The 57,671-nt window shown below is 59.6% G+C and carries 44 protein-coding genes (1 of these 44 only partly in view); 23 read left to right on the top strand and 21 right to left on the bottom strand.

Features of this window, described 5'->3' with window-relative positions:
* Both ACM6I7_RS24365 and ACM6I7_RS24360 read right to left on the bottom strand, forming a co-directional pair.
* Positions 1-360 carry the 5' portion of a tRNA-uridine aminocarboxypropyltransferase gene (locus ACM6I7_RS24365; protein WP_414889422.1) on the bottom strand. Its footprint begins 237 nt before the window's first position, so the window shows 360 of its 597 coding nt (coding positions 1-360); its start codon is at positions 358-360; its stop codon lies off the left edge, out of view.
* A gap of 5 nt (positions 361-365) precedes the next feature.
* Positions 366-1,259: a LysR family transcriptional regulator gene (locus ACM6I7_RS24360; RefSeq protein WP_414889421.1), complete on the bottom strand. Its 894-nt coding sequence runs from the start codon at positions 1,257-1,259 to the stop codon at positions 366-368.
* A gap of 340 nt (positions 1,260-1,599) precedes the next feature.
* Between ACM6I7_RS24360 and speB the strand changes: the two genes are divergently transcribed.
* The 6 genes from speB to ACM6I7_RS24330 all read left to right on the top strand — a co-directional run bounded on the left by speB (position 1,600) and on the right by ACM6I7_RS24330 (position 7,187).
* On the top strand, positions 1,600-2,550 hold the full coding sequence (gene speB / locus ACM6I7_RS24355) for an agmatinase (RefSeq protein ID WP_003222717.1): 951 nt from the start codon (positions 1,600-1,602) through the stop codon (positions 2,548-2,550).
* Positions 2,551-2,560: 10 nt separating this feature from the next.
* On the top strand, positions 2,561-2,983 hold the full coding sequence (locus ACM6I7_RS24350; RefSeq protein ID WP_027614575.1) for a YybH family protein: 423 nt from the start codon (positions 2,561-2,563) through the stop codon (positions 2,981-2,983).
* A 56-nt stretch (positions 2,984-3,039) separates the two neighbouring features.
* Entirely contained in the window at positions 3,040-4,542 is a 1,503-nt protein-coding gene (locus ACM6I7_RS24345; RefSeq protein ID WP_027614574.1) for a purine-cytosine permease family protein, read from the top strand.
* A gap of 162 nt (positions 4,543-4,704) precedes the next feature.
* Complete coding sequence (locus ACM6I7_RS24340) at positions 4,705-6,084, top strand: sodium:solute symporter (RefSeq protein WP_414889420.1); 1,380 nt, start codon at positions 4,705-4,707, stop codon at positions 6,082-6,084.
* 86 nt (positions 6,085-6,170) lie between these two features.
* On the top strand, positions 6,171-6,896 hold the full coding sequence (locus ACM6I7_RS24335; protein WP_414889419.1) for an MBL fold metallo-hydrolase: 726 nt from the start codon (positions 6,171-6,173) through the stop codon (positions 6,894-6,896).
* A gap of 42 nt (positions 6,897-6,938) precedes the next feature.
* Positions 6,939-7,187 (top strand): phosphopantetheine-containing protein, encoded by a 249-nt coding sequence (locus tag ACM6I7_RS24330; protein ID WP_097090492.1) that lies wholly within the window; start codon positions 6,939-6,941, stop codon positions 7,185-7,187.
* 88 nt (positions 7,188-7,275) lie between these two features.
* On the opposite strand, the gene ACM6I7_RS24325 is transcribed toward ACM6I7_RS24330, so the two are convergent.
* Both ACM6I7_RS24325 and ptrR read right to left on the bottom strand, forming a co-directional pair.
* Positions 7,276-7,404 carry a PA1414 family protein gene (locus ACM6I7_RS24325; protein ID WP_003184145.1) on the bottom strand — a complete coding sequence of 43 codons (129 nt, stop codon included), beginning with the start codon at positions 7,402-7,404 and terminating at the stop codon, positions 7,276-7,278.
* A gap of 142 nt (positions 7,405-7,546) precedes the next feature.
* Positions 7,547-8,440, bottom strand: a complete 894-nt coding sequence (gene ptrR / locus ACM6I7_RS24320; protein WP_047598231.1) for a putrescine utilization regulator PtrR — start codon at positions 8,438-8,440, stop codon at positions 7,547-7,549.
* A 104-nt stretch (positions 8,441-8,544) separates the two neighbouring features.
* Here ptrR and ACM6I7_RS24315 point away from each other — a divergent pair, with 104 nt between their 5' ends.
* Positions 8,545-9,726 (top strand): MFS transporter, encoded by a 1,182-nt coding sequence (locus ACM6I7_RS24315; protein ID WP_027614569.1) that lies wholly within the window; start codon positions 8,545-8,547, stop codon positions 9,724-9,726.
* On the opposite strand, the gene ACM6I7_RS24310 is transcribed toward ACM6I7_RS24315, so the two are convergent.
* The 3 genes from ACM6I7_RS24310 to ACM6I7_RS24300 form a co-directional block, all read right to left on the bottom strand.
* On the bottom strand, positions 9,671-10,603 hold the full coding sequence (locus ACM6I7_RS24310; protein ID WP_414889418.1) for a DMT family transporter: 933 nt from the start codon (positions 10,601-10,603) through the stop codon (positions 9,671-9,673). The two genes, ACM6I7_RS24315 and ACM6I7_RS24310, sit on opposite strands and share 56 nt — an antisense overlap.
* Positions 10,604-10,844: 241 nt before the next feature.
* Positions 10,845-11,249: a DUF2177 family protein gene (locus ACM6I7_RS24305; RefSeq protein WP_414889417.1), complete on the bottom strand. Its 405-nt coding sequence runs from the start codon at positions 11,247-11,249 to the stop codon at positions 10,845-10,847.
* A 45-nt stretch (positions 11,250-11,294) separates the two neighbouring features.
* Complete coding sequence (locus ACM6I7_RS24300) at positions 11,295-12,131, bottom strand: S1 RNA-binding domain-containing protein (protein ID WP_096797475.1); 837 nt, start codon at positions 12,129-12,131, stop codon at positions 11,295-11,297.
* Positions 12,132-12,480: 349 nt separating this feature from the next.
* Here ACM6I7_RS24300 and ACM6I7_RS24295 point away from each other — a divergent pair, with 349 nt between their 5' ends.
* The 3 genes from ACM6I7_RS24295 to ACM6I7_RS24285 all read left to right on the top strand — a co-directional run bounded on the left by ACM6I7_RS24295 (position 12,481) and on the right by ACM6I7_RS24285 (position 14,535).
* The gene (locus ACM6I7_RS24295) at positions 12,481-12,669 is read left to right on the top strand and encodes a hypothetical protein (protein ID WP_016985943.1); all 189 of its coding nucleotides are present in this window, start codon (positions 12,481-12,483) and stop codon (positions 12,667-12,669) included.
* A 205-nt stretch (positions 12,670-12,874) separates the two neighbouring features.
* Positions 12,875-13,594, top strand: a complete 720-nt coding sequence (locus ACM6I7_RS24290) for a TorF family putative porin (protein WP_027614565.1) — start codon at positions 12,875-12,877, stop codon at positions 13,592-13,594.
* 71 nt (positions 13,595-13,665) lie between these two features.
* Positions 13,666-14,535: a DUF6279 family lipoprotein gene (locus ACM6I7_RS24285; protein ID WP_183781723.1), complete on the top strand. Its 870-nt coding sequence runs from the start codon at positions 13,666-13,668 to the stop codon at positions 14,533-14,535.
* A gap of 112 nt (positions 14,536-14,647) precedes the next feature.
* On the opposite strand, the gene ACM6I7_RS24280 is transcribed toward ACM6I7_RS24285, so the two are convergent.
* Entirely contained in the window at positions 14,648-15,040 is a 393-nt protein-coding gene (locus ACM6I7_RS24280) for a transcriptional regulator (protein ID WP_096797478.1), read from the bottom strand.
* Between the two features lie 176 nt (positions 15,041-15,216).
* Between ACM6I7_RS24280 and ACM6I7_RS24275 the strand changes: the two genes are divergently transcribed.
* On the top strand, positions 15,217-15,951 hold the full coding sequence (locus ACM6I7_RS24275; RefSeq protein WP_414889416.1) for a DUF899 domain-containing protein: 735 nt from the start codon (positions 15,217-15,219) through the stop codon (positions 15,949-15,951).
* A gap of 85 nt (positions 15,952-16,036) precedes the next feature.
* Here the strand turns inward: ACM6I7_RS24275 and ACM6I7_RS24270 are convergent, their stop codons facing one another.
* Together ACM6I7_RS24270 and ACM6I7_RS24265 are read right to left on the bottom strand one after the other, a co-directional pair.
* Positions 16,037-16,381 carry a hypothetical protein gene (locus ACM6I7_RS24270; protein ID WP_097090500.1) on the bottom strand — a complete coding sequence of 115 codons (345 nt, stop codon included), beginning with the start codon at positions 16,379-16,381 and terminating at the stop codon, positions 16,037-16,039.
* Complete coding sequence (locus ACM6I7_RS24265) at positions 16,378-29,538, bottom strand: hemagglutinin repeat-containing protein (protein ID WP_414889415.1); 13,161 nt, start codon at positions 29,536-29,538, stop codon at positions 16,378-16,380. Before ACM6I7_RS24265 ends, ACM6I7_RS24270 begins: the two co-directional genes overlap by 4 nt.
* A 444-nt stretch (positions 29,539-29,982) precedes the next feature.
* On the opposite strand from ACM6I7_RS24265, the gene ACM6I7_RS24260 reads away from it, so the two are divergent.
* From ACM6I7_RS24260 to ACM6I7_RS24250, 3 genes are all read left to right on the top strand, one after another.
* Positions 29,983-30,258: a hypothetical protein gene (locus ACM6I7_RS24260; RefSeq protein ID WP_097086740.1), complete on the top strand. Its 276-nt coding sequence runs from the start codon at positions 29,983-29,985 to the stop codon at positions 30,256-30,258.
* A gap of 259 nt (positions 30,259-30,517) precedes the next feature.
* Positions 30,518-31,102 carry a papain-like cysteine protease family protein gene (locus ACM6I7_RS24255; protein ID WP_414889414.1) on the top strand — a complete coding sequence of 195 codons (585 nt, stop codon included), beginning with the start codon at positions 30,518-30,520 and terminating at the stop codon, positions 31,100-31,102.
* 12 nt (positions 31,103-31,114) lie between these two features.
* Complete coding sequence (locus ACM6I7_RS24250; protein WP_414889413.1) at positions 31,115-31,714, top strand: hypothetical protein; 600 nt, start codon at positions 31,115-31,117, stop codon at positions 31,712-31,714.
* Positions 31,715-31,777: 63 nt separating this feature from the next.
* On the opposite strand, the gene ACM6I7_RS24245 is transcribed toward ACM6I7_RS24250, so the two are convergent.
* The gene (locus ACM6I7_RS24245; protein ID WP_041070247.1) at positions 31,778-33,118 is read right to left on the bottom strand and encodes a DEAD/DEAH box helicase; all 1,341 of its coding nucleotides are present in this window, start codon (positions 33,116-33,118) and stop codon (positions 31,778-31,780) included.
* A 191-nt stretch (positions 33,119-33,309) separates the two neighbouring features.
* Here ACM6I7_RS24245 and ACM6I7_RS24240 point away from each other — a divergent pair, with 191 nt between their 5' ends.
* Positions 33,310-34,608, top strand: coding sequence for a mechanosensitive ion channel family protein (locus ACM6I7_RS24240; protein WP_096796631.1), 1,299 nt, complete (start codon positions 33,310-33,312; stop codon positions 34,606-34,608).
* 110 nt (positions 34,609-34,718) lie between these two features.
* On the opposite strand, the gene ACM6I7_RS24235 is transcribed toward ACM6I7_RS24240, so the two are convergent.
* The 3 genes from ACM6I7_RS24235 to ACM6I7_RS24225 form a co-directional block, all read right to left on the bottom strand.
* Complete coding sequence (locus tag ACM6I7_RS24235) at positions 34,719-35,585, bottom strand: carboxylate/amino acid/amine transporter (protein WP_414889412.1); 867 nt, start codon at positions 35,583-35,585, stop codon at positions 34,719-34,721.
* A gap of 346 nt (positions 35,586-35,931) precedes the next feature.
* On the bottom strand, positions 35,932-36,531 hold the full coding sequence (locus ACM6I7_RS24230; protein WP_096796629.1) for an FMN-dependent NADH-azoreductase: 600 nt from the start codon (positions 36,529-36,531) through the stop codon (positions 35,932-35,934).
* A gap of 230 nt (positions 36,532-36,761) precedes the next feature.
* Positions 36,762-37,076 (bottom strand): 3-phosphoglycerate kinase, encoded by a 315-nt coding sequence (locus ACM6I7_RS24225; protein WP_096796628.1) that lies wholly within the window; start codon positions 37,074-37,076, stop codon positions 36,762-36,764.
* A 49-nt stretch (positions 37,077-37,125) separates the two neighbouring features.
* On the opposite strand from ACM6I7_RS24225, the gene ACM6I7_RS24220 reads away from it, so the two are divergent.
* The 5 genes from ACM6I7_RS24220 to aqpZ all read left to right on the top strand — a co-directional run bounded on the left by ACM6I7_RS24220 (position 37,126) and on the right by aqpZ (position 42,341).
* On the top strand, positions 37,126-38,049 hold the full coding sequence (locus ACM6I7_RS24220; RefSeq protein WP_027614550.1) for a LysR family transcriptional regulator: 924 nt from the start codon (positions 37,126-37,128) through the stop codon (positions 38,047-38,049).
* A 14-nt stretch (positions 38,050-38,063) separates the two neighbouring features.
* On the top strand, positions 38,064-38,867 hold the full coding sequence (locus ACM6I7_RS24215) for an alpha/beta fold hydrolase (RefSeq protein ID WP_414889411.1): 804 nt from the start codon (positions 38,064-38,066) through the stop codon (positions 38,865-38,867).
* A gap of 3 nt (positions 38,868-38,870) precedes the next feature.
* Positions 38,871-39,434: a peptidylprolyl isomerase gene (locus tag ACM6I7_RS24210; protein ID WP_414889410.1), complete on the top strand. Its 564-nt coding sequence runs from the start codon at positions 38,871-38,873 to the stop codon at positions 39,432-39,434.
* An 88-nt stretch (positions 39,435-39,522) separates the two neighbouring features.
* On the top strand, positions 39,523-41,355 hold the full coding sequence (locus ACM6I7_RS24205; RefSeq protein ID WP_095138579.1) for an ABC transporter ATP-binding protein: 1,833 nt from the start codon (positions 39,523-39,525) through the stop codon (positions 41,353-41,355).
* A 290-nt stretch (positions 41,356-41,645) separates the two neighbouring features.
* Positions 41,646-42,341, top strand: coding sequence for an aquaporin Z (aqpZ, locus tag ACM6I7_RS24200; RefSeq protein WP_027614546.1), 696 nt, complete (start codon positions 41,646-41,648; stop codon positions 42,339-42,341).
* Positions 42,342-42,499: 158 nt separating this feature from the next.
* On the opposite strand, the gene ACM6I7_RS24195 is transcribed toward aqpZ, so the two are convergent.
* Positions 42,500-43,624, bottom strand: a complete 1,125-nt coding sequence (locus ACM6I7_RS24195) for a GNAT family N-acetyltransferase (protein WP_027614545.1) — start codon at positions 43,622-43,624, stop codon at positions 42,500-42,502.
* Positions 43,625-43,902: 278 nt separating this feature from the next.
* Between ACM6I7_RS24195 and ACM6I7_RS24190 the strand changes: the two genes are divergently transcribed.
* Positions 43,903-45,225: a putative porin gene (locus ACM6I7_RS24190; protein ID WP_007966005.1), complete on the top strand. Its 1,323-nt coding sequence runs from the start codon at positions 43,903-43,905 to the stop codon at positions 45,223-45,225.
* A gap of 109 nt (positions 45,226-45,334) precedes the next feature.
* On the opposite strand, the gene ACM6I7_RS24185 is transcribed toward ACM6I7_RS24190, so the two are convergent.
* The 5 genes from ACM6I7_RS24185 to aceK all read right to left on the bottom strand — a co-directional run bounded on the left by ACM6I7_RS24185 (position 45,335) and on the right by aceK (position 53,597).
* Positions 45,335-45,568, bottom strand: coding sequence for an anti-sigma factor family protein (locus tag ACM6I7_RS24185; RefSeq protein ID WP_115986138.1), 234 nt, complete (start codon positions 45,566-45,568; stop codon positions 45,335-45,337).
* Entirely contained in the window at positions 45,562-46,176 is a 615-nt protein-coding gene (locus ACM6I7_RS24180) for an RNA polymerase sigma factor (protein ID WP_414889409.1), read from the bottom strand. Before ACM6I7_RS24180 ends, ACM6I7_RS24185 begins: the two co-directional genes overlap by 7 nt.
* 106 nt (positions 46,177-46,282) lie before the next feature.
* Positions 46,283-47,404: a beta-ketoacyl-ACP synthase III gene (locus ACM6I7_RS24175; RefSeq protein WP_414889408.1), complete on the bottom strand. Its 1,122-nt coding sequence runs from the start codon at positions 47,402-47,404 to the stop codon at positions 46,283-46,285.
* Between the two features lie 325 nt (positions 47,405-47,729).
* A complete protein-coding gene (gene hrpA, locus ACM6I7_RS24170; protein ID WP_414889407.1) occupies positions 47,730-51,641 on the bottom strand; it encodes an ATP-dependent RNA helicase HrpA in 3,912 nt (1,303 codons plus the stop codon).
* A 234-nt stretch (positions 51,642-51,875) separates the two neighbouring features.
* Positions 51,876-53,597 carry a bifunctional isocitrate dehydrogenase kinase/phosphatase gene (gene aceK / locus ACM6I7_RS24165; protein ID WP_095138571.1) on the bottom strand — a complete coding sequence of 574 codons (1,722 nt, stop codon included), beginning with the start codon at positions 53,595-53,597 and terminating at the stop codon, positions 51,876-51,878.
* A gap of 409 nt (positions 53,598-54,006) precedes the next feature.
* Here aceK and ACM6I7_RS24160 point away from each other — a divergent pair, with 409 nt between their 5' ends.
* Positions 54,007-55,632 carry a methyl-accepting chemotaxis protein gene (locus ACM6I7_RS24160; RefSeq protein ID WP_414889406.1) on the top strand — a complete coding sequence of 542 codons (1,626 nt, stop codon included), beginning with the start codon at positions 54,007-54,009 and terminating at the stop codon, positions 55,630-55,632.
* A gap of 85 nt (positions 55,633-55,717) precedes the next feature.
* Positions 55,718-56,626, top strand: a complete 909-nt coding sequence (locus tag ACM6I7_RS24155; RefSeq protein WP_047598166.1) for a DMT family transporter — start codon at positions 55,718-55,720, stop codon at positions 56,624-56,626.
* Between the two features lie 136 nt (positions 56,627-56,762).
* On the opposite strand, the gene ACM6I7_RS24150 is transcribed toward ACM6I7_RS24155, so the two are convergent.
* Positions 56,763-57,626 carry a DMT family transporter gene (locus tag ACM6I7_RS24150; protein WP_414889405.1) on the bottom strand — a complete coding sequence of 288 codons (864 nt, stop codon included), beginning with the start codon at positions 57,624-57,626 and terminating at the stop codon, positions 56,763-56,765.
* Positions 57,627-57,671 lie beyond the last annotated feature (45 nt).

The raw sequence follows: 57,671 nt of genomic DNA, 5'->3' as shown, positions 1-57,671 counted from the left end.
CGGATTGAGGTGGAGCATCTTGCGCGCCTTACGCCAGGTGCCGTCCGGCACCACCAGCAACAACGGTTGATCGGATTCGCGGTAAGCCTGCATCGGCTGCGCATCGTCGGCGGGAAACAGCAATCGCGCCTGATACCCCGGCCGATTGAGCAGCGTCGGCAGATCCTCGAACACTTCACCGACAATCAACTCGGCATTGGTCAAACCCAGCGCTGCCAGTCGCGCGGTGTTGAGCGCGTGATTGACCTCGCTCGGATGCTGCAACAGCAACACCCGGGTGCGGCTGTCGAGGCTGGGGATCAGCGGGCACAGGCAGTGGCTTTGTGGGCGCAGGCAGCGCGGGCATTGGGGTCTGGACATCGTTCTTAAGCCTGATTGAGCTGTGCTTTGAGCAAATCACGGAAGGTCTGGATCAGCGGCTCGCGGCTGCGGCCACGACGCATGATCATCGAGAATGGCGCCTGATAACCGAAGGTCGCCGGCAGCAACACGCGCAGGTCGCCCTTGTCGGCCCAGGCCTGGGCGTAGTGTTCTGGCAAGTAACCGATGTAGGCGCCGGACAGCACCAGAATCAGCTGCGCCTCCATACTTTCCACGGTCGCTGCGCTGTGTTTGAAACCGTGCCGGGCCAGTTCTGCCTGACTCCAGTAACCACGGCCGACCATGCGTTGCTGGGTGATGACCTGCTCGGGGATCCGCCGTTCGTTGAACAGCGGGTGCCGGCTGCTGCAATACAGCCAGTGCTGCTCGCGGTACAGCGGCATGTACACCAGACCGCTCATGCGCGTGGAAAACGCACCGATGGCAAGATCGAGTCGATTGTCCTGCACGCCGAGTTGCAGTTCGTACGGGCTCATCACCGACAGATGCAAATGCACCGCCGGGTGTTCCTGACTGTAGGCGCCAATGGCCTCGGCGAACGGCAAGGCCTTGTCGCTGACGGTGGAGTCGATCACCCCGAGGTTGAGCGTGCCGCGCAGTTCGCCCTTGAGCGCCGCGGCGTATTGCTCGAAACCTTCGAGTTCGGCCAGCAGGCGCAGGGTTTCCTGATGGAACAGCTCACCCTTGCTGGTCAGGCTGAACCCACCGCGCCCGCGATGGCACAGCACCAGACCGAGCGCCGCTTCAAGCTGACTCATGTAAGTGCTGATCGCCGAGGTCGACAGGTTGAGTTCCTGCTGCGCATTGGCAAAGCCCTGATGCCGAACCACGCTGACGAAGATGCGCAATAGTCTCAGGTCGGGTAAAGCGTTGGCCATGTCTACTCCATCACAACAAGCATTCGGTGCGTCCAAAGAAACACAGTCCCTGTGGGAGCGGGCTTGCTCGCGAAGGCGTCGTATCAGTTGGCATCCATGTTGTTGACACACCGCATTCGCGAGCAAGCCCGCTCCCACACAGGCGTCATGTTCACCCCGGCGAACAGCGACGAGTCTATCTCCAGCCTCAACATTAGTTTAGAAAAATCTGAACTAAGTTTTTGCCCGTAGCGATTCTTCCTCCGCACTACATTTCGCAGAATCGGCCCCACAGCGGCGTCCGAACCTGTGCTCAACGGTGCGCCGACATAAATAAAACAAAGACGATGAGGCCCTACCCGTGGACAAGATTCTTCACCAACCACTGGGCGGCAACGAAATGCCGCGCTTCGGCGGCATCGCCACCATGCTCCGACTCCCCCATGTACCGACCGCTGCCGGCCTGGACGCTGCCTTCGTTGGCGTGCCACTGGACATCGGTACTTCGCTGCGCCCCGGCACCCGCTTCGGGCCGCGCGACATCCGCACCGAATCGGTGATGATCCGCCCGTACAACATGGCCACCGGCGCCGCGCCGTTCGACTCGCTGTCGGTCGCCGACATCGGTGACGTGGCGATCAACACCTTCAACCTGCTCGACGCCGTGCGCATCATCGAAGAAGCCTACGACAACATCCTCGAGCACAACGTGATCCCGATGACCCTGGGTGGCGACCACACCATCACCCTGCCGATCCTGCGTGCCATCCATAAAAAGCACGGCAAGGTCGGACTGGTGCACATCGATGCCCACGCTGACGTCAACGATCACATGTTCGGCGAGAAGATCGCCCACGGCACGACCTTCCGTCGCGCCGTCGAAGAAGGTCTGCTGGACTGCGACCGCGTGGTGCAAATTGGTCTGCGCGCGCAGGGCTACACCGCTGACGACTTCAACTGGAGCCGCGATCAGGGTTTCCGCGTGGTGCAGGCCGAAGAGTGCTGGCACAAATCGCTGGCGCCGCTGATGGCCGAAGTGCGCGAGAAAGTCGGCGGCGGCCCGGTGTACCTGAGCTTCGACATCGACGGCATCGACCCGGCCTGGGCGCCCGGCACCGGCACCCCGGAAATCGGGGGTCTGACGACCATTCAGGCGATTGAAATCGTTCGCGGCTGTCAGGGCCTCGACCTGATCGGCTGCGATCTGGTAGAAGTCTCGCCCGCTTACGACACCACCGGCAACACCTCGCTGCTGGCCGCCAACCTGCTGTACGAAATGCTCTGCGTACTGCCTGGCGTGGTTCACCGCTGAGGGTTCGGCCATGAACGAACGTGATCAGGTGTTGAAAGCGGCTGCCGATCTGGTATCCGCCTTCGCTCGTAACGATCGCGAGGCTTATTTCGGCGCGTTCAGCGCCGATGCAAGTTTCGTGTTTTACACCCTCGAACAGCCGCTGCTGTCGCGCGATGCCTATCAGGCCTTGTGGGACAGCTGGCGTGCCGAGGATGGCTTTGAAGTGCTGTCGTGCACTTCGAGCAACGCCTTCGTCAGCCTGCAAGGTGACGTGGCGGTGTTTATCCATGACGTGGCCACCGAGCTGCGCATGCAAGGGGAGCAACATTTCAGCCAGGAGCGCGAGACGATTGTTTTCAAGAAACAAGCGTCGAGCCTAGAACAACAAGGCCATTGGCTGGCCTGCCACGAACATTTGTCCGCAATGCCGGAAGGGCTGCCATCCCCTTAGCCAAACAGGTGACGCCTCACACACGATGAGGCGCGCCTTTATGATCGGAGCAGATCATGAATAACAACAACAACGACCAAAGCCTTACGCAAATTGAAACCCACGGGGTCGAACAGATCCCGGACCACGAACGCACCGCAGGCCCGACGGACTTGTTCCGGATGATCTTCGGGGGTTCCAATACCTTTGCCACCGCCGTGCTCGGCAGTTTCCCGGTGCTGTTCGGTCTGTCGTTTCAGGCTGGTGTCTGGGCGATTGTGCTGGGCGTGCTGCTCGGCTCGCTGATCCTCGCCCCGATGGGCCTGTTCGGCCCGCTCAACGGTACCAACAATGCCGTGTCCTCCGGGGCGCACTTCGGCGTGCACGGGCGGATCGTCGGTTCGTTCCTGTCGCTGTTGACCGCCATCGCGTTTTTCTCGCTCTCGGTGTGGAGTTCGGGCGATGCGCTGATCGGGGGTGCGAAACGCCTGATCGGTCTGCCGGAAACCGACTTGACCCTGGGCCTGGCCTACGGCTTGTTCGCGATTCTGGTGCTGACCGTGTGCATCTACGGCTTCCGCTTTCTGCTGTGGGTGAACAAGATCGCGGTGTGGAGCGCCAGCCTGTTGTTCCTGCTGGGCATCTTCGCCTTCGCCGGTCCTTTCGACGTCAACTACGCCGGCACGGTGAACCTCGGGCAACCGGGCTTCTGGGCGGCGTTCATCGGCGCGGCGCTGGTCGCGATGAGCAACCCGATTTCCTTCGGTGCATTCCTCGGCGACTGGTCGCGCTACATTCCGCGTGACACCTCCAAGCAGCGGATCATGGCCGCTGTGGTGCTGTCGCAGATCGCCACGTTCATCCCGTTCCTGTTCGGCCTGAGCACCGCGACCATCGTCGCGATCAAGGCGCCGGACTACATCGCGGCGAACAACTATGTGGGCGGCCTGCTGGCGGTATCGCCGAGCTGGTTCTTCCTGCCGGTGTGCCTGATTGCGGTGATCGGCGGCATGTCCACCGGCACCACCTCGCTGTATGGCACCGGGCTGGACATGTCCAGCGTATTCCCACGGGTGCTGTCGCGGGTCAAGGCAACGTTGCTGATCGGCGTGCTGTCGATTGCCTTCATCTTCATCGGACGCTTCGCGGCGAACCTGGTACAGAGCGTGTCAACCTTCGCCGTGCTGATCATCACCTGCACCACCCCGTGGATGGTGATCATGATCATCGGCCTGCTGGTGCGTCGCGGCTTCTACTGCCCGGATGACCTGCAGGTGTTCACTCGCGGCGAGCAAGGCGGACGCTACTGGTTCAACCACGGCTGGAACTGGCGTGGCTTGGGCGCATGGATCCCGAGCGCGGCGGTCGGCCTGTGCTTCGTCAACCTGCCGGGACAATTCGTCGGCCCGCTGGGTGAGCTGGCCGGCGGCATCGACATCAGCCTGCCGGTGACCCTGGGCCTGGCGTCGGTGGTGTACCTGACGCTGCTGAGCCTGTTCCCGGAACCGCGCGAAGTGTTCGGCCCCAAGGATGCCCGGCGTGAAGCCGCAGTAAAACCTCAACTGCGTCAGGCCGCCTGACGCAGATCCCCTGTGGGAGCGAGCCTGCTCGCGAAAGCGATCTTTCAGTCACTTCTTTGTTGAATGTGCCGACGCCTTCGCGAGCAGGCTCGCTCCCACAGTGAGCAGCACCCCGAACCAAATTTGTTTCACCATAAAAAAGACAATCGGAGACACGCCATCATGGCTTTGGATTTATTCGTCGTCCTCATCTACGCCGCCGGCATGCTGTTGCTCGGCTACTACGGCATGCGCAAGGCCAAGACCAACGAGGACTTTCTGGTCGCCGGGCGTAACCTGGGCCCAAGCCTGTACATGGGCACCATGGCCGCGACCGTACTGGGTGGCGCGTCCACCGTCGGCACCGTACGCCTGGGTTACGTGCATGGCATCTCCGGTTTCTGGCTGTGTGCGGCGCTGGGTTGCGGCATCGTCGCGCTGAACCTGTTCCTCGCCAAACCGCTGCTGAAACTGAAGATCTACACCGTTACCCAGGTGCTGGAAAAACGCTATAACCCGATGGCCCGCTCGGCGAGCGCGGCGATCATGCTGGCCTACGCGCTGATGATCGGCGTGACCTCGATCCTCGCCATCGGCACCGTGCTGCAAGTGCTGTTCGGCCTGCCGTTCTGGATCTCGGTATTGCTCGGCGGTGGCGTGGTGGTGATCTACTCGGCCATCGGCGGCATGTGGTCGCTGACCCTGACCGACATCGTCCAGTTCATCATCAAGACCGTAGGTCTGATGTTCATCCTGTTGCCGATCTGCCTGTACCGCGTCGGCGGCTGGGACGAACTGGTGCTGAAGCTGCCGGCAGCGGCGTTCAACTTCACCACCATCGGCTGGGACACGATCATCACCTACTTCATGATCTACTTCTTCGGCATCCTGATCGGTCAGGACATCTGGCAACGGGTGTTCACCGTCAAGACCGCCAAAGTCGCCCAGTACGCCGGCAGCATCGCCGGTATCTACTGCATCCTCTACGGCCTGGCCTGCGCGCTGATCGGCATGGCCGCGCACGTACTGATCCCGAATCTGGACAACGTCAACAACGCCTTCGCCGCCATCGTCAAACTGTCGCTGCCGGACGGCATCCGTGGTCTGGTGATCGCTGCAGCACTGGCGGCGATGATGTCCACCGCCAGCGCCGGCCTGCTGGCTGCTGCCACCACCCTGACCGAAGACCTGCTGCCGAAACTGCGCGGCGGCAAACAGTCGAGTCTGGCGATCAACCGTCTGTTCACTCTGCTCACCGGTGTCGTGGTGCTCGGCATCGCGCTGGTGGTGAATGACGTGATCAGCGCCCTGACCCTGGCCTACAACCTGCTGGTGGGCGGCATGCTGATTCCGCTGATCGGTGCGATCTTCTGGAAACGTGCGACCACCGCCGGCGCCATCGCCAGCATGGGCCTGGGCTTTGCTACCGCGCTGCTGTTCATGTTCAAGGATGGTCTGGATGCGAACACGCCGATCTACTACAGCCTGGCTGTGGGTCTGATCAGCTTTGTGGTGGTCAGCCTGGTCTCCCCTCGCCCGGCGACGGTGGCGAGTGCGATCTAAGCTTTGATGTAACGACTTGATGCTTTCTTCGACGGGTGTGGCGTCGGTTGCCACACCCGTTTTTTTACGTCTGGAGAAAAGTGAATATGAAGATCGTTTCGCGCGATCAGTGGTTCGAAGTTCAGCACTTGAGCGACAGCATCCGGTTGATCCATGAGCCGTATATCCGCCCGTTCTACCGCTGCAATTTGTGGCACGTGCAGGGCCGCGACAAAGACTTGTTGCTCGATAGCGGTTCAGGGCTGGTCAGCCTGCGCGAGCAGTTGCCGTGGATTACCGAGCGGCCGCTGGTGGCCGTCGCCAGCCACTGCCACTTCGACCACATCGCCGGGCATCACGAATTCGCCGAGCGCCTGGTGCATCCTGCCGAGGCCGACATCCTCGCCGCGCCGGACGGCGAGAATGACTTGAGCCGGGCTTTCGTCGGCGACGACATGTTCGACGCGCACCCGGACTGCCCGCTGTGCTACGCCGAATACCGGGTCAAGGCTGCGCCGGCCACCGGGTTTGTCGAAGATGGCGATGTGCTCGATCTGGGCAATCGCACCTTGCAGGTGCTGCACACGCCGGGGCATTCGCCGGGCGGGATCAGCCTGTATGAAGCGGCGACCGAAACGTTGTTCAGTGGCGACATCATCTACGACGGGCCGCTGATCGAAGACGCCTACCACTCCAATCTGCAGGATTACGCGGCCAGTCTGCGACGTTTGCAGGCGCTGCCGATCCGCACCGTGCATGGCGGGCATTTCGGCAGTTTTTCCGGCGGGCATTTGCGTTCGATGATTGACGAATGGTTGCGTCGACACGCTTGAGGCCTGCTGTAATCAGTCAACACAACAACGAAACTGTCTGCCATGAGAAGAGCTGCCGTGCGTGCTGCCGTGCACCGATACATTCAGCGCCTGCTGGACTCCCGCGAATTCAACGACGACACCAGCCTGGTGCAATTAGGGCTGGAGAAGGCAGATATCGAAGATCTGATATTTCATCTGGAAGATGAGTTCGGACTGACGGCGTTTACAGCCGAAGAGGATCACATGCTCAAGACCGCGAAGACTGCGAAGGACTTGAGCCGGTTTCTGCTGGAGATCGGGCGACACTGAAAGCAAAAGATCGCAGCCTGCGGCAGCTCCTACACTTTTCTCTGTAGGAGCTGCCGAAGGCTGCGATCTTTTGATCGTTAATCAGGCACTACCGCCGGCGAGGCTGACGCCGGCGCTGTTCGTCATCGGTGCGGATCGGAACAGGTTGCAGAGGCGGTTCGATCAAGCCGAGGGCAACACCCAAATCGTGCAGCCAGTTCTGAATTTTCTCTTTCATCGTCATGCCCCCTTCAGGGTAGTGCTGAGCGGCCGGAATTCTGAGGCCGCTTCGCACTGATAATAGTCCGAAGTCCTACGCAATGCTCGGTCAAATCCGCAATGATCTGTTACTGAATTGAACAGAATTACAATTGGTTGGTTCACGCCGTCTGCCGGGATTCATTCGCGGCCACGGGATAGAGCGCTTGCTGCTGTTCAATCCAGGCATTGAGGTTGGCCCCGACCATGCCCTTGCGCCACATGAGCCATGTTGTCGCACTGGCAAACGGTTCGGCCAACGGGTGCACTGCAACGCTCTCGCGCCCCGGCAGACTGGCGAGCATCGACTCCGACATCAATGCCACACCGCTGCCGGCAATCACGCAGGCGAGCATGCCCTGATACGACTCGATCTCCATCGCCCGTCCCATCGCCGCCTGATAGTGGACAAACCAGGCCTCCAGCCGTGCGCGATAGGCGCAACCATGGCGGAAGGTGAACACCGCCCTGCCCTCGACCTCCTTGGCGCTGCGGATCGGCGGATGGTCGGCTTCGCTGATCAGCACCAGACGCTCGTCGCACAGCGGCACGCCGTCGATCCCCGCCAATTGTGGCGGGCCGTCCACCAACGCCGCATCAAGACGCCCGGAGACCAGACCTTCGAGCAACTCGCCGCTGGGCCCGGACTGCACTTGCAGATTCACCGCCGGGTATTGCTTGTGATAGCGCGCCAGCAACGCCGGCAAATGGATCGCCGCGGTGCTGTACAGCGTGCCGAGGACAAAATCCCCGGCCGGCTGCCCGCCCATCACCGCCGCGCTGGCCTGATCGCGCAAGGCGAACAGCTTGCCGGTGTAGTCCAGCAGGACTTTTCCCGCAGGCGATAACTGCAAACGCTGACGCTCACGAACGAAAAGTTCGACGCCCAATTGCTCTTCCAGCTGTTTGAGCCGGGTCGACAGGTTGGACGGCACTCGGTGCAGGCGTTCTGCTGCGCGGGTGATCGAACCTTCCTCGGCGACTGCCTGAAAGATCCGCAACTGGCTGAACTCCACGACCTTTCTCCATAACAGAACAAGTTACTCACTATTATTCAATTTTAAAGAAAGTCAATCGCTTCTAGCCTGACGGTCATTGCTCCTTCAAAGGAATCCCGACCATGTCGCCACTGATTCGCTTATCCGCCTGTTTCGTCGCCCTGATGATGGCCATGGGCATCGGGCGTTTCGCCCTCACCCCGCAATTGCCGCACCTGCTCAGCGAAGGCCAGGTCGACCTGACGGCCGCCGGTCTGATTGCTGCGGCCAACTACCTCGGTTACCTGCTGGGCGCGGTGGACGCGATGTTCGCTCATCGTCCGCAGCAAGTGCAGCGCCGGTTGCATGGCGGTTTGTGGCTGTGTGTGCTGCTGACCCTGGCATCGTTCTGGGCCAACGGTTTCTGGGCGCACCTGTTGCTGCGCTTTGGTACCGGCGTGGCGAGTGCCTGGGTGCTGGTGATGATCACCGCACTGAGTCAACCACTGGCAGCGGCGGCAGGTCGGCCACGGCTGGGTGCGCTGGTATTTGCCGGTCCCGGACTGGGAATTTTTCTGACCGGGCTGCTGGCACTGTTCTCACATCTGCTGAATCAGACCTCTGCCACCTTGTGGCTGATCTATGCCGCCGTGGCGCTGGTGATGTTGCTGGGGATCGTGCGGATCCTGCCGCAACCGGGCCTGCACACGCCGGTCGCCACCCTCAACGTCAATCATTCGAATCGCGGCATCCCGCGACTGGCAGCGGTGTATGCGTTATATGGCGTGGGTTACATCATCCCGGCCACGTTTCTCTCGCAAATGGCCAACGCGCAGTTTCACGGGCAATGGCAGGCCGACCTGTTCTGGCCGTGCTTCGGTCTTGGTGCGGCGATTGGCGTGCTGTTGGTGAGCCTGCGTCGCCATGATCCGAACACCACACGGCACTGGCTGACCGCCACCCTGTGGTTGCAGGCGCTCGGGGTCTTCGCCTGTCTGTTGGGCAGTGGTTATGGCCTGGCGCTGGGGGTGGTGTTGTGCGGCATGCCGTTCCTGGCCTGCATGCAACTGGTGATGCAACGTTCGCGAGAACTGGCGCCGCACACAACTCAGCGCAACGCCGGACTGCTGACCGCATGCTTCGCCGTTGGCCAGCTCAGCGGGCCGTTGCTGGCGGCGCTCAGCAGCCATTTCAGCGGTGGTCTGCAACCGGCGCTGATCATTGCCGGCAGCGGTCTGCTGATTGCCGGCGGGCTTGCGCTGCAATCGGTCAGTGCTGGCCGAGGGCTTTGCGCAAACGCCGACGCACCCACTGCTCAGCGCTGACAAAGGTGATGCCAAGCAACACCAGCACCGCGCCAATGACGAAGTTCACGCTCAACTCTTCACCAAGCAGCACCACGCCGAAGGTGACGCCGAACAGCGGCGTCATGAACGAAAACACCGCCAGATTGGCCGCCAGATAGCGGCGCAGCAGCCAGAACCAGGTCAGGTAACTGAAGAACGACACCACCAAGCCCTGGAACAGCACGCTGGCCACCGCCACGCTGGTCAGGCTGACGTGGCTGATCTGGCCGCTGAACAGCGCGATCAACAGCAGGCCGACGAAGCCGACGATCAGTTGATAGAACAGAGTCAACGTCACCGGCGCTTCCGACAGTCGCGAAGCGCGCACCACCACAGTGGTCGCGCCCCAGCAGGCGCCGGCAATAACCCCGAACGCATCGCCCAGCAGCATGCGCCGGTCGAGGTTGTCCCACGACACGCCGCCAGCGAAGGCAATGGCGATACCGCCGAATGCGAGCAGAATCCCCAGCCATTGCAGCGGCCGCAAGCGCTCACTTGCCAGCAGGAAATGCACGCCGAGCGCGGTGAAAATCGGCGCGGTGTAGAGGAACACCGACATGTGCGCGGCGGTGGTCAGTTGCAGACCTTCGGCGATGAAGAAGAACTCCAGACCGAACAGCGCACCGGCCAGCAGCCCTCCACGCCAGGTGTTGCCGACCTGATCCCAGCCGCCCTTCCAGCACAGCAGCAAACCCACCAGCAACGCGGAAATCCCCGAACGCCCGGCCGCCTGCATCACCGGCGCGATGTCGGGCGCGGCCCACTTGATCATCACTTGCTGCACGCCCCAGATCAGGCAGAGGCCGATCATCACCTGCAAGGCAAACCCATCGGCATTGCGCCGCTCGACACTCACCGCAACACCTCAAACACACACAACATGGCAGCCGTCCAATGGTCAAAAATCTGTGTCGGGATTATCAATCAGTCGGACAGAAAAAACCGTCTGGAAAAGACATTTTGTTTGTCTGTTGCGGCAGCGGCGAATGGTTGTCGGCTGCGCCGCCATTCGCGAGCAAGCCCGCTCCCACAGGATGATCGCATTCCCCCTGTGGGAGCGGGCTTGCTCGCGAAGGCGTCGCCCCAGACAACAAAGATTACGGGGCTGACTTCACAAATCGCTTTACCGCCAAAACGCCGACCGTACACGCCACAGCCGTGGCAAACGTCCCCCACGCCCAATCCAGCAAACTCACCTGCACCGACCACCCGCGCAATGTCGCCCAATTGGTCAGGTCATACGTGCCGTACGCCACCAGCCCCAGCAGCGCGCCCATCTTTGCCGCACGTTGCCAGCTCTGTGCCGGCAAGACCACAAACACCACGCAGCCAAAAACATACAGGCAATAAAAAACCGCTGCCGGAACCAGCAGCGGTTTTTCGAGCATCAGCGAACCGAGCAGTTCGCGGTAGGTTGGCGCCATCAATACGCCGAGCCAGATACCGTCGAGCAACAGAAACGCCAGCAGAGTGGCGATATAAGCAAGCAACGGCTTTTTCATTTACCCGACCTCAAGTGACCCCATGCAACATGGGCCCCGGAAGGCTCAGCTTAGTTCAATGCGATCAGCATGAATGACGATCTTGCCTTCCTTGTACAGCGAACCGATGGCCTTCTTGAAGTTGCCCTTGCTGACACCGAACAGACTGCTGATCAACGCCGGATCGCTCTTGTCGCTGACGGCCAGCGTGCCATTGTTTTCACGCAACTTGGCGAGGATCTTCGAGCTCAGGCTGCTGGCCGCTTCCTGACCCACCGGTTGCAGGCTGAGGCTGATCTTGCCGTCGGCGCGCACTTCCTTGATGAAACCCTTCTCGCGCATGCCGGAACGCATGAACTTGAAGATTTCATTCTTGTGGATCAAGCCCCAGTGCTTGTTGTTGATGATCGCCTTGAAGCCCATGTCGGTGGCTTCGGCCACCAGCAGATCAACTTCCTGACCGGCGCTGTAGTTGGCCGGGGTCTTGTCGAGGTAGCGATCCAGACGTGCGGTGGCGGTGATGCGGCGCGTGTGTTTGTCGAGGTAGACGTGCACCACGCAGTACTCACCAGCGGTCATCTGGCGCTTTTCTTCGGAATACGGCAGCAACAGATCTTTGGGCAAGCCCCAATCGAGGAACACGCCGATGCTGTTGATTTCAACAACTTTCAGGCTGGCAAATTCGCCGACCTGAACTTTTGGTTTTTCAGTGGTAGCGATAAGTTTGTCATCGCTGTCCAGATAAATAAAAACGTTGAGCCAGTCTTCATCTTCGCTGGGAATATCTTTAGGGATATAACGGTTGGGCAAAAGAATTTCGCCGTCGGCACCGCCGTCCAGATATAAACCGAAGTTAGTGTGTTTAACCACTTGCAAACTGTTGTAACGCCCGACTAAAGCCATTTTCCAAAACCCTCATTGCGTGGGCGGCATTCTACCCGGTTTTGCCGGTCTCGTTCGCTGGGCAAGCAGCCTGCCGCAGAAAATCTGCGGAAGCCTTGATTTTCCTTGGTTTGCGCAGGCGGCTTGCCATTCGTCAGGCCAGCGCGAAGCCTGCTGTGCCGTTTCACGGCGGACATTTGCGCCAATGAAGAATAAATGTTGTTATTTAAAACAGTGGCTTAGGGGGATATTTCGGATAATTAATCGAGAATAATCCACCCACGCGCTCAGTTATTCCCGGGGATATTTATCAAGCAATTGTCAAGTTATTCCTGTACGATGCCTGGCCGAGTTACTTTTCTACAGGTTAATGGCCGCCATGCGCGTAAAAGCATCCACCAGCAAAGCAAAGCCAGCTCCAGCCGTTGAAACCAGCGAATCGATCAACGATCAGATCGCAGCGTTCCTCAAGTCCGGCGGCGAAATCCAGCAAATTGCCAAAGGCGTCAGCGGCCAGACGTTCGGTCCGTCCAAGCAGATCAGCCTGGGCAAGAAGTAACACCCGGTAATACACCCGTCCTGAGACGCTTTGAGCTTCGAAGCGTCTGGACTGGCACCCGCGTTACACCCTCCTTCTGTTTAACCAAATCTTTGAAAATCGACGAACGGCCATCATTGCCGAGCATTCGCCGGTATCCTTGCACGCGTCTGGATCAAGCGTTTCAGCAGGCTCAAGCCTGCGCTCGCTGTTCATGGAGTGACGCATGCTCAAATCAACATTCTGTTTATTGTTTGTGGGCCTTATGGCCTGCTCATCGGCGCACGCGCAAATTTTCCAGCGCGAGCTCGGCGACTTCGACCTCAAACTCGGCACCACGCCCAGCCGCAGCATGGCTCAGGGACTGGTCAAGCCGTCAGCCGTCGGCTCGTTTCACGGCGGCCTCGATCTGAGCCACGACAGCGGCCTGTATGTCGGCCAGTACGCACCGAGCATGGGCCTGACCCCGGGCAAGAACCTCGAAATCGACTCCTACATCGGCTTTAAACAACCTTTCGATCAGACCCTCGGCTACGAAGTCGGGATGATCCATTACAGCTATCCCAAAGTAGACACCCTCGACAGCCAGGAGCTGTTCGGCGGCCTGACCCTGCTCGGCAGCCGCTTCGGTGTGGCCGTCAGCAACGACCCGGACAAACAGAACAACACGCTGTTCGCCGACCTCGGCGGCAATCAGCCGTTCGGCATCGGGATCAGCATGAAATACACCACCCACCAACTGAACACGCCTGTGTCGGTGGACGGTGGTTATGTCAGCAGTTTTACCGATTGGTCGGTGAAATTTTCCCGACCGTTCATGGGCGTCGATCTCGATCTGATCTACAGCAATTCCAACCTCAGCGGCAGCGAATGCTCGGCGTACTCGGGACACAACAGCCAGTGTGACGGGCTGGTGACGCTCAAGGCCGAGCGCGCATTCTATTGATCGGCTGAACTGCCGGGAGCTTCCTGCGTTCACATGAGAATCAGACGTCAGGCTCTCGCAAGGATTCGCTCATGTCTCGCTGGTTCAAACACCTCGCCACCCTGCTGATCTTCACCCTCGCCCTCGGCGCCTGCAGCCGCGTCGGCCTGGCCTACCGCAATCTCGACGTGATCATTCCATGGACGCTTGGCGACTATCTGGACATGACCAGCGAGCAAAAAGACTGGTTCAACGATCGCCTCAAGGAGCACCTGAACTGGCACTGCACCACGCAATTGCCGGGCTACCTCGACTGGCTGGATCGCTTGCAGGCAATGGTCGAAAGCAATCAGGTGACCGACGCTGCGCTGCAAGCACGAACCGAGGAAGCGAAAAAAGCCATTGCCGAAACTGCACGGCAGATCACACCGTCGGCCATCGAGCTGCTGCAAGGGCTGGACGACAAGCAAGTCGCCGAGATGAACGATTCGTTTGCCAAGGATCTGCGCAAACGGGAAAAGGAATACGTCAAACCGCCGCTGGCGCAACAGATTGCCGAACGCGGCGCGCGCATGGACAAGCGCCTGACCGATTGGCTTGGCCCGTTGAGCGCCACTCAGGAACAAAGGGTGATGGCCTGGTCGACCGCGCTGGGCGATCAGAACACTCAATGGATCGCCAACCGCGCACATTGGCAGCAGCAGTTCAGTAACGCCGTTGCCCAGCGTAAAAGTGCCGAATTCCCACAACGAATCGAGACACTTCTGGTCAACCGCGAGCGTTTATGGACAACGGATTACCAGAAGGCTTACGCCAACACCGAAGCACAAGCGCGCTCGCTGGCGGTGGATCTGATGGCCGAAAGTACGCCGCAGCAGCGTCAGCGGTTGCTGAAGAAAATCGAAGGGGTGCGTAAAGACTTCAATGACCTGAAGTGCCTGAAAGCTGCACAGAAACCTTAGTAGGATGCCAATCCAATGTGGGAGCGGGCTTGCTCGCGAATGCGGTGGATCATTCACCATCTATGTGCCTGATACAGCGCATTCGCGAGCAAGCCCGCTCCCACAAAGGTTGTCAGGCAATCTGCGCTTTGGAAGCCACCTCATCAAACGTCGCTTCATCCAGCGCATCTTCCTGCTCGTCCAACACCTGCCGCGGATGATCATTGCCGGGAATGCTGCTGTCGATCAGGCTCAGCAGGCTTGATCCGCGTGGCGTCAGAATGAAATTGCTGCCGGTACTGCCCATATGATCCGGGCGCGGTTCGATAAATCCACGATCGAGCAACAAGCCTTCATATTCGCAAGCCACCGTTTTCAGGTGATCCAGATTCTCGATCGGCTCGCCTGCACTGGCTTTCTGCGCCGCATAGTCCTCGGCATATTTTCGCGGCGCGAAACTTTCGCCTGCACTGTTCTGCACTTCATGCAGCAGGCGTTCAATCAAATCCCAGTTATAAGTCGTCATCCTGATTCAACCTCCGGTGCGCGTGATTTGGGGCGCTGTCATAGGTTGTGACCCGGACGCATCGCAGCCGTTCAGCGCCATTTTCCGCGGCGACCGACCGGCGGTCTGTCGAATTGATCGAGGGTTAAACGACTAGTCTGACAAAGACGGTTTCAACCCCCGCAGGAGAAATCATCATGAACGTCGAGAATCATCCGGTGGTATCGCGCGAAGAATGGCTCGCTGCGCGCAAACAACATCTGGCCGAAGAAAAGGCCTTCACCAAGGAACGCGACCGCCTCAGCGCCAAGCGCCGCGCGTTGCCCTGGGTCAAAGTCGACAAGGACTACCAATTTCACGGCCCAAACGGCGAACTGAAGCTGGCCGACCTGTTCGGCAAGCACAGCCAGTTGATCGTTTACCACTTCATGTTCGCCAAGGACTGGGAGGAAGGCTGTCAGGGCTGCTCGTTCCTGTCCGACCACATCGACGGCGCCAATCTGCACCTGGCCCACCACGACATCGCAATGGTCGCGGTCTCCCACGCCCCGTTTGAACAGTTCCAGGCCTTCAAGCGGCGTATGGGCTGGAAATTCGACTGGGTGTCGTCAGACGGTTCCGATTTCAACTACGACTTTGGTGTTTGCGCCCGCGCTGAAGATGTTGCTGCAGGAAAGGCTACGTACAACTACGAAAAGACTGATAGTGCCGAGGAAGAAATGCCGGGGCTGAGCGTGTTTTATCGTGATGCAAAGGGCGACATTTTCCACACCTACTCAACCTATGCCCGGGGTCTGGACATGTTGGTGGGCGCCTACAACTACCTCGACCTCACGCCCAAGGGCAGGAATGAGGACGAGATCATGGAGTGGGTGCGGCATCATGATCGGTATGACAATGAGACAAAATCCTGCGGATGCCATGAACGATAAACATTTCACCACTTCATGGAGATTGCGCTGAACCTGGGAGATTTACATTGAGTAAATCTCCCAGGGCTTTACAGGAAAAAAACACTCAACCTTCTTCTGGCTCAATGTAGTTGAAATCAATTTTCAACTTCCCCAGCACGGTATCCAACGTGATGACACAGCTGTTCCAAACCGGTAGCCCGGATGTCATGTTTTGCGCTTTATAGAGATTCCTCAGCGCTATCAGGTTTTCATGAATACCAACATCTACCTCTGGGCTGCCGGGGCTGAACCAATCTTTCTCTCCATTCCCATCAATATAGTCAAACAACAACTTACAATGATCATCCTCGGGTGAAAGTTCAGCCTCAACGATAACCACACTCGCTGTATCAGGAGCAGTGTCAATCAGAATTTGGCCGATCTGGCGATAAATTTCGTCTTCACTCATCCTGTTCCCCCCGGAGCATTAACAAATCGTTCGCGGACTTCCCGCCCGTTTCCAATTCGGTAGGTTACAACAAAGCTATCAGGGCGAACACTGCTCCCTGAATACGTCGGCAATATCTTGACGCTCACGTCTTTACCTTCATCAATTGCCTTGGCCCAACTATTTTCCATCTTTTTCCAGACACCTTTGTTCAGGTTGCCGTCCATGGGCACCATATTGATCCTTTCTCCTGGACCATCAAAGATACTGGCAATCAGATGGCCGCCTTCGTCCGCTTCAAGACCGCATTTTCCGGTCTTGCATTGCTGGTATTTATTACGGTCACGGACGATGTCGGCCAAGTCGGCTTCAACGCTTTGCACACGGCCCAAATGATCCGTTTCATAAACCTTGTTGCCGTCGATTTTATAAACCGTATTTGGCTGTGGCTTGTTCAGTTCCTTGTTCCAGGCTCCTTTGCCACCCGAGTCTATTTCAACAACTCGAGGAGGCACGGGCGGCTTCTTCGGGTCGAGCGGGTGGTCCGGCGTTTTGCCGGGGCCACCACCATCCAATAGCGGATGTTCTACCCGAGTAACCCTGACAGGCCTGCTGCCCAGTTTCTCTACATTGGGTGAGCGTATACCTAGGAGAACAGAGGCCATGAGCGAGCCGCCTCCGAGCCGCCAGGCGTCCAGTTCTACACTTTCGCTGAGCGTTTTGCCCTCGATACCTTCCGCAATCTTGCGCCCGACAACGGCTTCCAGATCGCTTTGCAACTGCGCCATCGCTTTACCGAAAGAGGTGTCACCAAGCACTTTCTGGGAGGCATATAGAATCATGCCTTTGGGGCCTTGCGATGCAGCGAGAATTAATTCAACAGCTTCGACTTTATCGGGGTTGGCCTGCAAATACTTGTTGATATCAGAAACTCTATCAAGAGCCAGTTTGGCGTTAGTAATCGCCGGCCCCTTGACAACAATGTTCTTTTCACCAAGTTCCTTTTTGACTTCTGCTACTGTTTTTGCCCCACCCTCTGACTTGTCTTTTGACAATTCATCGAGCGCTTTCATCTGAGCCAGAACCTGGCTCTGGAAGGACTCACTCTCCAGCAATGCCCGAGCATCCTTCCTGCTGTAACCGGCTTCAACCAATGCATTCAGCGCCTGTTCGGCAATGGCTTCTCCCCCGGCTGCGGCAGCGCCGGCACCCACGCCTTCAAATTGCATGCTGTCGATCTGATTTCCAATGATCAGTGCGATTTCGTTGAAGTTGGCCTTAGCGATATCACTGTAGTTCACGACGCCGTTAGCCCAGCGCTGAACCGTTTTGATCGGCTCGGACGCGGACTTCAACGAACTGTCGCTTATATAAAGATCCGTACGGTGCTCTTCGTCACGGGTCACTTCATACGCATGAGCCGGATCACGGTTCAGAGCGGCAGTGGAGTCTTGCCCGGTGGTCTTGTCATTGCGAACGATGATATCGCCAGCCCCCACAGTGGCATGCAACACCTGCTCGCGGTCTTTCTCGTAGTTGTAGCCTGATACGGTCCAGCTACTTTTGCCCTTATCGTCCTTCTTCGTCTCATCTGCGAAGTTGTAGCTGCCGCTGACGTTCAGGTAATAACCGTGCTCCTTGTCCTTACCGACAAGATCGCGGTGACCGAGGGTTTCGGTATCCAGTTTCAGGTTGCCGTTATCAGCAGCGATGACGGCGCCGTCCAGTTGTGTATGGTTTTGGGTGCGAATGTCGACCTTGTCTTTGCCTGTTATCGTGGTCTGGTTCTCGACCCAGTTGGTCTTACCCGTGGTCTGGCCATAGCCTACCGAGCCGCTGACGCCCACAAACGAACCGGTAACGCTGATGTCCAGTTCCTTGCCGCTGACCTTTCCGGTATCAGGCAAAGAAGTCACTGTCAGATTGCGTCCGACATTACCGATCACTTCGTCACCACGTAAATGGGCGCCCGCTACGTTGGTGTCCCGGCCGCTTTCGAATGTCAGTTTATCGCCCGCGTATAGATAGGCTTCCTGCTGCTTGACGCCCTCACGCTCAAGGTTGCCCAGGCCAATATCTGCGCTGCCATATACGCCGAAACCGTTGCGCCCGAACATCAGTCCGCCTTCAGCGCCCCAACTGCGACGACTGCTGTCACTGCTTGAAGCGTTTTGCGCCGCCTGAATATTGATGTCGTTGGTAGCCTTGAGCTTTATGTCCCGATCAGCAGTCACTTGGGTGCCGACAAGATTCAAGTCATTTTTCGCGTCTAAGCTGATACTACCGCCGGCATTAAGTTGCGTCGGGGTAGAGGTGCCTTGGGTCGACTCATCTTTACTACCCGCGTTGCTGACCCCTACACCAATCTTGAAGCCACCGGTGGTCCCCCCTTTCAACCCACCCTTGCTTTGGGTTTGATGCCCATCAGTTCCCTCTGCGCCATGGGCGACGTCAAACGTGATATTACGGCCAGTAACGCCGATGTCTCGACCTGCGTTGAACTGGCTGCCATGCACATTCACATCATTGCCGGCTTCGACGCTGATATCTCCGCCTGCTGTAACGCTTGAAGGTCGATTGGTTACCGATGTCTGGGTACGTGTCTGGCTATTGCTTGACGCGCCAAAGTGCCCATCGGCCTTGGGCCCGCTGAAGAACTGATCTAGCGCATCCACCGACTTCAGGGTGCTAGACCCCTTGCTTACACCATCCTCCCCTTGGCCTGTACCCTTGAGCGTGTCCATCGTGTTGCCGTAGTTATACGAGATGCTGCTGGTCGTGCCGTTGCGTTTCACACTGTCGCGTGTCGTAACTTCGCTGCTTTGATCGACTGCATCAATGTTGATGTCCCGAACTGCCTTGAGCTTGATGTTGTTCTCAGCTTGCAAATCAGAACCCTGCTGATTGATATCGCGGCCGGCGTTGATCTTCAGGTCTTCGCCGGCCTTGATCAGGCTGCCTGCGGCTGTATGCGCATTACTGTCAACGTCGTGTTTGAGGGTTTCACTGCCAACAAAAGTCGTAAATGCGTTGCTATCGATCGTCTGCTTGAGGCCTGTGCTTTTATTGCTTTCCCAGCTTTTGCTGCTCTGCTGGTTAGTGCCAGCGATGACGTTTACGTCGCGTCCGGCATCGAGGAGCACGCTGTTGTTTGCAATGACTCCACTGCCGGCAATATTGATATCACGGGCAGAGCCAAGAATGGCGTCGTGCCCGGCATTGATTTGACTGCCAACGCTGGTAGAGCTGACCACCTCGCGCCCGCCCTTGTGCGCGGCGTTCACCGTAATGTCCGCCCCCAATCCTGGCGTGCCGGCAAACAGCCCTACGGTATCTTTGAACGAAAACCCAAACTTTTTCTTGTACTCCTCGGCACGACTGTATGCCTGATCATCAGCCGCAGCGAGGTTGATATCACCGGTCTTGTCGATCATCCCCGCATGCAGTTCAGCATCATTTCCGGTGTTGATTTCGCTGGCATGCAGGTTTACATCCCGCCCGGCAATAATCACCGCATCCCGTCCAGCGTTCAGCTCACTTGCCACTTGTGTGACGCTGGTCTGAAGCTGACTACTGCCACTTTTCGACAAGCCAAACAGCCCCGTTTTTGTCTTCTTGCTGTAAGCGCCTGTTTCCTCAGTCCCGGAGAGCACGGTAACGTCCTTGCTCGCACCGACCACCAGATCATTGCCGGCCTTGAACTCACTACCAACAATCGTGACGTTGCGACCGCCATTCAGGCTGACTGCACCGTCGTCATCCTTGGTCGTATTGACCGTCAGGTCATGACCCGCCTCGATCACTGAAGCAACGTTATCGCTTTCATAGCTCTCTCGTTCGGTTGTCTTGCTGCGCCCGAACGAACCTTTTTTCTTCATGTAGTAGTAGGAAGAACTCTCATCCTTGGCCGAGGCAACTGTGATGTCTTGAACTGCATCAAGGCTGACATCTTCTGTAGCTTTAATTCGACTGGCGATAATGCCCAGATCGTTACCAGCGTTCAGGGCGATATCGCGACCGGCATTCAGTACCGACGATTGCTGGGTGATGCTGTGGGTTTCATTCGCTCGCTTTTTGCTGCGCGAGACGTAGTCGCTTTCGTTAGCGGCAGAAGTGATGACGATATCGTTGCCAGAGCTGAGTCCAATATCCCGCTTGGCATCCAGCCGACTGGCCACAACCGCCACATCCCGATCGGCACTGATCGACAGATCGCGCCCTGATGTCACTTCAGCCCCATGCTGGGTAATCGTCTGATTGAGATAGCTGCCGCCCCGCGCATTGGTGCTGCGATCCTGCACCGAGGTGATGTTCACATCGCGATCGGCATCGAGCGTCATGTCCCCACCGCTTTTCAGCACACCGCCAATGTTGTTGATGTCTTTGCCGGACTTGATCGTCAGATCATTGGCCGCTTCGATCCGTGCGGCGTTGTCCAGGTAGTCGCGGTGGAACACGTTGCCACCGCGATTGACATCGACACTGGTCACGTCACGCTGGTTGATCACGCTGCCGTTGGTGGCTGTGAGGCTGACGTCCTTGCCGGAAATAATGCCGCCGGATTTGTTGATGATGTCGTTGCCGGCCTTCAGCGTCAGGCGTTCGCCGGCTTCGATCAGTCCGGTGTTGGTGAGGTTGTTACCGGCTTCGGCCGACAGGTTGTTGGAGGCTCGCAGCGTACCGGCGTTATTCAGGTCGCCACCGGCGATCAGGGTCACGTCACCGCCCTGGATCAATGCACCGTTAGGCGCCAGGCGGTTGTTGGCCTGGGCCAGGTACAACACCGGCACCAGCACTTTCTCACCGTTCACTTCGTGCTCTTCGAGCCAGACGATGTCGTGGGTCAGTGCCGCCACTTGTTGCGCGGTCAGGGTGACGCCCACCGACAGGTTGAGCTGATCCTTGCTGGCGATGGCGTTGTTCATCAGGTACTTGAACATGCCTTCGTCGGAGGTCTGGCCGTCGATGAAGCGCTGGCCGGTGCGGGCCACCACGGCCTGCTGCACCATGCGTTGTTCAAACAGTCCGTCGCCCAGGCGCTTGGCGCTGGTGTCGGGGTCGTAGCCGAGCTTGCCCAACAGATAGTCCGAGCTCATGAACTGCTTGAGGTTGGTCAGCGCCGGGTTGGTTTCGATCAGATATTTGTGCGGATTGGAGCGCACGCTGGTATCGGGTAGGGCCTGCACGCGTGGAACGTCGAAAGAAACGTTGCCACGAGCGGGCATCAGCACACCGACCGGCCCGTCACCGGCAGCGGCATTGACGTTGATGACAGCCGTCTTGTCATTGAGATTCAGCGAAGGACGGCTGGCCAATGCCAGCTCACGATTCTTCACCGAGACTGGATCGTTTTTATCGAACTGGAGGTCTGTTGCATGCCTGACCGGCATGCCGCCCGCATGTGTCGAGGGTGCGGCCGTGATGGAGCCGATCGTCCAGTCCTTGCCGGCTACGAGCGTTTGCTCGCTGCCGTCCTTGCGGCTGAGGCGGAACAGACCGTTGTCGCCGGTCGGCAGGGTGAAGCCCGGCAAAGCCAGTGGGTTGACCTGTTGTTGGGCGAGGTCTGGAGGAAGCTGGGCGTTGATACGGATGACTGTCGGGGTGACTTGACCCGCCAGTTGCGTGGAGCCCAGGCGAGACGCTCCGCCGGCAGCGGCGTTACCGTTGCGAACGACGCCGTTGTCCAGTTTGTTGGTCGCGTTGATGTAGACGGTGCCGCCGGCCTGAACGACTGCGTTGGCATTGGCCGTCGGGCTGCTTTCGGTAATCTTCGTGTCGAAGGGGACCGCGTTCTTGATGATGGCCGGGGCTTCAGCGCGCACGCCTGTTCCATAACTTGACGGAGCGTAACTGTATTTCCCGTCGTGCTCGATAGCGATCGAGCCGAACAGAAGGTATCTGATCGCCTCACCACCACTTTGACGCCCTCCTATTCGGGTGAGCGATTCGACGTTATTCATGTCCCAGGTGTGAATATTGGGAACCATCCTGATCTTCCCGTTCACAACACCTGTTTGCCCCGAATCGTAATCCGGATCGTTCGCGGCGTTGTAGTTCAGCACGTCCTGCCAGAAGTTCCACCCTCTGCTGGCCTTGGGTGCATCAATCCAGCGCGTGACGGTGTAATCCCCGACAGTGGCCCCTTGGTTGGTGAAGTTCTGGACGTTGAATGTCATATCCCGGCCGGCGCTGACGACCGACGCGTTATTAATGAATTCGCGACCGTTCCCTGTCAGGTTGCGCCCGGCGGTCAATGTGCCCGATGCCGAATCCTTGACGATGGTGGAATGGTATTTTTCTTCCCAGACCAGGTGGCTGGGCAGGCGACTCTCGAAATTGATGCCACTGAACGAGGTACACGTCGTGCATCGAACACCAATTGTTCCCGAAACGAGTCCTCCACCTGCGGCGACCTCGAACACATCCTTGCGGTTCTCGATGTGATCCGCCGCCAGACTCAGATCACCCACGCTTTCAATGGTCGCTGAAACGTTGTTGATCGACGAACTCCAGCCGTTGCTGTCATCCCGGGCAATGCTGATGTTGCCGATGCCATAGATGTCGGCGTAGCGGTTGGTCAGCGTGCCGACGCGCAAGGCCATGTCGCCGCCACTGAAAATCAGCCCGTTCTGGTTAAGCAGTGAATCGGTGTTGACGCGCAGATAGCCGGCGCTGCCCAGCGTCCCGTTGTTGGTCAGCGCTGCGGCATTGACGGTCAGGCTGTCTGCCGACGTCAGTCGCCCGAGGTTAGTCAGGTTGCCGCGACTGGTGATCGTGGCGGTCGTCGCACCGGTGATGCTGGCCGCGCTGCTCAGTTCGATTCCGGACGCGGTGAGGCCAAGATTGCCTACACTGCTGAGCCGACCGTTGCCGCCATAAGTGCCGCTCAACTGGATATCGAAATTGCCACTGCTGGCAATCAATCCGTCATTGTTCCAATTGCCGCCACGTCCAATCAACTGATTGGAAGCAAGCAACTGGCCGCTCGCAGTCTGCACAAAATTGCCGACATTGACGGTCAACCGCCCAGCCTGAATCACACTGCTGTTGGTCCAGCTGTCCGCGTTCAGCGTCAGGCCGCCGAGGGTCACCAGCGAGCCGCCGGCGTTCATGACGTTGGCGGTCGAGATGCCGAATTCGCCGACGCCGACATGGGTGATCGAGCCGCCGGCATTGAGCAGGCTCGGCGTGGCGAGATTGAAGTCGTTGTTGGCGGTTTCCACCAGACCGTTGCGGTTGTCGAACAGGCTGCCGATCTGGAAATCGGTTTTGCCGCCAGCGCCCAGTGCGCGCAGTTTGCCGCCCTGGTTGTCGAGGTTGGCGGCGCGAATCGTCAGTGTGCCAGCGCTTTCGATCAGGCCGCTGCGGTTGCTGAGGTTGCCGTTGACGCCCAGGTCGATGCCATTGCCGCTGATCTGGCCGGCGTTGTTGCTCATCGAGCCGGCGGTGGCTTTCACCTTGCCCCGGGCGTAGATCCCGCCGCCGCTGTTGTCGAGCGTGCCGACACCGGCATCGAGCAGGATGTCACCGCTGTTGGCGGCGATACGCCCGCCGTCGCTGTAGATACCACCGAGTGCGCGCAGATCGAGGCGGCTGCCTTCGATCTTGCCGCCCTGGCCGTTGCGCAACACGTCAGTCAGGCGGGTCTGCAGCAAACCCTTGAGGCTCGACAGCACACCGCCACGGCTGTCGAGGCTGGCGGCGGTGAGGGTCAGGTCGCCGTTCTGGGCGATGATCTTGCCGCCCTGGTTGTCGATGGCGCCGCTGCCCGCATTCACGGTCAGTGCAGTCATGCTTTGCACAGCGCCCTTGGCGTTGTTCAGCGCCGCAGCGGTGAGGTGCACCCCGGCATCGCGGCTGGAGATCAGGCCATCGGTGTCGTTGTGCAGAGTGCCGCCAGCGGTGAGATCCAGTTGGCTGTTGGCCGACACGGTGCCGCTTTGGCTGTTGTTCAGATCACCGCTGGTGAGCAGGCTCAGCAAGGCCTGGCTGATCAATTGTCCGCCGCGGTTGTCGACACTGGCGGAACGCTTGAGCAGCAGTGGGCCGCTGCTGCCCAGCGCACCATTGACGTTGGTCAGGACACCGAGCAGGTCGAGGCTGACGCTGTCATCGCCAACGAGGCTGCCATTGCTGTTGTTCAGGTGCGTGCCGGTGAAGGTCAGGGCTTTTTTCGCAGTGATTCTGCCGCCGCTGTTGTCCAGCGATGTGGCGCGGACATCCAGCGTGTCACCGCTCTCGATCAAGCCGCCGGAAGTATTACTGAGCGTGCCACCGGTCAGCGTCAGCGTCTGCTTGCCGCCACTGCTGAGAGTGCCGTTGCTGTTATCGAGGCTCGCGGCCTTGATGCTCACCTCGCCCTTCGCGCCCACGCCACCGTTGCTGTGGTTGGTCAGCGCGCCACTGAGGTCGATGCTGGTGTTGCCGAGCAGACTGGAAATACTGCCTTGCTGACTGTTGTCGAGGGTGCCGCCGGTGACGCTCACGCCGTTCCAGCCGGAGACCAGCCCCCCCTGGTTGTTCAGTTCGGCAGCGGTCAGAGTCAGTTGATCGTTGCTGATCAAGTTGCCGCCACGGTTGTCCAGGCTGATGCCTTTGAGGCTGAAGCTGTTGACGCTGGAAATCTCGCCCTGCTGGTTATTCAGGTTGCGCAGCGTATCGATGCTCAACACGCCTTTGCTGTTGATCACGCCGTTCTGGTTATTGAGGTCACGCAGGTGGGCGATGCTCAGCAAACCCTTGCTGCTGATCAGGCCGTCCTGGTTATTCAGATCCTGTGCGGTGGCGCCCAGATCGATCGCCACGCCCGCAACACCCACCAGCGTGCCGCCCTGATTATTCAGGCCGGTGCCGTTGAGGGTCAGTTGTTGCGCGGCCTTGATGCTGCCCTTGTTCTGGTTGTTCAGCAGGCCATCGACCTTGACGTCGATATCGCTGTCACTGAGCAAAACACCTTCGCCGCTGTTATCCAGACTCGCCGCGCGAACCTGCAGCGCCGCCGCGGCGATCTTGCCTTTGATCGAGGTCAGCGCGTTGTCGATCTGCAGGGTGAGTTTCTGATTGCTCAGCAGTTGGCCGCCGCTGTTATCCAATGACTTGGCGAGCAGTTCGAAAGCCTGCTCGCTGGAAATCTCGCCGCCACGGTTGTTTACGTCAGCCAGATTCTTCAACAACAACTGACCCGGTGCACTGATGACGCCGCCCTGGTTGTTCAACGCGCCGCCGTTCAGATCGACGCTGACATCAGCATTGCTGCTGAACAGCCTGCCGCCCTGCTGATCGAGACCACGAACATTGGCCACCAGCGAATTGGCCGCGCCGAGACTGCCGGCGGTGTTGGTCACCTGGCCGGCCGTGATGTGCAGTTGATCGGCGGAGTAAATGCTGGCCTGGCTGTTGTTGAGGTCGCCGGTGGTGATGCTCAGTTTGCCTTTGCCACTGATCGCGCCTTTTTGCTGATTATCCAGCGCGCTGCTGTTGAGCGTCAGGTCGGTGTCGGTCAGCAGTTTGCCGCCCTGGTTACTGACGGCGCCACGGGTGTCGATGGTCAGCGCTTTGGCGCTGGAGACCGTGCCGGCGTTGTTGTTGAGACTGTCGGCGTTGATCGCCAGAGCCCCTTCGCTGACGACACTGCCTTGCGCATTGTTCAGACCCGCAGAGAGGTTGATCGCAAGATCTTTCTGGCTGGTCAGACGTCCGCTGTTTTCCAGTGTCTTGCCGGTCAGCGTCAGCCCGCTGTCACCGGACAGGAGGCCTTTATTGCGGTTGATGACGTCATTAACCGTCAGCGCCAGATTGCCGCCGGCGAGCATGTAACCGCTGTCGCTGTTGTCGAGCCAGGCGCCGATCAGGCTCACGTCGGCCTTACTCGACAACTCGCCACTGCGGTTGTCGGCGCGAGCGACGTTGAGGTTCAGCGCTTTTGTTGAACCGATCAGGCCTTCCTGACGGTTATCCAGACTGGCGGCGGTGATCGTCATGCCCTCGTCGGCGATGACCACACCGTTCTGGTTATCGAACATTCCGGTGACGCTGAAATCGACATCACCGCGCACACGGATGTCACCGCTGGTGTTGTTCAAACTGTCGCTGCGACTGTCGAGACTGGCGGAGGCAATCAGACCTTTAACGTTGCTCAGGGCGCGCTCGATAGTGAGGCTGAGCTTTTCATTGCTGAGCAATTTGCCGCCATCGTTGTTGAGGCTTTGTGCGTTGACTGCCCAGGCCTTGGCGGCGGAGATTTCGCCGGCGCTGTTGTTGACGTCCTTGAGGTTTTTCAGCAGCAACTGGCCCGGCGTATGGATATTGCCGCGCTGGTTATTGAGCAGACCGTTGTTCATGTCCAGGGTCAGGTCGCTGTTGCTGAACAGCTCGCCGCCGTCCTGTTCCAGCGAGGTCAGTGAAGCCTGAAGTTTCTGCTGGCTACCGATGGTGCCCCCGGAGTTGTCCAGGTGCCCGGCGGTCAACAACAGCGTGCCATCGGTGGCGATACTGCCGCTCTGACGGTTTTTCAACTCGCCGGTGGTCAGGGTCGAATCGGCCTTGGCGCTGATGATGCCGTTGGCGCTGTTATCCAGGCTGCCACTTTTGAAGGTCAGGCCTTTCTGCGAGACGATCAGGCCGCCCTGGCTCAGTACCGCGCCGGTAGCGGTCAGCGCCATAGCTTCAAGGCTCGACAGTTTGCCCAAGCGATTGTCGAGGCTGTCGGCGCTGAGGATCATTTGCCCTTCACTGCTGATCAGGCCTTGCTGGTTATCCATCGCGCCGTCGAAGGTCAGCCCCAGACTGTTCTGACTGACGATCCGCCCTGCGACGTTACCCAACCCGGTGCCGCTCAGCGTGCTCGCGCCCTTGCTGAAAATCAGGCCGTTGCTGGCGTTGATGATCTGCGCGACTTTCGCCTCCAGCGTGGTGTCGGACAACACCTTGCCGCCCTCGCTGTTGTCCAGGCGCGACCCGTTGATGTGCAGGTCTTGCTGGCTGGAGAGCGAGCCGCCGCGGTTGTCGATCTGGTCGACATTGACCGTCAGGGTCTTGAGCGACCCGACAAGACCGTCCTGATGGTTCTGCAGCGCCTTGCCGGTCAGCAACAGGTTGCCTTCGGCAACCAGTTCACCGCCCTGCTGGTTCAGGCTGTCGATGTTGGCGTCGACATCGCCCTTGCCGGAAATCCGTCCGCCATCGTTGATGACATTGTTGGCCTTGAGCCTCAGCAAACCGGTCGAGGTGAGCAGACCGCCGTTGCGGTTGTCCAGCGTGTTGCCCTCGAACGTCAGCGTTGTCTTGCTTTCAACGCGGCCCTTGTCGCCGTTATCCAGTTCACTGATCAGCAGTTTCGCCGCCTGATCAGCGCGAATCGTGCCACTGCGGTTGTCCGTATTGGCGCTGGTAACCGTCAGGGTGTTGAGGCTGGAAATTTTGCCGGCGCGGTTATCCAGGCGCGTGGCCTGCACGTCCATCGCTGCGTTGGCCTGGATCAGGCCTTTGTTCTGGTTGTCCAGGCGATCGCTGATGCGCGTGGTCAGCGTGCCTTCACTGGTCAACTGGCCTTGCTGGCTATTGTCGAATTGCTGTGCGCGCAGGGTCAGCGCTTGTCTGGCGCCGATCCGGCCGCCGTTGCTGTTGTTGATCGCGCCGAGGGCGGTGATGTCGAGCAACTGCCCGGCGGTCATCACGCCGGCGACGTTATCCAGCGAAGTGACCGTCAGTACCGCGTCGGTCTGGGCGCTGAGTTCGCCATTGCGGTTGATCAATTGACCGATGTTGCCGGTCAGTCTGGTCTGGCTGTTGATCACGCCTTTGTTGTTCAGCACTTGAGCGGCATTCAGGTTCATCGTGCCGCCGCTCAGTACGCGCCCGCTATTGCGGTTGTCCAGGGTGCCCGCCGTGATCGCCGTGGTTTGTCCGCTGAGGGTGCCGCCCTGGTTGCTCAGGGTTTGCGCAGTGCTGACTGTCAGATTGCGGCTGGCGATGAGGCTTTTGCCAGTGTTGTCGAGGTTTTGCGCACTCAGGCTCAGATCACCGTTGGCGTTACGGCTGCCGTCGGCGTTGACCCCGGCCTCGATGACTCCGGCGTTGGTCAGCTGACCGCCGGCACTGAGGTTGATACTGTCGCGGGCAGCCAGGGTCTGGCGGTTGGTCAGATTGCCTTGGGTCTGCACGTTCAATGTCGTGCCGGCATACACCGGCCCGCGCGCATCGAGACTGGCCGCCTTGACGTTGACCGCACCGGTCGCCGAGGTATCAACCAGGCTCAATTGACCATTGGCATCAAGCTGAATATCGCCACCGCTGGCGATCAGTTTACCGTCGAGCTTCACGCCGACCCCGGCCTCGGTGCCCACCAGTTTGATCGCCCCGGCATACATCCCGCCCAGCGCCGAGGAGTCAATCGCCAGTTGCGGTTTGGTGCTGCCGTCATCGGCACGGGCCGTGGCGTTCAAGGTCTGTGCGTTGACGTCGTTGCGCCCGGCAACGATGGTCAGATTCTGCGCCTGGAGTTCAGCGTTGATCTTCGCGCTGCGGGTGATGATTTCGAAGCGGTCGACGTTGTTGGCGTTGAGGCCTGCGCCTTCGATGGCGACGCTGCCCTGATCAACCTGAAAACGATCCAGCCGGCCCGCGCCATCCAGCACCGGCTTACCGGTAGTCAGCGTCACGCGCGGTGCGTTGATGAAGCCGCAGCCATTACAGGTAATGCCATACGGGTTGGCGACGATCACTCGCGCTGACTGCCCTGCCACTTCGGTGTAACCGCGCAACTGGCTCGGGTTGCCGCTGATGACTTCGTTGAGAATAGCTTGCGCCGAACCGCTGTTTTTCAGGTTCGGGTTGCCAATGATGTGCCCGGCCAACTGGGTGTTCGAGGTCTGCGCCGAGCCGTTGTTGAGGATGACACCCTGCGCGCCGACGTTGTAATCGTGGAACTGGTTATGCGACAGCCCGCTGCCGTTGGGCGTGGCGATGTTGATGATCGGCACGCCGTTACCGGCGCGATCAAGGGTGGTGCCAGGGTTGGCCACCACAATGCCGTCGGCCTGCGCCCACATCGGTTGCCAGAACATCACGTTCGCCAGCAGGAACGCCAGCCCGCGCTTGGGCATGCTCAGAAACGACTCACGGGTTTTCACGTCAGCAGAAGGCTGACCAGCGAGGAAGGCGTATTGGCGAACGTCCATGTTTGAGCTCTCGTTGCGACAGGCGAGTGAGGTCTGGGTAATCAACAGGCAAAGCGATCCCTGCCTGGCCAAAACACGGGGCCAAGTGAGAGAACAAGCAAAAGGGGGATAAATGCGCGCCTCGGTCAGAACGTCCAAAGCGTGGCAAAAACGATCGCAGAACCGCTGGCGAATAGTTTGTTCGATCCCTCGAAATCACAATTTGATATCAATGTGATGGCGCGATGGTAGATTGCCATCATTCTGGCGTCAATAAGTCGTACAGCGTCTTTTACAACAACCGCTCTAACCCGTGACTTTTCCTCAAGAGGTCTGCTTTTCAGGGGAAGATCGCGACCGTTCGGTCACTCTAAATGGACTGGTAAAAACACTGGAACTGAACTTTTCACCGCCCGAAACCCTCCACCGATCAACCCGCCCTACCCGGAACGGAGGCCTGCCCCCATGAAAACCCTGCTCAAGCTCACCCTCGCCGCCACTCTCGCCTGCGCCCTGCCGGTCTGGGCCTGCACACCAGAAGAGGCCACCGCTAAACGCGAACAACTGGCCAAGGAAGTGGCCAAGCTCACCGAACAGAATCCGGCCAAGGCCAAGGAGATCAACGCCGAGCTGCAGAAAATGGATCTGGGCACGGCAAGCGCCGATCTGCCGGACAAGTGCCAGTTGATTGATCAGCGCTTGAAGGAACTGGACTCGGCTGAGAAAAAAGCCGACAGCTAAAAGCAAGATCAAAAGATCGCAGCCTGCGGCAGCTCCTACACCAGACCCTGTAGGAGCTGCCGAAGGCTGCGATCTTTTGATCTTAAAATGCATTTGTGCATTTATTTTCTTGCATAAACGCATATCCAGACTAAGGTTACATCGAGCAAGGAGATCGGCACCGTTCATCGCAGATGAAAACCGTTACCCACCGATCGCTCGGCAATACCGCAACACAACCACAAGCTGGACGCTTGTTTTCATTCATGGAGGACTGAAAATGTTAACCACTCAAGCAACATCGTTCACCGGCGAGAGCCTGCCAAGATGCCTTGTTGGCCACCTGATCGACCCGCAACTGGTCGGGGTTGAAGCCACTGCGCAAACGGCGGCACTGGCCGCTGCCAACCTTAACTTCACGATGCAGAAACAGACTCAGACCAACTGGTGCTGGGCCGCTGTTTCCGCTTCGGTCGGCAATTATTACGGCACTGGAAACTGGACCCAGTGCGGCGTCGCCAGCACCCAACTGGACCGCAATTGCTGCAGCCAGCCGGGGCCGTGCAACGTCTACGGCTATCTGGATTCGGCCCTGCAAACCACCCGCAGCTATAACGGGATGAATCAGGGTTCGCTGCAGATGTCGGCCATTCAGAACCAGATCAACATGGGCCGCCCGGTCGGCCTGCGTTGTGCCTGGTATGGTGGCGGTGCGCACTTCCTGGCGATCTACGGCACCAACGGCAACTACGTGCTGATCGCCGACTCGATCTACGGTTACTCGACTCGCGCGCTGAACTCATTCCCCGGTTCGTACAACGGCGGCGGCAACTGGACTCACACTTACTTCACCGCGAAAAACTAGGAGGGCGACATCATGCAACTGACTTATCCAAAGGCGCCTTCCAACGGCGTACAGACTCTGCGTCCGGTGCTGCAAGCCGCGCTGCAAAACCAGGGCTTCGGCATCAACCGCCAGTTCGCCAACGCGGCACCGGCCAAAGTCAGCCTCAGCGAAGCCTACCGCGGCTACTCGCTGACACTCGACGATCTGAGCCAGGGCAAGGGTCTGAAAGACGCACGCATCGGCGACTGGCATTACCTGGTATTTGCCGACGGCGTGAGCATTGCCGATGCGCAACTGGCCGAGGTGCGTGGCCATGTCGAGTTCGCTTCGCTGAACCACGGCACCCGGGCCGCCGACACCGTGGGCGCGTTGAAACTGGCGGAACAGGCGCCGCAATTGCAGGGCAAAAGCGTTGAATTGCGCGTGCTGTTTGTCTCGGCACTGCACGTCGTGGCGATCTGGCTGCACGCTGACGGTGAAGATGTACTGATCCCGATCGAGCCGACGCCGAAAGAGCTCGGGAACTTGCGGCTGTACAGCGAAGCTGCGTTGCTCGCGCAGCTCAAACCGGCGGCAGATCGCGCCAAACAGCGCTTTGACGCAGACACCAGCGGACAGTTGGGGAACTGACAAACCCTGCGCATAAAAAAACCCGGACACTGTCCGGGTTTTTTATTGGCCATTTGTGGCGATTTATTCAGCCGCAGGCTCAGCCGGCTTGCGACGCTTGAGCGGGGCCATGCCGTCGCTGCTCACCAGCGAATCCGGCTTCGGACGGTTGGCGCTCTTGCGCTTGGTCGGGGTCTTGGCGGCGGTTTTCTTCTTGTCGCCCTTGGCGTCGGTCTTTTTCTTCTTCACGCCGACGGCTTTGCCCGAGGCCTTGACCTTTTTCGGCCCGCCGTAGGTGCCTTTGACTTCCTTGATGGTGCGGCGCTCGAAGCTCTGCTTGAGGTAGCGCTCGATGCTCGACATCAGGTTCCAGTCGCCGTGGCAGATCAGCGAGATCGCCAGACCGTCGTTGCCGGCGCGGCCGGTACGACCGATGCGGTGCACGTATTCGTCGCCGCTGCGTGGCATGTCGAAGTTGATCACCAGATCCAGGCCATCAACGTCCAGACCACGGGCCGCGACGTCGGTAGCGACCAGAATCTTCACGCCGCCCTGCTTCAGACGATCGATCGCCAGTTTGCGATCCTTCTGGTCTTTCTCGCCGTGCAGCACGAACGCCTTGTATTCCTGAGCCACGAGGCGGCCGTAGATGCGGTCGGCCATGGCACGGGTGTTGGTGAAGACGATGGCCTTCTGGTAGGTCTCGTTGGCCAGCAGCCAGTTCACAATCTGCTCTTTGTGCTGATTGTGGTCGGCGGTGATGATTTGCTGGCGGGTGGTCGAGTTGAGCTGGCTGACCGCGTTGAGCTGCAGGTGCTCTGGGTTGTTCAGCACCTTGGCGATCATCTCGCGCAGGCCGGAACCGCCGGTGGTGGCGGAGAACAGCATGGTCTGCTGACGGTTCGGGCATTCGTCGACCAGACGTTGCACGTCTTCGGCGAAACCCATATCGAGCATGCGGTCGGCTTCGTCGAGCACCAGCACTTCAACTTCTTTGAGGTCGAGGTTGCCGGCGTTGAGTTGCTCGATCATCCGGCCCGGCGTACCGATCAGGATGTCCGGCACCTTGCGCAGCATCGCGGCCTGCACCTTGAAGTCTTCACCGCCGGTGATCAGGCCGGACTTGATGAAGGTGAACTGCGAAAAGCGCTCGACTTCCTTCAGGGTCTGCTGGGCCAGTTCGCGGGTCGGCAGCAGGATCAGGGTCTTGATGCTGACGCGGATCTTCGCCGGGCCGATCAGGCGATTGAGGATCGGCAGGACAAAAGCGGCGGTCTTGCCGCTACCGGTTTGCGCCGTCACCCGCAGGTCACGCCCCTGGAGCGCCAGCGGAATGGCCGCTGCTTGCACAGGCGTTGGCTCGACAAATTTCAGCTCGGCCACGGCTTTGAGCAGGCGTTCGTGCAGGGCGAATTGGGAAAACACGGGTGCTACCTCGAAGATATGCAAAAAAACAGCTGCATAGGTTACCGGTTTCGAGCGCTCAGGCCGAGTTTCTTTATACAAACGGGCGTAATCAGTGGCTTTTTTGTTGCTCGATTTGTCTCCAACGGTAATACACAGCGTCTTAAATGCTCTAATCGCCCATCGCGTCTTACAGAAGAATCGTTGCTCACATGGATTTCAAACAGCTCTGGCTCAACGCCCAAGACCTCTGGGGTGCCCTCGAAAAGCACCCATTCCTGCAATCCGGCCTGGCGCTGATGCTGCTATTGGTGATCGCGCTGGTGCTCGGACGAGTGGCACGCTATCTGATCCTGCATGCCAGCCGCATGCTCGGGCGTCAGCCAGCCCTGCACTGGATCAACGACTTTCGCCACAACAAGGTGTTTCAACGTCTGGCGCAGATGACGCCGTCGCTGGTGATCCAGTTCGGCCTGCACTTGGTGCCGGAACTGAGCAAAACCGCGATGACCTTTCTCGGCAACGTGGCGCTGTCGTTCACCATTCTGTTCCTGCTGCTATCGGTCAGTGCCCTGCTCAATGCGCTGCTGGACATCTACGCCCGCACCGAACACGCCCGCACCCGCTCGATCAAGGGCTATGTGCAACTGGCGAAAATGGTCTTGTACGTGTTTGGTGCGATCATCATCGTCGCCACCCTCATCGACCGTTCGCCGCTGTTGCTGCTCTCCGGTCTGGGTGCGATGTCGGCGGTGATTCTGTTGGTCTACAAGGACACGTTGCTGTCGTTCGTTGCCAGCGTGCAACTGACCAGCAACGACATGCTGCGAGTCGGCGACTGGATCGAGATGCCGCAAGTCGGTGCCGATGGCGACGTGGTCGACATCACCCTGCACACGGTCAAGGTGCAGAACTTCGACAAGACCATCGTTTCGATCCCGACCTGGCGCCTGATGTCCGAGTCGTTCCGCAACTGGCGCGGCATGCAACAGTCCGGCGGGCGACGGATCAAGCGCAGCCTGTTCATCGACGCCAGCGGCGTGCGCTTCATTCGTGACGATGAAGAAGAGAAGTTGAGCCAGGTGCACCTGCTGACCGGCTACATGGGCCGCAAGAAAGCCGAACTCAAGGCATGGAACGAGGCGCAGGGCAACGTCGCCGCGATGTCAGCCAACCGCCGGCGCATGACCAACATCGGCACCTTCCGCGCTTATGCGCTGGCGTATTTGAAGAGTCACCCGGAGGTGCAGCCGAACATGACCTGCATGGTGCGCCAGATGCAGACCACGGCGCAGGGCATTCCACTGGAAATCTACTGCTTCACCACCACCACGGTGTGGGCCGATTACGAGCGGATTCAGGGGGATATTTTCGACTATCTGCTGGCGGTGCTGCCGGAGTTTGGCTTGAGCCTGTATCAGCAGCCGAGTGGCGGGGATTTGCGTACCGGGTTGTTGCCGGCGGTGTTGGGTGCGGCGAGCATTCCCGAGCCGCAGAAACACCTCATGTAACGCCACCGATCAAAACTGTGGGAGCGGGCTTGCTCGCGAAGGCGTCAGGTCAGTCAACATAATCGTTGAATGACACACCGCTTTCGCGAGCAAGCCCGCTCCCACAGGGGCTATGCGGTGGCTTGAGTTTTGCGGATGCCCAACCGGCTGATCCACACCGCCGCCAGAATCACACTCCCGCCCAGCAACAACCTTCCCAGTTCCTCATGCTGATTCCAGATCAGCAGATTCAGCAGCAAGCCCACTGGCACATGCAGGTTGTTCATCACCGCCAGCGTGCCGCCGTTGACCATGCACGCGCCCTTGTTCCACCAGTACATGCCCAACGCGGTCGAGACCAATCCGAGGAACAGCAACACGCCCCATTGCAGCGGTGCTTCCGGCAGAAAGTTCGCTTTACCAAACAGCAGGAATGCCGGCAACACCACTGCCAGTGCGCCGAGGTAGAAGAAGCCGAAACGCCGGTAATGCGGCAGATCGCTCGAGTGTTTTGCCACCAGATGCTTGTACATCACCTGCCCTGCGGCGTAGGTGAAGTTGGCCAGTTGCAGCAGCAAAAAGCCCATGAAGAAATCCGGGTTGATCCGGTCAAAACGAATCACCGCCGCACCGCCCACCGCTACCAACGCGGCTACCAGCGCCCACGGATTGAAGCGGCGGTTCAGCGCATCTTCGATCAGCGTCACGTGCAGCGGCGTGAGGATCGTGAACAGCAACACCTCCGGCACCGTCAGTACACGGAAGCTCAGGTACAGGCAGACGTAGGTGATGCCGAACTGCAACGCGCCGATCAGCAGCATGCCGCGCATGAACGAGGGCTCCACCGAGCGCCAGCGGGTCAACGGAATGAACACCAGCCCGGCCAGCACCACGCGCACCAGCACTGCAAAGTAGCTGTCGACATGCCCGGCGAGGTATTCGCCGATCAGACTGAAGGAAAACGCCTGGATCAGCGTGACAAAAAGTAGATAGCCCATGGTCGCCTCTGTTTCGAATGGCGGCGACGATAGCGGTTTTCTGGTCTCACTGCGAATAGCCCGAAACACAAAATCCCCCTGTGGGAGCGAGCCTGCTCGCGAAGGCGGAGTGTCAGACGGCAGATACTTGTCTGATGCACCGCTTTCGCGAGCAGGCTCGCTCCCACAAGGAGTTTTGTGTTGTTCAAAAAACACAGGCAAAAAAAAGCCCGATCTCGCTAAAGCGTTCAATCGGGCTACAGCACTCAGGAGCAACAAGTGCAAAGGGAGGTTCGATGCGCGTAGAGCCTTGAAGGGGTTGCGCCAGGTCACTTAAACAAGCGGCGATTATCTGGCGATTAACATATCAAGCGACCTGAGACAGTTTGGCGTTGGCCTGATTCAGGCCCTTCTCCTGGAAGTCGCCACCCAGGTTCATGCCTTCGGCGTGAATGAAGGTCACGTCATGGATGCCGATGAAACCCATGACCTGACGCAGGTACGGTTCCTGATGGTCGGCCGGGCCGCCAGCGTAGATCCCGCCGCGAGCGGTCAGCACGTAGGCACGTTTGCCGCTGAGCAGGCCTTGCGGGCCGGTTTCGGTGTACTTGAAGGTCACGCCGGCACGCAGCACGTGGTCGAGCCAGGCCTTGAGGGTGCTCGGGATCGCGAAGTTGTACATCGGCGCCGCCATCACCAGTACGTCGGCAGCGAGCAGCTCGTCGGTCAATTCGTTGGAGCGCTCCAGCGACGATTGTTCGCTGGCGTTGCGCTGCTCGGCAGGCTTCATCCAGCCGCCCAGCAGGTTGGCGTCCAGGTGTGGAACGGGGTTCACGGCGAGGTCACGCACGGTGATCTGATCGTTGGGATGCGCCGCTTTCCACTGACCAATGAAGGTCTGGGTCAGTTGACGGGAAACCGAGTCTTGCTGGCGGGCACTGCTTTCGATGATCAGAACGCGGGACATGGTGTGTAGTCTCCATCCGAGAATGTTGTAGGTCGATGGAGTGAAGGTTAAACAGGGTCGTATCGATGAAAAAGCGCAAATAATTGCTGCAAAGCATCGAATAATTCGTTTAGATGCAGTTTGTACCCTTGTAGGAGTGAGCCTGCTCGCGATTGCGGTGTGTCAGGTACATCAGGATTTAACTGACACACCGCAATCGCGAGCAGGCTCACTCCTACAGGGGATCGCCGTTATTTCGGGCTGCAGCTCAGGTCGATGCGCAGCCTGATGATCTCGCGGGAGAACTTGGCCGTGGCATTCGTATGCTTGCGGGCCGGGACTTCGATGTTGCGCGTACGCGGTGCTTCCGGGCCATTGTTGAAAACGACTTTGCAGATTGCATCGACATCACCGAAGTTGACGACTTTTATGGAGCCGATGTCTTTGTCGGTGTCGAAGGTCTCGTAGTCGATCTTCAAGCCATTGAGGTTCTTCTGCACATCGATAGGGTAAGCAAACGCAGTCAGCGGCAGCAACGCGAGCACCACACAACAGAATTTTTTCATTCGCCAGTCTCCATGAGGGACGGCCAGCTTAGGACAAGAGGAGCTATTGATGAAAGCGCCCCGCGTGACCCTTGATCAATGGCGGACATTGCAGGCCGTGGTCGACCACGGTGGTTTCGCCCAGGCCGCCGAGGTTCTGCACCGTTCGCAATCGTCGGTGAGTTACACCGTCGCCCGCATGCAGGACCAGCTCGGCGTGCCATTGCTGCGCATCGACGGGCGTAAAGCGGTGCTCACCGAAGCCGGCGGTGTGCTGCTGCGCCGCTCGCGACAACTGGTGAAGCAGGCCAGCCAACTGGAAGACCTCGCCCACCACATGGAACAGGGCTGGGAGGCAGAAGTGCGGCTGGTGGTCGATGCGGCTTACCCAAGCGCACGCATCGTGCGCGCGCTGACCGCGTTCATGCCGCAGAGCCGCGGCTGCCGCGTGCGTCTGCGCGAGGAGGTGTTGTCGGGGGTCGAGGAGGTCTTGCTCGAAGGCGTGGCCGATCTGGCAATCACCGGCCTGAGCATCCCCGGCTACCTCGGCGCGGAATTGAGCGACGTCGAATTTGTCGCGGTCGCCCACCCTGATCACGCGCTGCATCGGCTCAACCGCGAACTGAGCTTCCAGGACCTGGAAACCCAGATGCAGGTGGTGATTCGCGACTCCGGCCGCCAGCAACCACGCGACGTCGGCTGGCTCGGCGCCGAACAGCGCTGGACCGTCGGCAGCCTCGCCACAGCGGCCACGTTCGTCAGCAGCGGCCTGGGCTTTGCCTGGCTGCCACGACACATGATCGAACGGGAATTGAAGGAAGGCACGCTCAAGCTGCTACCGTTGGATCAGGGCGGCAGCCGCAACCCGAGCTTCTATCTGTATTCGAACAAGGACAAACCGCTGGGCCCGGCCACACAAATCCTCATCGAGCTGTTGCGCACCTTCGACACTTTGCCGCTTGACGCACCGTTCGCCGCCCCCGAGCAAGCCTGACACGGAGTTCACCGATGGCCTATTTCGAACATGAAGGTTGCAACCTGCACTACGAGGAATATGGCCACGGCACCCCGTTGCTACTGGTTCACGGACTGGGTTCGAGCACCCTGGACTGGGAAATGCAGATCCCGGCGCTGTCGGCGCACTACCGGGTGATCGTTCCGGATATACGTGGTCACGGTCGCTCGGACAAACCTCGCGAGCGCTACAGCATCGCCGGGTTCAGCGCCGATCTGCTGGCGTTGATCGAACACCTGAAACTCGGCCCGGTACATTACGTCGGGCTGTCGATGGGCGGGATGATCGGCTTTCAGTTCGGCGTCGATCAGCCGCAAATGCTGAAAAGCCTGACCATCGTCAACAGCGCCCCCGAGGTCAAACTGCGCAGCCGCGACGATTACTGGCAGTGGTTCAAGCGCTGGAGCCTGATGCGCGTGCTGAGTCTGGCGACCATCGGCAAGGCGCTGGGCGGCAAACTTTTTCCCAAGCCTGAACAAGCTGATCTGCGACAGAAAATGGCCGAACGCTGGGCAAAAAACGACAAACGTGCTTATCTCGCCAGCTTCGATGCGATTGTTGGCTGGGGCGTTCAGGAACGACTTTCCCGGGTGACCTGTCCAACGCTCATCGTCACTGCCGACCGTGACTACACACCGGTAGCACTGAAAGAAACCTATATAAAACTGCTGCCCGATGCGCGGCTGGTGGTCATCGCCGATTCGCGCCACGCCACCCCGCTCGATCAACCCGAACGCTTCAATCAAACGCTGCTGGATTTTCTCGCCGCAGCCGATACTCAAACTCAGGATCACTGACCCATGCTGAAAAAACTCGCCCTCACCGCCGGCACCGTGCTGTTTGCTGCCAACCTGATGGCTGCCACCCCGGCCAAAGCACCGCACGTGCTGCTGGACACCACCAACGGCCAGATCGAAATCGAACTGGATCCGGTCAAAGCGCCGATCAGTACCAAAAACTTTCTGGATTACGTCAACAGCGGCTTTTACACCAACACCATTTTCCATCGCGTGATCCCGGGCTTCATGGCTCAGGGCGGCGGTTTCACGCCACAGATGCAGCAGAAAGAAACCAAGGCACCGATCAAGAACGAAGCCAGCAACGGTCTGCATAACGTTCGCGGCACTTTGTCGATGGCCCGTACCTCCAACCCTGATTCGGCCACCAGCCAGTTCTTCATCAACGTCGCCGACAACGCCTTCCTCGATCCGGGCCGTGATGCCGGTTACGCGGTATTCGCCAAAGTGGTCAAAGGCATGGACGTGGTCGACATCATCGTCAACTCGCAGACCACCACCAAACAGGGCATGCAAAACGTGCCTGTCGACCCTGTGATCATCAAGTCGGCCAAAGTCATCGACTAAGCTGTACAGGGCGTTTCGAGCGGCGCTGGCCTGAAGCCGCGCCGCTCACACCGATAAAAGGAGAGCCCGGCATCCGGGCGGTTATCTGATGCTCTATCGCCGTTTCGAACAACTGATCGACATATTCCGCGACGCCCCCACGGCCTCCCCGCCGGATCGTGTCTGGCCCTTCTATACCTATTACCTGAAGCAGGTCTGGCCGAGTTTTGCCGCCCTGCTCGTCGTCGGCCTGTTTGCCGCGTTGATCGAAGTGGCGCTGTTCAGCTACCTGAGCCGCATCATCGACCTGGCCCAGGGCACGCCCAACCCGAATTTCTTCAGCGACCACGCCCTCGAACTGACGTGGATGGTGGTGGTTGCGCTGGTGCTGCGGCCGATCTTTTTCGGCCTGCACGATCTGCTGGTGCATCAGACCCTGAGCCCGGGGATGACCAGCATGATCCGCTGGCAGAACCACAGTTACGTGCTCAAGCAGAGCCTGAATTTCTTCCAGAACGACTTCGCCGGGCGCATCGCCCAACGCATCATGCAGACCGGCAACTCGCTGCGCGATTCGGCGGTGCAAGCGGTGGATGCGCTGTGGCACGTGGTGATCTACGCGATCAGTTCGCTGGTGCTGTTCGCCGAAGCCGACTGGCGCCTGATGATCCCGCTGCTGACGTGGATCGTCGCCTACATCGGTGCGCTGTATTACTTCGTGCCACGGGTGAAAGAGCGTTCGGTGGAAGCTTCCGACGCGCGCTCGAAACTGATGGGACGGATCGTCGACGGCTACACCAACATCGCCACCCTCAAGCTGTTCGCCCACACCAACTTCGAACAGCACTACGCCAAGGAAGCCATCGAAGAACAGACGGTCAAGGCGCAGATGGCCGGCCGCGTGGTGACCAGCATGGACGTGGCGATCACCACCATGAACGGCCTGCTGATCGTTGGCACCACCGCGCTGGCGCTGTGGCTGTGGACGCAGTCGCTGATCACCGTCGGCGCGATCGCCCTCGCCACCGGTCTGGTGATTCGTATCGTCAATATGTCCGGCTGGATCATGTGGGTTGTCACCGGCATCTTCGAAAACATCGGCATGGTGCAGGACGGTCTGCAGACCATCTCGCAACCGGTCAGCGTCACTGATCGCGAGCAGGCCAAACCGCTGGCCGTGGCTCGTGGCGAAGTGCGTTTCGAGCACGTGGATTTTCACTACGGCAAGAAGAAAGGCATCATCGGCGACCTCAATCTGACCATTAAACCCGGCGAGAAAATCGGTCTGATCGGACCGTCCGGCGCTGGCAAATCGACCTTGGTCAACCTGCTACTGCGCCTGTATGACGTAGAGGGCGGACGCATTCTGATCGACGGGCAGAACATCGCCGAAGTCGGCCAGGAAAGCCTGCGCGCACGCATCGGCATGATCACGCAGGACACCTCCCTGCTGCACCGCTCGATCCGCGACAACTTGCTGTATGGCAAGCCTGACGCCACCGACGCCGAGCTCTGGGACGCGGTGCACAAGGCTCGCGCCGACGAGTTCATTCCGCTGCTGTCGGACGCTGAGGGCCGTACCGGTTTCGACGCGCACGTCGGCGAACGCGGAGTGAAACTGTCCGGCGGTCAGCGCCAGCGCATTGCGATTGCCCGGGTGCTGCTCAAGGACGCGCCGATCCTGATCATGGACGAAGCAACCTCGGCACTCGACTCGGAAGTCGAAGCGGCGATCCAGGAAAGCCTGGAAACCCTGATGCAAGGCAAAACCGTGATCGCCATTGCTCACCGTCTCTCGACCATTGCCCGTATGGATCGGCTGGTAGTGCTGGAAAACGGCAAGATCGCCGAGAGCGGTACCCACGCCGAACTGCTGGCGCATCGCGGATTGTATGCGCGGTTATGGGCGCACCAGACCGGGGGATTTGTCGGGATCGATTGATCATTGAATCAATACAACTCCAATGTGGGAGGGGGCTTGCTCCCGAAAGCGGGGTGTCAGTACCGAACATTTGTCTGACACACCGCATTCGGGAGCAAGCCCCCTCCCACAATATATTGAGAACCGCCACAGCCCTCTAACCACGGGCTCTGGCGGTTTTTTGATGGCTGCTGGAAATCCATCCAAAGCGTGCTGTACTCAGCCAAGGTTCCAGCACGGAACCTGTCGTAAATCTGCAGGGAAGCACAACTCGATACAGTCTCGATAGCACGCCTATCAAGGACTCTCTCATGTCTCTGTTCAAACGTTCAGTTACTGAGTTGTTGGGTACGTTCTGGCTGGTTCTGGGTGGTTGTGGCAGTGCGGTGCTCGCCGCGTCTTCGCCTCTGGGCATCGGAGTGCTGGGGGTGGCCCTGGCGTTTGGTCTGACGGTGCTGACCATGGCGTTCGCCATCGGCCACATCAGCGGATGTCATCTCAATCCGGCGGTATCGGTCGGGTTGGTGGTCGGCGGACGGTTTCCAGCAAAAGAGCTACCCGCCTACATCATCGCCCAGGTGCTCGGCGGGATACTCGCCGCCGCGCTGCTCTACTACATCGCCAGCGGCAAGGAAGGTTTCGACATCGCAGCAGGTCTGGCGTCCAATGGGTACGGCGAGCACTCGCCCGGCAAATACTCAATGGCGGCAGGCTTTGTCACCGAGCTGGTGATGACCGGGATGTTCGTGATCATCATCCTCGGCGCCACCGACAAACGCGCCCCGGCGGGCCTCGCACCGATTGCCATCGGCCTGGGGCTGACGCTGATTCACCTGATCTCGATTCCGGTCACCAACACTTCGGTCAACCCGGCTCGTAGCACCGGGCCGGCGCTGATGGTCGGCGGCTGGGCGATCGCGCAGTTGTGGATGTTCTGGGTCGCGCCGCTGATTGGCGCGATAGTGGGCGGGACGATTTATCGCTGGCTGGGCAAAGAGCAATCCTGAACCCACTGGAAATCCCCTGTGGGAGGGGGCTTGCTCCCGAAGGCGTCGTGTCAGTCATAGCTACCGTACTGACACACCGCATTCGGGAGCAAGCCCCCTCCCACAGTAATAAATCAACCACGCCCGAGAATCGATGTCGGCCCCGTTTAAAGGCAAGCTCAGGCCTGGCGGTATGGCAAGGCTGTTCTGGCTTCCTCGGCGTACGCAAGGACGCCAGCACGTTCCTGTTGCAGGAAGTCTTTAACTGCGGCTTTCAGACCGGGATGACGCAGGTAGTGCCACGAGTGGGTGATCACCGGTTCAAAGCCGCGAATCAGCTTGTGCTCGCCCTGAGCGCCGGCATCAAAGCGCTGATACCCCTGAGCAATCGCATAGTCCATGCCCTGATAGAAACACGTCTCGAAATGCAGCCGATCAAACTCGGCCAGACAGCCCCAATAGCGCCCATAGAAGCTGTCGCCCCCGACCAGACTGAAGGCCATCGCCACCGGCCGTGAACCCTGTCTGGCGAAGACCACCCGAATCGCCTCCGGCATCCGCGCAGCCAGCAGACTGAAAAACTCGCGCGTCAGGTACGGCGCCTGGCGGCGCACGGCGTAGGTGTTGGCATAGCAGGCGTAGACAAAATCCCATTGCGCCTCGTCCAGCTCACGCCCTTCCAGCCATTCGAATTCGAAGCCCTGCCCCGCCACTTGCTCGCGCTCTTTACGCATTTGCTTGCGCTTGCGCGAACTGAGCGCGTCGAGAAAATCCTGGAAGTCCCGATAACCGCGATTCTGCCAGTGATACTGACAGCCGATACGTTGCAGCCAGCCCGGCTGCTCGGCCATGGCGGCATCGGTGAACGGGTCGGTGAAATTGATGTGCGCGCTGGAAAGCTCCTCAATTTCCAGATAACCCGGCAGGCTCTTGAGCAGTTCGAAACCGTCCTCGACCCGGGCGGCCAGCAAGCGTGGTCCGCTGACCGGGCTGAACGGCACCGCCGTCAGCAGTTTGGGGTAGTAATCGATGCCGGCCCGGGCACAGGCATCGGCCCAGCCGTGATCGAACACGTACTCGCCATAGGAATGCCACTTGCGATAACTGGGCAGCGCCGCGATCAGCCGATCGTCTTCGACGTGCAGCAGATGCTCGGCTTGCCACCCCGTATGCGGGCCAACGCTGCCGCTGTCTTCAAGGGCCGAGAGAAAGGCGTGCCGCAAAAACGGCTGGTTCTCGGGCACCAGTGCATCCCAGGTCGCCGGGGCGATTTCTGACAGGCTCTGCAGGCGTTGCAACGGCATCAACTGACTCTCCACTTCCGGGCTTCAAAGCCCCGCGAGTATCGCTTATCGCTGCCCTTTGCACACGAGCAATCGGACGACAGCGCTCTAGATCAATAGTTCAGGACAACTTTGTATCGTCATCGACATGACATCACTTAGCCACTGCTCTGTCATAAACCATCGCGATACTCGCTCCTGTTTTTAGAGCGCCGGGTTCTACCCGGACACTGTTTTCCGACGTGCGCGTCGGTGTGCCCCGGATGGTTCTGCCATCCCTCTCATCTTCGGAGATTGCTATGCGTCTTGCTTCCACGAAAACTGCGGCGGCCTTGTGCGGTGGCCTGTTGCTGGCCATGAGCGTTCCGGCCAGTGCTGCAGTCGACGCCAAACTGCTCGACATGCTCAAGGCCAACGGTTCCATTTCCCAGGCGCAGTACATCGAACTGCAAACTGAACTGGCCAAGGATCAGAAGGCTCAGCAAATCGCGCAGCAGGCGCAGCAAGAGACCAACGAGCAGATCGCGGCGACCGCGAAGAAAACCAACGAGCTGAGCTCCTTCGACCAGAAACTCGCCTGGGCCGCCAAGACCCAGTTCAAGGGTGACGTGCGTATTCGTCAGGAGACCGTCAAGATCGACGGCGAATCCAACAACGGCGGCCGAGACAAGGATCGCCAGCGCATCCGCGCACGTCTGGGGGCTTACACCGAGATCAACCCGCAAGTCGACACCGGCATCCGTATTGCCACCGGCGGCGGCGACGATGCCCGTTCGACCAACCAGGACATGGACAACTACTTCGACAAGAAGCAGATCTGGCTCGACCTGGGCTACATCGACTACCACCCGGATGCGATCAAGAACCTGCACGTGATCGGCGGAAAGATGCTGCAACCGTGGGTCAGCATGGGCGACGTGATCTGGGACAGCGACATCAACCCGGAAGGTCTGGCCGTCACCTACAAATATCCACTGGGCAGCAGCGCCGAACTGTTCGGCAGCCTGGGTAACTACACCCTCAAGGACAACGTCGACGGCGAAGGCGTGCAATTCCGTCACGACCTGCGTCTGACTGCCGGGCAGTTGGGCAGCCGTTTCGCGATCACCGACAACCTGAAACTGACCCTGGGCGGCAGCGTCTACGCCTACCAGAACGACGAAGACAGCCGCTGCACCGGGACATCCACACCGTGCGCGCTGTCGGTCAACGGCAACTCGGCCAACAACGAGTTCCGCCTGTACGAAGGTTTCAGCCAGATCGACATTGGCGGTCTGCCGATGCCGCTGTCGTTCTACGGTCAATACGTGAAGAACAACGATGCCGTGACCGACGCCGATACCGCGTGGCTGGTCGGCGCCAAGTCGAAAGTCTTCGGTCTGAACCTGGATTACAACTATCGTGACGTACAGCGTGACGCCGTGGTCGGCGCGTTCACCGACTCCGACTTCGCCAACGGCACCACCGGTTCCCGTGGGCACAAGTTCAAGGTCGGTTACGACATCGACAAGAACTTCGCCATCGGCGCCACGTACTTCCTGACCAAGGCCGACTTCTCCAGCCGTACCCAGCGTGACGCAGACACCAACACTCTGCAGCTGGACGCGGAAGCGAAGTTCTAAAACGCTCCACCCCATAGCCCAGCGCGGGCGAGACGATCCCCATCATCCGTTCGTTTCGTCCGCGCCGGACTATTTCTGCAGGATGCAAAAAAAACCTGTAGGTGGAATTCTATTTTTCCTTGCGGCGTTGCTCCGCCAGGCGCTCGGCCAGCGCATCCACACCCTCATCCGGCTTTTCAGGCATCGCCTTCAGCGTGGCCTGCATCAAACGCATCTGACGAATGAAGCGCCGGCAGTTCGGGCAAAACATCAGGTGATGGCGCACCAACAGTTTTTCGCGAAAGCTCAACTGGCCATCGAGATAATCGCTGGAGCGTGCCACTTGTTCCTTGCAGGTCAGCATTCGCCGGTCTCCTCAAAATGCTCCACCGTGGCGAAGACTTTCAGCCGCGCCCGATGCAGCAGCACACGGACATTGGAGAGCGAGATCTCCAGAAGATTACAGATCTCTTCCAGCTCCAGGCCTTGGCGCTCGCGCAGCAGCAACACGCTGCTTTGCAGTTCCGACAGACTGAGCAAGGTGTGCTCCAGGCAATCACGCAATTCACTTTCGGTGAGCAAGGCTTCCGGGGTGTCCTGATGCCAGGCGAATGGCGCCACCAGCCAATGGCCGTCACCGGGCGAAAAACGGTCGTCATCGATGGTGCCGTGGGGTGACGGCAGATCATCCATCAATACTTCGCGGCGGTTTTGTTTGTAGCGGCTCTTGGCCGAGTTGGCGGTGATGGTCAGCAGCCAGGTCTTGAGACTGGAACGACCCTCGAAGCTACCGATGTGGCGCACCACCGAAAGCCAGGCGTCCTGCACCACTTCTTCGACATGGCGCTGGCCGACGATGGCATACGCCACGGCGCGCATGGCGCTCTGGTAGGTGCTGACCAGTTCCTTGAAAGCCTTTTGCTCACCCGCGAGCAGGCGTTCGAGCAGTTGGGAATCTTCCGTTGCGGCCATGCACGCCTCGTTTTCAGATGGTCGAAAGCAAAAGATCGCAGCCTGCGGCAGCTCCTACAGAGATCAGTGTAGGAGCTGCCGCAGGCTGCGATCTTTTCAGGCGCACTCAGCGCTTGCGCAGAATCACGCTGCCGATCGAGTAACCGGCGCCGAACGAGCTCAATACCGCCAGCGAACCGCTGGCCAGATCGTCCTGATATTTGTGGAAGGCAATCACCGAGCCGGCAGAGCTGGTGTTGGCGTAGGTGTCGAGAATCACCGGCGCTTCTTCTTCGGTGGCTTCACGGCCCAGCAGCTTGCGCACGATCAGGTGGTTCATGCTCAGGTTGGCCTGATGCAGCCAGAAGCGCTTGACGTCGCCGACGTTGAGTTTGTTCTCCTCCAGATGCTCACCGATCAGCTCGGCGACCATCGGGCAGACGTCCTTGAACACCTTGCGGCCTTCCTGCACGAACAGCTTGTCGCGGGCACCGATGCCCTCTTCCGCGGCGCGGTTGAGGAAGCCGAAGTTGTTGCGGATGTTGTTGGAGAATTTGGTCAGCAGTTTGGTGCTGACCACGTCGAACTGGTACTTGGACGTCGCCAGGTCAGCGCGTTCGATGATCACCGCCGTCGCCGCGTCACCGAAGATGAAATGGCTGTCGCGGTCACGGAAGTTCAGGTGACCGGTGCAGACTTCCGGGTTGACCATCAGGATCGCCCGGGCCTGGCCCAGTTGCACGCTGTTGGCCGCGGCCTGAATGCCGAAGGTCGCCGAGGAGCAGGCGACGTTCATGTCGAAACCGAAACCCTGAATGCCCATTGCTTCCTGGACTTCGATGGCGATCGCAGGGTAGGCGCGTTGCAGATTGGAGCAGGCAACGATCACGCCGTCGATGTCGGCGGCGGTCTTGCCAGCACGTTGCAGCGCCTGTTCAGCGGCGCCGATGGCCATCTGGCACAGCACCGACCATTCGTCGTTGGAACGCTCCGGCAGGCGCGGGGCCATGCGCGCAGGATCAAGGATGCCGTCCTTGTCCATGACAAAGCGGCTCTTGATGCCCGAGGCTTTTTCGATGAATGCAGCACTGGATTCGGTCAGCGCCTGGACTTCACCGCTGGCGATGGCGTCGGCGTTGTCGGCGTTGAACTGCGCAACATAGGTATTGAAAGACTGCACCAGCTCTTCGTTGGAGATGCTGTTGGCCGGGGTGTACAGGCCGGTGCCGCTGATGACGACGTTATGCATGGTCGTTTCTCTAATCTGTTCAGGCAGAAAGCGCTGGCACCGACGTACCAACACACAAAGGGTCTGTTCCCGTCCGGGGACGCTGACCTGGCATCTTTTAGTCCGATCCGCGAACTCGCCAAAGGCTCTGGGTCGCGAAAACGGCATTTATGGTCGCGAAGTTTGCCATAAACCCAAGGTTTTGGCGCCTTTCTCAAGCACCACCCCATTTCCCTGTAGGAGTGAGCCTGCTCGCGATTGCGGTGTGTCAGTCAGTATTACGGTGACTGACACACCGCAATCGCGAGCAGGCTCACTCCTACAAGGGATTGTGTAAGGCTCACTGTCAGGCCTCGACCTGACTCCACTGCTTGCTCAGCCGTTTGTCCGAGATCGGCGCTTTCGTCCCCAACTGCTGGGCGAACAGCGACACGCGGTATTCCTCCAGCCACCAACGGTACAGTTCAAGCTGCGGATCGCGTTTGCCTTCCTGGGCATGTTTCGCCGCGCGTGTCTGGTATTGCGCCCAGAGGCCGGCCAGTTCACCGCTCCAGACGCGATCCTTCTGCACTTGCGCACCGAGTTTCTCGAAACGCTGCTCGACCGCCTTCAGATAACGCGGCAACTCTTTGAGCCATTGCATCGGTGTTTCCCGGACGAAACCCGGATACACCAGATGGCTGATTTGCTGCTTGATGTCATTCAGCGCCACAGCCTGCGCCAGATCGATCTTGCCCTTGAAGCGTTTTTGCAGGCCGTGCCACAGCTTGAGAGTCTCCAGCGTCAACCGCGCGACGCGCTCGGCGTGTTCGGTCCAGCTGCCGCGTTTGCGTTCCGCCAATGCGGCGAGCCCGGCGCCGTCACGGGGCAACGGGTCTTCGCCTTCCAGAATGCAGCTGTCGAGGCTGGCCAGCAGAATGTCTTCGACCAGCGCATCCACTCGGCCCAGCTCGCGATAGAGCAGGCCCAACTCGGTGATACCCGGCAGTTTGCTGCGCAGGAACTTCGCCGGCTCCGCCAGTTGCTGCAGCAGCAGCCGCTGCAAGGCGCGGCGATGCTGGAACTCAGCTTCGGCCGGGGTCGAGAACCGCCCTTCCTTGACCGTGCCGCCCTCTTCCACCAGCGCCGGATAGACCGTCATCGACAATCCGGCAATCTTCTGCTGGGTCTTTTCCGCCACCGGGGCGAAGACCTTGGCCTCCACCGGTTGCTGACTTTTCGCACTCTGCGGCACGGCCAAAGCCGCCTGGCTGGCTTCGGCAAAACGCGCGGTCAGCTCGGCCAGGTCGCGGCCCTCGCCGAGGAACTTGCCCTGGCCGTCGACGATTTCCAGGTTCATCCGCAGATGGCTTTCGACCTGCTGCGCGGCTTCCGCCCATGCTTCATCGCTGACGCGCGCACCGGTCATGCGCAGCAACTCGCGACCGAGCGCTTGCGGCAATGAGCCTTCAGCGAAGGTCATGCGCTGCAACGCCGCCTTGATGAAATCCGGCACCGGCACGAAGTTCTTGCGCAAGGCTTTCGGCAGATTGCGCACCAGCGCAATGCACTTGGCCTCGATCAGCCCCGGCACCAGCCATTCCAGACGTTCCGGTGGCAGCATCGGCAGCAGCGGTGCCGGCACGCGCAGGATCACGCCGTCGCGCGGGTGATTGGGTTCGAAGTGATAACTGAGCGCCAGTTCCAGATCACCGATGTGCAGCGTGTCCGGGTAGTCGCGCGCGGTGACCTCACTGGCCTCGCGGGCCAGCACGTCCTCTTCGCGCATGATCAGCAATTGCGGGTCTTTCTGGCTGTTGACCCGATACCAGCTGTCGAACGTCGCGGTCTGATGAATCTCCGCCGGCAAGCGCGCATCGTAGAACGCGTACAGGGTTTCTTCGTCAGCAAGAATGTCGCGGCGCCGAGCCTTGGCTTCCAGCTCGTCGAGCTGTTCGAGCAACTGCTTGTTGGCGGTCAGGCACTTGGCTTTCGACTGAATCTCGCCACGCACCAGACCTTCGCGGATAAACAGCTCGCGCGAGACCAGCGGATCCACCGGGCCGTAATGCACCGGGCGGCGACCGACCACGATCAGCCCGAACAGGGTGATCTGCTCGTAGGCCACGACCTGGCCGCGCTTCTTCTCCCAGTGCGGTTCGAAATGGTTTTTCTTGATCAGGTGCCCGGCCAGCGGCTCGATCCAGTCGGCATCGATCTTGGCGACCATCCGCGCGTAAAGCTTGGTGGTTTCCACCAGTTCGGCGGTCATCAGCCACTGCGGACGTTTCTTGCCGATGCCCGACGACGGATGAATCCAGAAGCGCCGCTGACGGGCACCGAGGTAATCGCCGTCCTCGGTTTTCTGACCGATCTGGCTGAGTAGGCCGACCAATACTGCTTTGTGCAGTTTCGGGTAATCCGCCGGCTCTTTATTGAGGCTCAACTGCATGTCGCGGCAGATCAGGCTCAACTGACGATGGGAATCACGCCACTCGCGCAGACGCAGATAATTGAGGAAATTCTTCCGGCACCAGTTACGCAGCGGGCTGGCGGTCAGCGCCTGACGCTGCTCTTCAAAACCGCGCCACAGATTGACCAGTCCGGCGAAGTCCGAATCGCTGTCTTTCCATTGTGCGTGGGCCTGATCGGCTGCTTGCTGACGCTCCGGCGGACGCTCGCGCGGGTCCTGAATCGACATGGCGCTGGCGACGATCAGCACTTCCTGCAAGCTGCCGAGTTTTGCCGCTTCGAGCAGCATGCGGCCCATGCGCGGGTCGACCGGCAAGCGCGCCAACTGGCGACCGAGCGGGGTCAGCTGACTGTTGCGATCCACCGCCGAGAGTTCTTGCAGCAGGTTGAAACCGTCGCTGATCGCCTTGCCATCGGGCGGTTCGATGAACGGGAACGCAGTGATTTCGCCGAGGCGCAAATGCAGCATCTGCAAGATCACGGCGGCAAGGTTGGTGCGCAGAATTTCCGGATCGGTGAATTCCGGGCGACCGAGAAAATCCTCTTCGCTGTACAAGCGCACGCAAATACCCGGCTCGACCCGGCCGCAACGACCCTTACGCTGATTGGCGCTGGCCTGGGAAATCGCTTCGATCGGCAACCGCTGGACCTTGGCGCGATAGCTGTAGCGACTGATGCGCGCGGTGCCGCTGTCGATCACGTAGCGGATGCCCGGCACGGTCAGCGAGGTCTCGGCGACGTTGGTCGCCAGCACTACGCGGCGCCCCGGATGCGACTGGAAAATCCGCTGCTGTTCGGCCGGCGACAGGCGCGCGTACAGCGGCAGGATTTCGGTGTGTTTGAGCTGAGCCTTGCGCAGCATGTCGGCGGCGTCGCGAATCTCGCGTTCGCCGGGCAGGAACACCAGCACATCGCCGGGACTGCGGCGTTCGCTGCGCTCATAGGCGGCGATTTCGTCGAGGGTGGCGAGGATCGCCTGATCCACGGTCAGGTCGTCCTCGACGCGGTTGCCCTCTTCGTCCTGCTCCAGGGTCAGCGGGCGATACCAGGTGTCTACCGGGAAGGTGCGACCGGACACCTCGACGATCGGCGCATCATCGAAATGCTTGGAGAAGCGCTCCAGATCGATGGTCGCCGAAGTGATGATGACCTTCAGGTCCGGGCGACGCGGCAGCAGAGTTTTCAGGTAACCGAGCAGGAAGTCGATGTTGAGACTGCGCTCGTGGGCTTCGTCGACGATGATCGTGTCGTAGCGTTCCAGATAACGATCATTCTGGGTTTCCGCCAGCAAAATACCGTCGGTCATCAGCTTGATCAGGGTGTTGGAATCACTTTGATCCTCGAAGCGCACCTGATAGCCAACCAGCGAACCGAGCGGCGTACCGAGTTCTTCGGCCACCCGGCTGGCGACACTGCGCGCAGCGATTCGGCGTGGCTGGGTGTGGCCGATCAAGCCATGCTGGCCGCGACCGATTTCCAGACAGATTTTCGGCAACTGGGTGGTTTTACCCGAGCCGGTTTCGCCAGCGATGATCAGCACTTGATGCTTCTCCAGCGCCGCCTTGATTTCGTCGCGCTTGGCGGCGATCGGCAGGCTGTCGTCGTAACGAATCACTGGCAGGCTGGCACGGCGCGCCAGCACCTGATCACAGGACGCCTGCATGCGCGCCACCCACTGGACCAGTTTGGCCTCGTCGGGTTTCTTGCGCAGCTCGAGCAACTGCCGCCGCAGCCGGTGACGGTCGGCGAGCATGGCGTGATCGAGGTTTTTCAGCAGTTTGTCAATGGAGAGCGATTCGTCGGTCATCGGGTACGCAATTCGGTCGTCTGTTTATGCAGGGGGCCGATTGTCGCAGATTTGCATCACTGAACACGACTGCGAGGTGCTCTTGTGGCGAGGGGATTTATCCCCGATCGGCTGCGCAGCAGTCGTCGGCTGGATATCAACGTTGTACTGAAGCGTCTGAATTGAATGGCTTTTGGGGGTGCTTCGCACCCCATCGGGGATAAATCCCCTCGCCACAAATTGTTTATCTGTGAGTTATTCGTTATCGAGGCCTTTGCGGCGGTAGGGGAATACGTCGATGACTTTGCCGGCGCGAATCGCCTCTTGCAAACCCTTCCAGTAATCGGCGTTGTACAACTCGCCATGCAGTTGATCGAACAGTTTGCGCTGCCCGGCATCGGCAAACAGAAACGGCGGAAACTCTTCCGGGAACACATCCAGCGGCCCGATCGAGTACCACGGTTCAGAAGCCATTTCGTCCTCGGGGGTGCGCGGCGCGGGGATGTGGCGGAAGTTGGCTTCGGTCAGGAAGCAGATCTCGTCGTAGTCGTAGAACACCACTCGGCCGTGACGAGTGACGCCGAAGTTCTTCAGCAACATGTCGCCGGGAAAGATGTTGGCCGCCGCCAGTTGCTTGATCGCCAGGCCGTAGTCCTCCAGCGCCTCGCGCACCTGCGCTTCATTGGCGTTTTCCAGATAGAGGTTGAGCGGGGTCATCCGGCGTTCGGTCCAGCAGTGGCGGATCAGCACCGTATCGCCTTCGACCGAAACCGTAGACGGCGCGACCTCGAGCAGTTCTTCCAGACACGCCGGATCGAACTTGCTCAGCGGAAAACGGAAGTCGGCGAACTCCTGGGTATCGGCCATGCGCCCGACCCGGTCGACACTTTTCACCAGACGGTATTTTTCGATCACCGTCGCCCGGTCGACGTTTTTCGACGGTGAGAAACGGTCCTTGATGATCTTGAACACGGTGTTGAAGCCCGGCAGGGTAAACACGCTCATGACCATGCCGCGCACGCCGGGGGCCATGATGAACTGGTCGTCGGTGTTGGCCAGGTGATTGATCAGCGCCCGGTAGAACTCGGATTTGCCGTGCTTGTAGAAACCGATCGAGGTGTAAAGCTCGGCGATGTGCTTACCCGGCAGAATGCGCCGCAGGAAGCCGATGAACTCCGCCGGCACCGGCACATCCACCATGAAATACGAACGGGTGAAAGAGAAAATGATCGACACGTCGGCTTCGTCGGTGATCAGCGCGTCGATCTGAATCCCGCGGCCCTCGCGGTGCAGCAATGGAATCACCAGCGGCCACTGCTCGTCGCGGGTGTAGATACGCCCGACCAGATACGCGCCCTTGTTGCGGTACAACACCGAGGAAAACAGCTCGACGCTCAGCTCCGGATCCTTGCACACCCAGTCCGGCAGGTTCTCGCGCAGTTGCGACTCGAGGCGCTGCAGGTCGCCGGGCAAATCGGCGTAATCCTCGCTGAAGCGGTAGTCGGCAAAGATGCTCGCGAGCATCGATGACAACTGCCCCTGCGGCTTGTAGGTGCGGGTTTGCGCAGCCCGGGCGCGGCGCAGGCTCGGCCGGGTGGTGTGGATGAACATGCAGCCGTCGCTGATCAGGTCGTGACTGAACAGCCCGCAGAAGATCGAGTTGTACCAGGTCTCGGACAATTCATCGTCGAAACGCAGGTCAATGACACTGATGTAAGCGCTCTTCACCAGCGGCCAACTGCCGACATTCATCAGCGTCTCGTCATCGAAATGCTCGCGCAGGCGGGCGATGGTTTCGCCGACCTTTTCTTCGTAGAGATTGATCCGCGCCGCCGACGCGGTCTGCGTCTCCTGCCAGCGCGCCTGCTCGAAGCGCTCGCGCGCACCGTCGGTGATCCGCCGGAAGTGCTCGCGGTAATCGTCAAAGCCATCGAGGATCATGCGGGCGATGTCGGTGGCTGGCCATTGCTGCGGCATAGAGGAGACCTCGGCGTGCAAGTGGAAATCTGTGCCTGAGCTTAGCCACGGATGCATGCGCAGGAGAAGTGCAATTTCTGCCAAAAGCGCGGCAGGGTTGTACAGCGACACAGTTTTTATCAAAGTTTTTTGAGTCGACCGTTCGGTCAATTAACCGCCCTCTCAGTCTCGCCTGCCGCCCCGCGCCAGCCCGCGAATTCCCTGGGATTCGGATCCAATCCCTGCCCCACCGCTCTGGCTCGCGGTTTTACCGCTGCGTTCCCGCCTGTCGATGAAAGAGAAGAACTGCTCACAGATTGGTCTTACCAAAATAGTGGCACTTTGATATACAGCCCGCCAGTACCCGCCTCACAACAAGATCCTCGGCCCACGAGGACGACCTCTTCCTCATAGATCAAGGAGCACATTGATGTCTATCCGCAATCTGCGCATCGGTTTGCGCGCCAGTTTGAGTTTTGCCGTATTGGCCGCCCTGCTGGTGGTGGTCGGCCTGTTCGGCCTGGGCCAGATGAAAAATCTGCGTGAGAGCGCAACGGTGATCGAGGAATCGTGGATGCCCAGCATCGAGAGCATTCACGATGCGGCGGCGAACATCGCCAACATCCGCCTCGAATCCCTGCGCCTGATCACCAGCACCCAGCCGGCGGTACGCGACACAAGCAAAGGCATCATCAAGGTGCAGCGCGAAGAATTGTCGAAGCGCCTGAAGGACCACACCGCTCTGCTGGCCAGCGATGCGGAACGGGCGATGCTCGACGGTTTGAATAGCGACGTCGCCAAGTACATGAGCATCCTGGACCAGATCATCGCTCAGATCGACGCCGGGCAAAGTGAACAGGCCTATGCCCGTCTGAACAATGAACTGGCGCCGCAGGGCCGGATCCTCGACAAAGCGCTGGAGCAGATGATCAGCTTCAACCAGCAAGGCGCCGACAGCGCCGCCGAAGCTGCTGCCGGGGTTTATCAGCAGGCGCTGTGGATTGTCGCGACCATCATCGTTGTCGCCCTGATCGCCACCCTGCTGTTGGCCTGGCTGCTGACCCGCAGCATCACCGCACCGATCAATCAGGCCCTGTCCGTCGCGCAAAAAATTGCCGCCGGCGACCTCAGCGGCCAGATTGCCGATCACGGTAGCGATGAGGCGGCGCAGTTGCTCAGCGCCCTCGCCGAGATGCAGAACAACCTGCGCTCGACCATCCGTGGCATCAGCGAATCGGCGCAGCAACTGGCCTCCGCCGCCGAAGAAATGAGCTCGGTGATGGAGCAAAGCACCCGTGGCCTGCAGCAGCAGAACGATCAGATCGAACAGGCCGCCACCGCCGTCACCGAGATGAGCACGGCGGTGGATGAAGTTGCGGCCAACGCAGTGTCCAGCGCCGAGGCCTCCGAAGCCTCGAACGAGGACAGCAAACACGGGCATGTGCAGGTCAGCGAGACCATCAGCTCGATTCAGGAACTGGTCAGCGCGGTGCTCGGTGCGTCGGAGCAGGCCGAAGGCCTCGCCACTCAGGCTCAGGACATCAGCAAGGTGCTCGAGGTGATTCGCGGCATCGCCGGGCAAACCAACCTGCTGGCGCTCAACGCCGCCATCGAAGCGGCGCGCGCGGGTGAGGCCGGACGCGGTTTTGCGGTGGTCGCCGATGAAGTGCGTTCGCTGGCGCAACGCACGCAGAACTCCACCGAAGAAATCGAGCTGATGATCAGCAGCATCCAGCAAGGCACCGGCGCCACCGTCGGCGCCTTGCAAAGCAGTGCCGAGCAGGCCAGCCACACGTTGCGCCGGGCGAACAGTGCCGGTCAGGCACTGGAGAAAATCACCGCGTCGATCTCGCAGATCAACCAGCGCAACCTGGTGATCGCCAGCGCGGCCGAGCAGCAAGCGCTGGTCGCGCGCGAGGTTGATCAGAATCTGGTGACCATCCGCGATCTCTCGACCCAGACCGCCGCCGGCGCTACCCAGACCTCCGCTGCCAGTCAGGAACTGTCGCGCCTGGCGATCGACCTCAACGGCCTGGTGACGCGCTTCGTGCTCTGAATGAAAAATTAAATGCCCGATTGACGGTTGCCATCGACAGGGCGCTCGGCAACACTCTCGTCCCGATCAAGGAAGGAGTGCCATCGTGAGCGCTGTCGATATTTTCCGCATGCTGTCGCTGGCAGCCATCTGGGGCGCGAGCTTCCTGTTCATGCGCATTATTGCGCCGGTGATCGGCACCATTCCGACCGCGTTCTTTCGGGTGTCGATTGCTGCCGTCGGTCTGCTGGTGATTCTCGGGCTGATGCGCATCAGCTGGGATTTCAAGGGCAAACTGAAAACGGTGATGTTGCTGGGCGTTATCAACTCGGGGATTCCGGCGACGTTGTATTCGGTGGCGGCGCAAGTGTTGCCGGCCGGTTACTCGGCGATCTTCAACGCCACCACGCCGTTGATGGGCGTGTTGATTGGCGGGCTGTTTTTCAGCGAAAAACTCACTGTCGCGAAACTGACCGGGGTGTTTCTCGGCTTGTTCGGTGTCGGTGTGCTGACGCGCGCAGGTCCGGTCGCGTTCGATCTGCAATTGCTGATGGGCGCCCTCGCCTGCCTGCTCGCTACCACTTGCTACGGCTTCGCCGGGTTCCTCACGCGGCGCTGGCTGGATCACAGCGGCGGGCTCGACAGTCGTCTCTCCGCCGTGGGCAGCATGCTCGGCGCCTCGCTGTTTCTGTTGCCACTGTTCGGCTACAGCGTGATCACCGCCCCTCCGGCAAGCTGGGGTGGGTGGAATGTCTGGCTGTCGCTGCTGGGCCTGGGTCTGGGCTGCACGGCGTTCGCCTACATCATCTATTTCCGCCTGCTCAGCTCCATCGGCCCGGTCAAATCGATGACCGTGACCTTCATGATTCCGGCGTTCGGCGTATTGTGGGGCGCGTTGCTGCTGGATGAGCCGTTGTCGATGGCGCACCTGTATGGCGGGGTGTTGATTGCGCTGGCGTTGTGGCTGGTGTTGAAGCCGGCGGTGGTGAAGCCTTCTGCCGTTACAGCTCGATGATTTTGCGGCGTTAACAAGTCAGTCTTCGCGAGCAAGCCCGCTCCCACAGGAGGAATGCATTCCAATTGTGGAAGCGGGCTTGCTCGCGAAGAGGCCGGCCCAGACACTGAAAATGCCTGGGGCAGCCTGAAGGTTTTCAAGCAGTTTTACGGAACACAAACGCCAGCCCGACGATGATCAACAGCATCCCCGCCACACTCAACGCCGCCAGACGATTGCCGAAAATCAGGTAATCCATCACCGCCGTCACCGCCGGCACCAGATAGAACAGACTGGTGACATTCACCAGATTGCCCCGGGCGATCAGGCGATAGAGCAACAGTGTCGCCAGCACCGACACCACCAGTCCCATCCACAACACCGGCACGATGAAACCCGTGCTCTGTTCAAAGTGGAACGGCTGAAATGGCACAAATATCCCGCACAACAACAGCCCGGCCAGATACTGCACCGGCAATGTGCCGAGGGGATTGTCGGTGATGCGTTTCTGCATGATCGAGCCCACCGTCATGCTCGCCAGCGCCAACAGACCGAACAGCATCCCTGCCCAGGACATCCCCGCCAGTCCGATACCCTGATAAACCACCATGATCAGCCCGGCCAGCCCCAGCGCCAGACCGAACATCCGGCTCGCCGAGCGCTGGCGCTCCATCAACACCACAGTGAGGATCGGCTGTACGCCCATGATGGTCGCCATCACCCCCGGTGTGACTCTGGTGTTCAGGGCCAGCAGATAGAAAATCTGATACGCCCCCAACAACACCACGCCCGTTGCAATCGCAAACAGCATCGGCCGACCGCCCTTGGGCAGCTTCAACTTGAGCAGCGGCGTCAACAGCAGCAGCCCGCACAGGGCGATCACAAAGCGAATCAGCAGAAAGGCAAAGGGCGAGGCATGGGCCAGCCCCCATTTGGAGAAGATCGCCCCGCTGCTCCACAGTAGAACGAACAGGCTCGTGGACGTCGCCGCGAGCGCGGATTTTTTCGAAAGGACAAACATGAATACCACCTGTAGTCAGGCAAACAGCCAACTCAGCCGAGGCTG

Source organism: Pseudomonas sp. IT-93MI4 (genome assembly GCF_949767635.1).
Classification (GTDB): domain Bacteria; phylum Pseudomonadota; class Gammaproteobacteria; order Pseudomonadales; family Pseudomonadaceae; genus Aquipseudomonas; species Aquipseudomonas putida_A.
The sequence above is the reverse complement of the archived record's forward strand: the minus strand, read 5'-3'. Positions and strand labels throughout refer to the sequence as shown.

Coding starts and splice junctions, on each gene's coding strand:
- ACM6I7_RS24275 (WP_414889416.1), top strand. CDS start 15,217: ATGAACGTCGAGAATCATCCGGTGGTATCGCGCGAAGAATGGCTCGCT.
- ACM6I7_RS24345 (WP_027614574.1), top strand. CDS start 3,040: ATGAATAACAACAACAACGACCAAAGCCTTACGCAAATTGAAACCCAC.
- ACM6I7_RS24205 (WP_095138579.1), top strand. CDS start 39,523: ATGCTCTATCGCCGTTTCGAACAACTGATCGACATATTCCGCGACGCC.
- ACM6I7_RS24150 (WP_414889405.1), bottom strand. CDS start 57,626: ATGTTTGTCCTTTCGAAAAAATCCGCGCTCGCGGCGACGTCCACGAGC.
- ACM6I7_RS24225 (WP_096796628.1), bottom strand. CDS start 37,076: ATGAAAAAATTCTGTTGTGTGGTGCTCGCGTTGCTGCCGCTGACTGCG.
- ACM6I7_RS24250 (WP_414889413.1), top strand. CDS start 31,115: ATGCAACTGACTTATCCAAAGGCGCCTTCCAACGGCGTACAGACTCTG.
- ACM6I7_RS24350 (WP_027614575.1), top strand. CDS start 2,561: ATGAACGAACGTGATCAGGTGTTGAAAGCGGCTGCCGATCTGGTATCC.
- ACM6I7_RS24230 (WP_096796629.1), bottom strand. CDS start 36,531: ATGTCCCGCGTTCTGATCATCGAAAGCAGTGCCCGCCAGCAAGACTCG.
- ACM6I7_RS24215 (WP_414889411.1), top strand. CDS start 38,064: ATGGCCTATTTCGAACATGAAGGTTGCAACCTGCACTACGAGGAATAT.
- ACM6I7_RS24240 (WP_096796631.1), top strand. CDS start 33,310: ATGGATTTCAAACAGCTCTGGCTCAACGCCCAAGACCTCTGGGGTGCC.
- ACM6I7_RS24270 (WP_097090500.1), bottom strand. CDS start 16,381: ATGAGTGAAGACGAAATTTATCGCCAGATCGGCCAAATTCTGATTGAC.
- ACM6I7_RS24300 (WP_096797475.1), bottom strand. CDS start 12,131: ATGGCTTTAGTCGGGCGTTACAACAGTTTGCAAGTGGTTAAACACACT.
- ACM6I7_RS24185 (WP_115986138.1), bottom strand. CDS start 45,568: ATGCTGACCTGCAAGGAACAAGTGGCACGCTCCAGCGATTATCTCGAT.
- ACM6I7_RS24285 (WP_183781723.1), top strand. CDS start 13,666: ATGTCTCGCTGGTTCAAACACCTCGCCACCCTGCTGATCTTCACCCTC.
- ACM6I7_RS24360 (WP_414889421.1), bottom strand. CDS start 1,259: ATGGCCAACGCTTTACCCGACCTGAGACTATTGCGCATCTTCGTCAGC.
- ACM6I7_RS24295 (WP_016985943.1), top strand. CDS start 12,481: ATGGCCGCCATGCGCGTAAAAGCATCCACCAGCAAAGCAAAGCCAGCT.
- ACM6I7_RS24290 (WP_027614565.1), top strand. CDS start 12,875: ATGCTCAAATCAACATTCTGTTTATTGTTTGTGGGCCTTATGGCCTGC.
- ACM6I7_RS24325 (WP_003184145.1), bottom strand. CDS start 7,404: ATGAAAGAGAAAATTCAGAACTGGCTGCACGATTTGGGTGTTGCCCTC.
- ACM6I7_RS24210 (WP_414889410.1), top strand. CDS start 38,871: ATGCTGAAAAAACTCGCCCTCACCGCCGGCACCGTGCTGTTTGCTGCC.
- ACM6I7_RS24190 (WP_007966005.1), top strand. CDS start 43,903: ATGCGTCTTGCTTCCACGAAAACTGCGGCGGCCTTGTGCGGTGGCCTG.
- ACM6I7_RS24235 (WP_414889412.1), bottom strand. CDS start 35,585: ATGGGCTATCTACTTTTTGTCACGCTGATCCAGGCGTTTTCCTTCAGT.
- aqpZ (WP_027614546.1), top strand. CDS start 41,646: ATGTCTCTGTTCAAACGTTCAGTTACTGAGTTGTTGGGTACGTTCTGG.
- ACM6I7_RS24280 (WP_096797478.1), bottom strand. CDS start 15,040: ATGACGACTTATAACTGGGATTTGATTGAACGCCTGCTGCATGAAGTG.
- ACM6I7_RS24340 (WP_414889420.1), top strand. CDS start 4,705: ATGGCTTTGGATTTATTCGTCGTCCTCATCTACGCCGCCGGCATGCTG.
- ACM6I7_RS24265 (WP_414889415.1), bottom strand. CDS start 29,538: ATGGACGTTCGCCAATACGCCTTCCTCGCTGGTCAGCCTTCTGCTGAC.
- ACM6I7_RS24255 (WP_414889414.1), top strand. CDS start 30,518: ATGTTAACCACTCAAGCAACATCGTTCACCGGCGAGAGCCTGCCAAGA.
- ACM6I7_RS24315 (WP_027614569.1), top strand. CDS start 8,545: ATGTCGCCACTGATTCGCTTATCCGCCTGTTTCGTCGCCCTGATGATG.
- hrpA (WP_414889407.1), bottom strand. CDS start 51,641: ATGACCGACGAATCGCTCTCCATTGACAAACTGCTGAAAAACCTCGAT.
- aceK (WP_095138571.1), bottom strand. CDS start 53,597: ATGCCGCAGCAATGGCCAGCCACCGACATCGCCCGCATGATCCTCGAT.
- ACM6I7_RS24305 (WP_414889417.1), bottom strand. CDS start 11,249: ATGAAAAAGCCGTTGCTTGCTTATATCGCCACTCTGCTGGCGTTTCTG.
- ACM6I7_RS24180 (WP_414889409.1), bottom strand. CDS start 46,176: ATGGCCGCAACGGAAGATTCCCAACTGCTCGAACGCCTGCTCGCGGGT.
- ACM6I7_RS24335 (WP_414889419.1), top strand. CDS start 6,171: ATGAAGATCGTTTCGCGCGATCAGTGGTTCGAAGTTCAGCACTTGAGC.
- ACM6I7_RS24260 (WP_097086740.1), top strand. CDS start 29,983: ATGAAAACCCTGCTCAAGCTCACCCTCGCCGCCACTCTCGCCTGCGCC.
- ACM6I7_RS24175 (WP_414889408.1), bottom strand. CDS start 47,404: ATGCATAACGTCGTCATCAGCGGCACCGGCCTGTACACCCCGGCCAAC.
- ACM6I7_RS24160 (WP_414889406.1), top strand. CDS start 54,007: ATGTCTATCCGCAATCTGCGCATCGGTTTGCGCGCCAGTTTGAGTTTT.
- ACM6I7_RS24195 (WP_027614545.1), bottom strand. CDS start 43,624: ATGCCGTTGCAACGCCTGCAGAGCCTGTCAGAAATCGCCCCGGCGACC.
- ACM6I7_RS24220 (WP_027614550.1), top strand. CDS start 37,126: ATGAAAGCGCCCCGCGTGACCCTTGATCAATGGCGGACATTGCAGGCC.
- ACM6I7_RS24330 (WP_097090492.1), top strand. CDS start 6,939: ATGAGAAGAGCTGCCGTGCGTGCTGCCGTGCACCGATACATTCAGCGC.